The organism is Pseudomonas sp. NPDC090755, assembly GCF_044769005.1.
Taxonomy (GTDB): domain Bacteria; phylum Pseudomonadota; class Gammaproteobacteria; order Pseudomonadales; family Pseudomonadaceae; genus Aquipseudomonas.
Genome location: NZ_JBIVXC010000002.1, coordinates 567,806 through 624,267, shown reverse-complemented (window position 1 = coordinate 624,267; position 56,462 = coordinate 567,806). Strand labels below are relative to the sequence as shown.

The following is a 56,462-nucleotide window of genomic DNA, read 5'->3' as shown; positions in this document are numbered from 1 at the left end:
CCCTACCTGCAGAGCCTGGGCCTGGGCCGTGAGCAACTGGTCCAGGCCCTGGGCCTGTCGTTCACCGTCTCGACCCTGGCACTGGCCCTGGGGTTGGCCGGGCAGGATGCACTGGGCGGCGAGGCACTGGGTGCCTCATTGCTGGTGCTGGTGCCGGCCCTGCTGGGCATGTTCATGGGCCAGTGGTTGCGTCAGCGCATCAGCGCCGTGCTGTTCAAGCGCTGTTTTTTCATCGGCCTGGGCCTGCTCGGCACACACCTGTTGTTCAACGGCTAGCCGAGGACGGGCTGAGCATCTCGATCAACTGGATATCGAAGTCGCGCTCCAGGTAGTCCATGCGCCGCTCGAAGAACTGCTGCATGTGCGGCAGGGCCGAATGCGTGTCCAGCGCCGCCTTGCTCGCCCAGATCTCGTAGAACACGAACAGGCTCGGGTCTTCCTTGTCGCGCAGCATGTGGTACTCGATGCAGCCGGGTTCGGCGCGGCTCGGTTCGACGTAGGCGCGAAACAGCGCCTCGAAGGCCTCGGCTTGTTCAGGGCGTGTCTTGGCTTTGAGGATGAAGCCGTAGGGTTCGCTCATGAGGTCGACCTCTGGTGGGGATGGCGGTGATTTTATTTCAATAATGTCTGTGTGATTCGTGCTTATTGGTCAAAAGCCTTTTGCCCGGGCGCTGGTTTTTCCAGTGCCTGGCACCCCGTAACCTTGCCGCCATTCCCCTTCACCCGGTCCCCGGCGCCAGGCGCTACACAGGATCGAACGACAGCTGAGGCACGTGATGAAAAAGATTCTGTTGCTCAATGGTGGCAAAAAATTCGCCCACTCCGACGGCCGCTTGAACGAGACCCTGCACGAGGCCGCCCTGGCGTTCCTCGACCGCGCCGGTTTCGACCTCAAGACCACCTACATCGATGGCGGCTACGACAACGCCGAAGAAGTGGAGAAATTCCTCTGGGCCGACGTGATCATCTACCAGATGCCCGGCTGGTGGATGGGCGCGCCCTGGACGGTCAAGCAGTACCTGGACGAAGTCTTCACCGCCGGCCACGGCAGCCTCTACGCCAACGACGGCCGGACCCGCTCCGACGCCTCGCAGAAGTACGGCAGCGGTGGCCTGATCCAGGGCAAGCAGTACATGCTCTCGCTGACCTGGAACGCGCCGCAGCAGGCCTTTGACGACCCCAGCGACTTCTTCGAAGGCAAGGGCGTGGATGCGGTCTACTTCCCGTTCCACAAGGCCAACCAGTTCCTCGGCATGAGCGGTTTGCCGACCTACCTCGCGGTGGACGTGATGAAGCGCCCGAACGTCGAGGCCGCGGTTGCCGCCTATGAGCAGCACCTGGCCCGGGTTTTCCAGATCCAGGTCTGATGAAACCTTGCGCTGGCCGCGCCAAGCGGCTATCTATCTCGGCTGTCGCTCACCCCGGGGTACAGCCGTGAAAGCCAGGTCCGATGAATTGCAGGTGTTCGTCTCGGTGATCGAGTGCGGCTCGATTTCCGCCGCCGCCGAGCAGGGCGGGCAGACGCCTTCGGCGATCAGCCGCACGTTGTCGCGCCTGGAAGCCAAGCTGGGCACCACCTTGCTCAACCGTACCACCCGGCGCATGGACCTGACCGAAGAAGGGCGGTTCTTCTTCGAACGGGCCAAGTCGATCCTGCAGCAGATGGATGACCTGGAAGAGCATCTGTCGCTGCATCACCAGACGCCTTCCGGGCGCTTGCGTATCAACGCCGCCTCACCCTTCATGCTGCACGCCATCGTGCCCTGGGTGGGTGAGTTTCGCGCGCTGTATCCGCAGATCCAGCTTGAGCTCAACACCAACGACCTGATCATCGACCTGATCGAGCAGAGCACCGATGTCGCCATCCGCATCGGCGAGCTGGCCGACTCCAGCCTGCACGCCCGTTCGCTGGGCTGCAGCCCGTTGAATATCCTGGCCAGCCCCGCGTACCTGGCGCGTCACGGTACGCCAGAGCGGGTCGAGGACCTGCAAGGGCATTCGCTGCTCGGTTTCACCCAGACCGAAACCCTCAACCACTGGCCGTTGCGCCATGCCGAGGGCGACCGCCTGCTGATCCGCCCGAGCCTGGCGGCGTCCAGCGGCGATACCCTGCGCGAGCTGGCCCTGGCCGGCGAGGGCATCGTATGCCTGTCGCATTTCATGACCCATGACGATATCCGCGCCGGGCGCCTGCAGGTGGTGCTGCCCGAACACAACAGTGGCTATCGCCAACCGATCAATGCGGTGTACTACCGCAACTCGCAACTGGCCTTGCGCATCCAGTGCTTTCTCGACTTCATCCAGCACAAGCTGGCGGTCTACGCCTGCTGAGCGCTCCGGCTGCGACAGGACCTGCCTGTCAGCGGCGAATTTTCCTGTGGTGTTTGATAACTCGTCTGACTTCAGCCTTAATGGCTGTTCAACGAAAACAACACCAAGGAAGTTCTCATGCGCGTTGTGATGTTCCGAACCTTGAGCCTGAGCGCCGCGATAATCGCCAGTTCATCGGCCTACGCCGTGACCCTGGACGGTGGCGCGGTCGCCGCCCCCGATCAATATGGTGCACAGGTAGCCGCCGAAATCCTCAAGAAGGGCGGTAATGCGGTAGATGCTGCCGTCGCCACGGCCTTCACCCTGGCGGTGACCTACCCCGAAGCCGGCAACATCGGCGGGGGCGGCTTCATGACCCTGTACATGGACGGCAAACCCTACTTTCTCGACTACCGCGAAGTCGCGCCCAAGGCTGCCAGTCGCAACATGTACCTGGACGAGAAAGGCGAGATCATCGAGAACCTGAGCCTGGTCGGCGCCCGTGCCGCCGGTGTGCCAGGAACGGTGATGGGCTTGTGGGAGGCGCATCAGAAATTCGGCAAGCTGCCCTGGTCGGAACTGATCACCCCGGCGGTAGGCTATGCGAAGAACGGCTTCAAGATCGCCGCCAAGCAGTACCAGTACCGCGAGGACGCCCTGGGACTGTTCAAGGACAGCACCAACTTCAATGACTACTTCGGCACCATGAAAGTCGGCGAGACCTTCAAGCAGCCGGAGCTGGCGCAGACCCTGGAGCGCATCGCCGACAAGGGCGTGAGCGAGTTCTACCAGGGCAAGACCGCCGACCTGCTGGTGGCCCAGATGCAGGCCGACAAGGGCCTGATCAGCAAGGACGACCTCAAGGACTACAAGGCGGTGTGGCGCGAGCCGATGGGCATCGAATGGCGCGGCAATGTGGTCTACACCGCACCGCTGCCAAGCTCCGGCGGCGTGGCCCTGGCCCAGCTGCTGGGTATCAAGGAAAACCGCGCGGCCGACTTCAAGGGCGTCGAGCTGAACTCGGCCCGCTACATCCACCTGCTGGCGGAAATCGAGAAGCGGGTGTTCGCCGACCGTGCCGACTACCTGGGTGACCCGGCGTTCTCCAAGGTGCCGGTGGACAAGCTGATCGCCAAGGACTACATCGCCAAGCGCGCCCAGGAGGTCAACCCGAACGCCATCTCCGAAACCGAGAAAGTGCGCCCGGGCCTGGAACCGCACCAGACCACCCACTTCTCTATCGTCGACAAGCAGGGTAACGCGGTCAGCAATACCTACACCCTGAACTGGGACTACGGCAGCGGCGTGGTGGTCAAGGGCGCGGGCTTCCTGCTCAACGACGAGATGGACGACTTCAGTTCCAAACCGGGCGTGGCCAACGCCTTCGGCGTGGTCGGTGGCGATGCCAACGCCATCGAGCCGGGCAAGCGCATGCTGTCTTCGATGGCCCCGACCCTGGTCACCCGTGACGGCAAGGTCACCCTGGTGCTCGGTACGCCAGGTGGTTCGCGGATCTTCACCTCGATCTTCCAGGTGCTGAACAACCTGTACGACTACAATCTGCCGCTGGAAAAAGCCGTGGCGGCGCAGCGGGTGCATCACCAGTTGCTGCCCAAGGACACCATCTACTTCGACGCTTATGCACCGCTGACCGGCAAGGTCGCCGACGAGCTGAAGAAGATGGGCTACATCCTTGAGGACCAGGGCTGGGAGATGGGGGACATCCAGGCGATCCGGGTCAATGGCGCGGCGCTGGAGACAGCTTCCGATCCGCGTGGGCGCGGGGTGGGGCAGGTCGTCAAGTAAGGGGTGAAGTCATCGCCGGCTTCGCCAGCTCCCACAGGTCCGGGGTGAAATCCGGACCTGTGGGAGCCGGCATAGCCGGCGATGGCTGCCAAGCAACCCCTTCGCCAGGGAGGGTCAGACGCGGAAGTGGCTGACCATGGTCTGCAACTGATTACCCAGGCGCGCCAGTTCAACACTGGACGCCGCGGTTTCATCGCTGGCCGCGGCCGTCTGTTCCGATACATCGCGCACATTGATGATGCTGCGGCTGATCTGCTCGGCCACCGCGCTTTGCTGTTCGGCGGCCGCGGCGATCTGCTGGTTCATCGACTGGATGTTCGACACTGTGCGGGTGATGCTCTCCAGTGAGGCACCGGCCTTGCGGGTCAGCTCGACGCTGCTGTCGGTCAGGTTGCGACTGCCAAGCATCACATTGGCCACTTGCTGGGTACCGCTCTGCAGGCCGGCCACCAGCTCTTCGATCTCTTCGGTGGACTTCTGGGTGCGCTGGGCCAAGCCGCGTACCTCGTCGGCGACCACGGCGAAACCACGTCCGGCTTCGCCGGCACGCGCCGCTTCGATAGCCGCGTTCAGCGCCAGCAGGTTGGTCTGCTCGGCGACCGACTTGATGACGTCCATGACACTGCCGATCTTCTGGCTTTCCTGCTGCAGCAGGCCCATGGCCTCGGTGGAGCGGTGCACTTCTTCCGCCAGGCGTTCAATCTGGCTGATCGCCTCGGCAACTACCTGGTCACCGGCACGGGCCTGCGTGTCGGCATCGGTGGCGGCAGCGGAGGCATGCTCGGCGTTGCGCGCGACTTCCTGCACGGTGGCGGCCATTTCGTGCATGGCGGTGGCAACCTGATCGGTCTCGACTTTCTGGCTGTTGACCCCGGCGCTGGTTTCCTCGGTCACCGCCGACAGCTCTTCGGCGGCGCTGGCGATCTGGGTGACGCCATCGCGGATACCGCTGATCAGGTCGCGCAGGGTAGAGCCCATGCGCTGGATGCCCTGCTGCAGCACGCCCAGTTCGTCACGGCGGGTGACGCGCAGGTCGTGGGTCAGGTCGCCCGAGGCGATCTTCTCAACCACAGCCAGGGTGTCGCGCAACGGACGGGTGATCTGGCGAGTGATGATCACCGCGGCCAGCACGCCGACCAGCAGCGCCAGCAGGGTGGCGGTCAGTTGCAGGGTACGGGCCTGGGCACTTTCGCTGTCGCGGCGTTCAAGCTGGATCTTGTACAGCGTGTCACTGATCTTGACGATGCTGGCGCCCTGTACGGTCATTTCCTGGCGCGCGACGGCGATGTCGGCAGTGGAGTCGCGGAACTGGCGCACGGCATCGCGGTAGGCCAGCACGGCGCTTTCGAACTGCTTGATGCGTGCTGCTTCGCCCGGCATCTGGCGATTCAGGTTGGCGATTTCGGCCAGGACGGCATCGAGCTGGCGCAGCGCCAGTTGTTCGGACTCGCTGCTGGTGTCGGCGATGTAGCTGCGCACCGCCAGGCGCACCAGGAACAGTTGTTCCTTGGCCTGGGTGACGGTGCGGAACTGCTCCAGGCGGCTGGCGCTACCTTCAGGCAGGGCGAGGATGTCGCGGTTGATCGCCTCGATCAGTTCGATGGCGCGCGAGGCGGCCAGGTTCATCCCGTCGCGAGCGGCGAGGCTTGCCTTGTAGCCGCTGCGCATCTTGTTGATCGACACCTGGTAGGCGTCGATGACCTGGCCCAGCTCCTGGAGCAACTTGACGTTTTCCGGGCTCTTGAAGGTCTTGAGCAGCTTCTGCTGCTGTTCACTGAAGGCGTTGAGCTTGACCTGCACGGTGCCGGCGGCGGCATCGTCGCCGTTGGTCAGCATGTACTGCAGGCGGGTGATGCGCAGGTTGGTCAGGTCGCTGTTGAGCTGGGTGATGTCGCTCATCCAGTTACTGCGATCGATCAGCCCGCCCATGCTGTTCCAGCCGGTGAGGGCCAGCAGGCTGGTGAGCAGTAGCACCAGGCCGAAGCCCAGGCCGAGTTTCAGGTTGACGCTGATGTTGGCAAACCAGCTGTTCATGCAATCCTCCAGGAACGTAGTGCGTCGTTATCCATATCGCTGGAAGATTGTTGTTCTTGATGGCCAGCTGATGTACGTGAGCACGGGTTATCGGCGGCCCGGCCCGTAGCTGAAACGCTTTTTCAGCAAAAAATGATCAGCGGTCGTAACCGGGCTTTTCCACGGCAGGCCACGAAGGCTGCCGTGGGCTGGCAGGAGGGATTACAAGGCGCGGGCGGTGAAGGTGTCGCACTGGTTGATGTCGCCCTTGGCAAAGCCGGTCTTGAACCAGCGCACACGCTGCTGCGAGGTGCCGTGGGTGAAGGAGTCGGGCACCACCCGGCCCTGGCCCTTCTGTTGCAGGCGGTCATCGCCGATGGCGTTGGCGGCGTTCAGGGCTTCTTCGATATCGCCCGGTTCCAGCCAGTTCAGGCGTTGTTGCGCCTGGTAGGCCCAGACCCCGGCCAGACAGTCGGCCTGCAATTCCTGGCGCACCAACAGGCCGTTGTCGCCCTCCATGCGCTCGCCACGCTGGCGTGCGGCCTGGACCTTGGCCGAGACACCGAGCAGCGTCTGCACGTGGTGGCCGACTTCGTGGGCGATGACGTAGGCCTGGGCGAAGTCGCCGGCAGCGGCGAAGCGTTGCTCCATTTCGCGGAAGAACGTCATGTCCAGGTAGACCTTCTGGTCGGCCGGGCAATAGAAGGGGCCCACCGCCGAGGAGGCGAAGCCGCAAGCCGAATTGATCTGGCCGCTGAACAGGGTCAGGGTCGGGTCTTTGTACTGACGCCCGCCCTGGGCGAAGATCGCCCGCCAGGTGTCTTCGGTGTCGCCCAGGATCGACGCGACGAATTCGGCCTGTTCGTCGTTGACTGGCGGCGCCTTGCCTGTACCGGTGCTGACCGGCGCGCTTTGCTGGCCCATCTGCCCGGTCAGTTGGCCAAGGATCTGCAACGGGTCTTGGCCGGTGATCCAGCCGATACCGACGATCAACAGGATCGCACCGATGCTCAGGCCCTTGCCACCGCCGAAGCGCATGCCGCCACCGCCCTCGCCACGGGCATCGACCACATTGTCGCTACGCCTGCCTTTTCGCCATTGCATGAGTGCTCTCCCGAGCCTGGAAACATGAGCTAAAAGATTAGTTCACCCACGGTCGCTCCGTCAGATTACTGAAGATTGGATAACCATTTGGTTATGTATCGGTGGTTTCTTTTCAATATTCACCCGGCCCTGCATACCCGAAACTGCAACCTCGCCTGCCACGCCCAGGCCCCACCATAATTCCAAGACAGGAGAACGGCATGTCTGCACAAGACACCAGTCGCTTCGCTATCCGTGATCGCAACTGGCACCCCAAGGCCTTTACCCCGGATTACAAAACCTCCATCGCCCGTTCCCCGCGCCAAGCACTGGTGAGCATTCCCCAGTCGATCAGCGAAAGCACCGGCCCGGACTTCTCCCACTTGAAGTTCGGCCCCAACGACCATGACCTGTTGCTCAATTTCAACAACGGCGGGCTGCCGATCGGTGAGCGGATCATCGTTGCCGGCCGTGTCTGCGACCAGTATGGCAAGCCGATCCCGCACACCCTGGTGGAAATCTGGCAAGCCAACGCCGGTGGCCGTTACCGGCACAAGAACGACCGCTATCTGGCACCGCTGGACCCCAACTTCGGCGGCGTGGGCAGGGCCCTGACCGACAGCGAGGGCTACTACAGCTTCCGCACCATCAAGCCGGGCCCGTACCCATGGCGCAATGGTCCGAACGACTGGCGTCCGGCGCATATCCACGTGTCGATCAGCGGCCCGTCGATTGCCACGCGCTTGATCACCCAGCTGTATTTCGAAGGCGATCCGTTGATCCCGATGTGCCCGATCGTCAAGTCGATTGCCAACCCCGAGGCGATCCAGAGCCTGATCGCCCGCCTGGACATGAGCAATGCCAACCCCATGGATTGCCTGGCCTATCGCTTCGACATCGTGTTGCGCGGCCAGCGCAAGACCCACTTCGAAAACCGCTGAGGAGGTGACCATGCCTATTCAATTGCTGCCGGAAACCCCTTCGCAGACCGCCGGCCCTTACGTGCACATCGGCCTGGCCCTGGAGGCCGCCGGCAACCCGACCCGTGACCAGGAAATCTGGAACCGCCTGGCCCGCCAGGATGCGCCGGGCGAGCACATCCTGGTGTTCGGTAATGTCTATGACGGCAACGGCCACCTGGTGCGCGATTCGTTCCTGGAGTTCTGGCAGGCCGACCACGCAGGTCAGTACCAGAGTGATTTCGACCTGGAGCGGCCGTTCAACAGCTTCGGTCGCACGGCCACCACCTTCGACAGCGGTGAGTGGACCCTGCACACGGTCAAGCCGGGTGTGGTGCGCAATGCGGCGGGCGTGCCGATGGCGCCGCATATCAACGTCAGCTTGTTTGCCCGTGGCATTAACATCCACCTGCAGACCCGCCTGTATTTCGATGACGAGGCCCAGGCCAATGCCCAGTGCCCGGTACTCAACCTGATCGAGCAGCCGCAACGGCGCGAGACGCTGGTGGCGACCCGCTGCGAGGTGGATGGCAAGCTGGCCTATCGCTTCGACATCCGTATCCAGGGTGAGGGCGAGACGGTGTTCTTCGACTTCTGATTGCAGTGTGGCGATCGCGGGGCAAGTCGGGTCGCGATCATTCGTAGTCCGTCACCCCGGCGATATGCCGCCCGGCGATGTAGCCAAAGGTTGCCGCCGGTCCCAGGTTGATCCCGCCCGCCGGGTAATGCCCGCCCATGATGCTGGCCATGTCGGTACCCGCTGCATATAGCCCGGCAATGGGCTGGCGCTGGCTGTCGAGCACCTGTGCATGTTCGTTGGTCCTGAGTCCGGCGAAGGTGCCAAAGCAGCCAGGCTCGACTTTCACGGCATAGAAGGGTCCTTGCTCGATCGGTGCCACACAGGGGTTGGGTCCGTGCAAGGCGTCGCCCTGTTTGCGGTTGTAGGGCGTTGAGCCCCGACCGAACAGCGGGTCTTCGCCGTGACGGGCGTGCCGGTTGTATTCGCTGACCGTCGCACTCAAACCTTGCGGGTCGATGCCGCAGGCCCGGGCCAGGGCTTCGAGTGTGGCGCCGGTCTTCAGGTAGCCGGAATTGATGAACGGCTGCAGCGGTAGCGGAAACGGACGGGACATGCCCAGGCCGTAACGGCGCTGGAAGGCATGGCTGCAGATCAACCAGGATTCGACGGTATCCCCCGGCGCATGGGCAACCATGGCGCTGACATAGTCGTAGTAACCGTTGGCTTCATTGACGAAGCGCTTGCCGTTGGCGAGCACGCCGATGATGCCGGGCTTGCCACGCTCGATGATGTGTGGGAAATGGCCCACCGTGCCGTCACTGTGCGGCACCCGCGAGACCGGCGCCCAGGCCACCGGGCTGTGCAGGTCGTCGGCCACCTGGCCACCAACGCTCTCGCCCAGGCGCAGGCCGTCGCCGTTGACGCCCAGCGGCGGCAGGGCCAGGTGTTCACGGCCGGTGGGCGTACGCGGGAACAGTGCCTTGCGCCGCTCGATGTCATTGGCAAAGCCACCTGCCGCCAGGACGACGGCCTTGCGTGCATGGATGGCGATGGGGCCGCGGGCGGTGTCGATGATGGCGCCGCATACCCGGCCTTGCTCCTCGATCAGCGACCGGGCCGGTGCCGACTCCCACAACAGCACGCCCAGGTCTTCTGCCGATTTGGCCAGGCGCGCCACCAGTGCCACGCCGTTGACCAGTTGCATGGCCCGGCCATGAATGGCCAGGTCCAGCAAGTGGCGGCTGAAACGCTTGGTCACGTGCAACAATGAACGCCAGGAGCGGGTCAGGGTGAGGAAGGCGGTGAGGTCGTTGCCGGCCATGATCGGCATGCCCATGAATGAGGTTTCACGCAGGGTCTTGCGCAGGCGCTTGAGCAGCTTGCCGGCTTCCCGACCGTTGTAGGGTGCGGCGATCACCGAGCGTCCACCCGTGCCGGCGCCCGGGGTGTCGCCGTGAATATCGGCAATGCCGTTACCATCGGCGAACTGCAGCGTGGTGTGCCGTTCGAAGAACGACACCATGCGCGGCGCCGCTTCCAGAAAGGCATCGATCAGCGGCCCGTCGAAGCGTTCACCCAGTTCATGCTCCAGATAGGTGCGCGGCACCGAGCGCTCTTCGATGATCCCGGCCCGTTGTGCCAGCGGATTGCAGGGCACCCACATCCAGCCCCCGGACCAGGCGGTGGCGCCGCCGAACACCGCGTCTTTCTCCACGACGATGACCTTCTGCCCGTGCCAGGCGGCGGTTACGGCGGCGGACAGGCCGGCAGCGCCGGAACCGATGACCAGCACATCACAATCCAGGGGGGAGGGCGTAGGGGTATCGGCAACCATGGGCGGAGTCTCCTCGAACAATGGGTTTTGTTATATTCTGGAACTTGATTCCATATTCTATGTTTCGAGTGACGCCTCGGCCAAGCGCCCAGGTGACAAAGTGGGCGAAGATCGGACAGTGATTTGCGCTTTGCCCGTGGCTCTTTAGAATCGGCAAAATTTTCAGGGACCGTGACCATGGCCGGCAGTCAGATAGAACGTGCGTTCAGCCTCGTTGAACGCCTCACCAGCGAGCCCCGGGGCGTTGCCCTGCAAACCCTGGCCGAAGAGCTCCAGATCCCCAAGAGCGCGACCCATCGCATGCTCGCCGAGCTGATGCGCCTGGGGTATGTGCGGCAGAACCCGGAAAGCAGCCGCTATCACTTGAGCACCCGTCTGGTGGCCATGGGCTTTCGCTACCTGGCCAGCAGTGGCGCCGACATCGTCCAGCCGATCCTTGATCAACTGGCTCGGCAAACCGGCGAACTGGTGCGCCTGGGGGTGATCGAGGGTGACCGCCAGACCTGGATCGCCAAGGCTCAGGGCGCCCGTTCGGGGCTGCGCTACGACCCGGACATGGGCCGCGATGCACCGCTGTTCTATACCGCTTCCGGGCATGCCTGGCTGTCGAGCCTGAGCGATGCCCAGGCCCTGGTGCTGGTGGAACGCCAGGGCATCGCCCGGCGGGAAGACTTCGGGCCCAACGCCCCGGCCTCCAATGCCGAATTGCTCGAACGCCTGCGCCTGGCCCGGGAACATGGTTACGCCTGGGTGGTGGAAAGCTCGGCGGTGGGCACCTCGGCACTGGCGGCGGTGGTCCGTCATCCGCTGGACGGGCATGCGGTCGCGGTACTCAGCGTGGCCGGACCCAGCGCGCGGATGAGCGAAGCGCGCATGCACGAGTTGGCGCCGGTGCTGCTGGCGGCCGCGGCGGAGTTGTCGGCGGCGAGCCCGGCCTCTGAACTGTTTGCCTGAACCCATCGCCGGCTCTGCCGGCTCCCACACAGACAGTTGCTCCCGCTGTGGGAGCTGGCGTAGCCGGCGATGGGTACAACACCGTCGCCTGTTCAGGGCTTTTTTTTAGCTTGCATTGAAATTGGAACTAAGTTCTAAATATTACAAAACAAGCTGAGATCGTCCCCATGAGTCAACCTGTCTTGTCCCTGGCCGCCTTGACCGTCCTCGAGCTCTCCCCCGAAGACATGGTCGAAGTCGCCGCTCGCGCCGGCTACAGCCATGTCGGCCTGCGCCTGGAACCGGCCACGCCCGAGGAGCATCACTTTCCCCTGGTGACCGATGCCGACCTGCGCCGTCGTACCGCCGCCCGCCTGCGCGACACCGGGATCCGGGTGCTGGATGTGGAAATCCTGCGGCTGAAGGCCGAAACCCGCGTCGCCGACTTCGAGGCGCTGCTGGCCGTGGGCGCCGGGTTCGGCGCAAGTGAACTGCTGGTGGCCGGCAACGACCACGACGAGCAACGCCTGACGGAAAACTTCGCCGCCCTGTGCGATCTGGCCGGGCAATACGGCCTGCATCCGCACCTGGAGTTCATGCCCTGGACCGACGCCAGGAACCTTGACCAGGCCCTGCGTATCGTCGAGGCGGCCGGGCGTGACAACGGGTGCGTTCTGGTCGATGCCTTCCATTTCGACCGATCGGCGTCGTCACTGGAGCAACTGCGCCGGGTCGCCCCTTCACGCCTGCGATATGCTCAGCTGTGCGATGTGGCAGGACCACGGCCCGACGACATGGCCGAGATCTTGCGTCAGGCACGTAACGAGCGGCGTTTTCCCGGTGACGGCGATTGCGACCTGGCGGGGCTGCTGGGCAGCCTGCCGGCGTCGATCCCCCTGAGCCTGGAAATCCCCACGCGACACTTGTATGAACAGGGTGTCAGCGCCCTGCAGCGGGCCCGGATGGCCCTTGAAAAGACCCGTCAGCTGCTGATGCAGCACTAACTCGCGAGCCGATTGCATGCCCCGTCCCACAGCGCTTACCCAGTCCAGCCAGCCACTGCGGGGCATTCTGCTGGTGGTGCTGGCGACTTTCCTGTTCGCCAGCCACGATGCCCTGTCCAAGTACCTGGCCGGTTTCTATCCGATTCTCTGGGTGGTCTGGGCCCGCTACCTGGTGCATACCCTGCTGATGATGGCGATCTTCCTGCCGCAATCGGGCCTGCGCGTGTTGCGTACCCGTCGGCCCGGCCTGCAGGCATTGCGCGCGCTGTGCCTGCTGGGTACCAGCCTGCTGTTCACCACGGCCTTGCAGTACATTCCGCTCGCCGAAGCGACGGCGGTCAACTTCCTCGCACCTTTGCTGGTGACGGCGCTGTCGCTGCCGCTGCTGGGCGAGAAGGTGACCCGTGGCCAGTGGGTGGCGGTGTTGGTGAGTTTCGTCGGGGTGACGGTGATCATCCATCCCGGGGGCGCGCTGTTCAAACCGGCGGTGTTGTTGCCCTTCGGCTCGGCGCTGTGTTTCTGCTTCTACCAGTTGCTCACCCGCAAGCTCAGCGGCACCGACAGCCCGACCACCAGTAACTTCTTCACCGGTCTGCTCAATACGCTGGTGATGAGCGCCATCGTGCCGATGTTCTGGCAGACCCCGAGCCTGGTGCACGGCCTGATGGCAGTGGCGCTGGGCACCTGCGGGATGACTGCGCACCTGTTCCTGACCCAGGCGTTCCGCCATGCCCCGCCGGCCATGCTGGCGCCGTTCAGTTATTGTCAGATCGTGTTTGCCGGGATACTCGGGCTGGTGCTGTTCGGACACAGCCCGGACATGGCCGGGCTGGTCGGTATTGCGCTGATCTGCCTCAGCGGGCTGGGCGCTGCCTGGTTGCAGCGCAAGCCCTAGGCTTTGACTTCAGGCACCTTGCGCGGGGCCATCAGGTACATCCACACCAGGGCGATGAAGTACATGGCCGGGATCATGGTGAACAGCAGGGTGTAGTTGTTGTGGGTGGTGGTCAGGATGTAGCCCACCAACTGGGTCATGAACATCCCGCCGATGGCTGCGCACATGCCGCCGAAACCGAACACCGTGCTCATCATGTGCTTGGGCGTGTAGTCCATCACCAGGCTCCAGATGTTGGCGGTCCAGGCCTGGTGCGCGGCGATCGCCAGGGAGATGGCCAGTACCGCGACCCACAGGCTGCTGGCGCCGGCGGCGAAGATCACGCTGATGATGGTCGAGGCGAACAGCAGCATTGACAGCAGGCGCGCCTTGACCGGGGCCATGCCGCGGCCGATCAGGAACGACGAGAGAATCCCGCCCCCGACGCTGCCGAAGTCGGCACAGACGTAGATGACGATCAGCGGAATGCCCATCTGGGTCACGCTGATGCCCAGGCTGTATTGCTGGTTGAGGAACGGTGGCAACCAGTACAGGTAGAACCAGAACACCGGCGCGGTGATCGAGTAGGCCAGGGCGAAGGCCCAGGTGCCGCGCATGCGCAGGATCCGCGAGAACGGCACGCGGGTCTGTTCCGGTTCCACTTCGCTCTGCACGTAGGCCAGTTCTTCCTTGCTGACGGTCGGATGGTTCTCCGGGTTGAAATACTTCAAGCCCCAGAACACCACCCACACCAGGCCCAGCGCGGCCATGCCCAGGAACGCGGCCTGCCAGCCCCAGATGGTGAGCACCAGTGGCAGCAACATGGGCGTGAACATGGCACCGACGTTGGTCCCGGCATTGAAGATGCCAGTGGCCACCGCCCGCTCGCCGGCCGGGAACCACAGGCGGGTGGTCTTGACGCAGGCCGGGTAGTTGGCCGCTTCGGTCAGGCCAAGAATGAAGCGACAGACCATGAAGCCCACCGCCGAGGTGGCCAGGCCATGGGCGCCGGTGGCCAGGCTCCAGAGCAGCACGGCGCAGAAGAACACGCGCTTGACGCCGATCCGGTCGATCAACCGGCCCTGCAGGACGAAGCCGATGGCATAGCCGACCTGGAACCAGAAGTTGATGTTGGCGTAATCCATCGCCGTCCAGCTCATTTCCTTGGCCAGGATCGGCTGCATGACGCCCAGGGCGGCGCGGTCGATGTAGTTGAGGGTGGTGGCGAAGAACACCAGGGCCAGCATGACCCAACGGGTCTTGCCGACAGCCATGGCGCCACGGATTTTGTCGCCTATGCCGGCGTGCGGGGTGTTGGCCAGCGGCTGGGCCATGCGGGTGCTGTGCGAATGGATCATGGGAGGGGTACCCGTTTTTATGTTTATGGGTCGAGCCTTGGGTCACGCAACGCTCAGGACGCCGGGGTGGTCGGCTGTCGTGTCAATGGCAGGGGTCGATGGGCTTTTGGCCGTTCGAGCAACACTGCCCGGTGTCGAAATGGTGCGCCTGTGGTCAAAAAAGGGTCAATTCGTTAAGCGCTATTATGGGCGATAATCGAACACAAAACTAACCAGTTAGTACCTTTTCAATTGAGCAAATTTTGTTCGCCGCCAATAATCACAGCATCCGGGTTTTGCCTGCCCATCGGAGCCAGAAAAATGCAGCGTTCGATTGCCACCGTGTCCTTGAGCGGTACCTTGCCTGAAAAACTCGAAGCCATTGCCGCGGCCGGCTTCGAGGGTGTCGAGATCTTCGAGAATGACTTGCTCTATTACGCCGGCAGCCCGCGGGAAATCCGCCAGCGCTGCGCCGACCTGGGCCTGGCAATTACCCTGTTCCAGCCGTTTCGCGACTTCGAGGGCTGCCGCCGGGATCGCCTGGCGCGCAACCTCGACCGCGCCGAGCGCAAGTTCGACCTGATGCAGGAGCTGGGCACCGATCTGGTGCTGGTGTGCAGCAACGTCGCCGCCGATGCCATTGGCGAGCGCCAGGTGCTGGTCGACGACCTGCGCCTGCTGGCCGAGCGCGCCGGCGCCCGCGACCTGCGCATCGGTTACGAGGCCCTGGCCTGGGGCCGGCATGTGAACACCTGGGAGCAGGTCTGGGACATCGTCCAGGCCGCCGACCACCGCAGCCTCGGGATGATCCTCGACAGCTTCCACACCTTGTCGCTCAAGGGCGACCCACGGGGCATCGCCCAGGTCCCTGGCGACAAGATCTTCTTCGTGCAGATGGCCGACGCGCCGCTGCTGGCCATGGATGTACTGGAGTGGAGCCGACATTTTCGCTGCTTCCCGGGGCAGGGCGAATTCGACCTGGCGGGCTTCCTTGCGCCGATCCTGGCCAGCGGCTATGACGGGCCCTTGTCGCTGGAGATCTTCAACGACGGTTTCCGCGCTGCACCGCCCCGGGCCAATGCCGCCGACGGCCTGCGTTCGCTGCTGTACCTGGAGGAGAAGACCCGCCAGCGACTCGAACAGCAGCATGTGTCGCTGGCGCAGGACGAACTGCTGTTCGCGCCACCGGCGGCCAGTGCCTATGACGGCATCGAGTTTCTCGAATTCGCCGTAGACGACGCCCTGGGGGCCAAGCTGGGCAACTGGCTGGAGCGCCTGGGCTTCACCCGTGCCGGCACACACCGGTCGAAGAACGTCAGCTTGCTGCGCCAGGGCGACATCAACCTGATCCTCAATGCCGAACCTTATTCCTTTGCCCACAACTTCTTCGAGAGTCATGGCCCTTCGCTGTGCGCCACGGCTATCCGGGTCAAGGACAGCGCCCAGGCCCTGGCCCGTGCGGTGGCCTACCAGGGGCAACCCTATCGCGGCCTGGTCGGGCCCAACGAACGTGAACTGGCGGCGGTGCGCGCACCGGACGGCAGCCTGATCTACCTGGTCGACCAGGACGCCGAAGGCCGGACCATCTACGACACCGATTTCAGCCTGCAGCAGGCGCCAGGCAACAGCCTGGGGCTCACGCGCATCGATCACATGGCCCTGGCCTTGCCGGCCGACGGCCTGGACAGCTGGGCGCTGTTCTACAAGAGCGTGCTGGATTTCACCGCCGACGACGAAGTGGTGCTGCCCGACCCCTATGGCCTGGTCAAGAGCCGGGCGCTGCGCAGCCGTTGCAGCTCGATCCGCCTGCCGCTGAACATCTCGGAAAACCGCAACACCGCCATTGCCCATGCGCTGTCGCATTACCGTGGCTCGGGTGTGCACCACATCGCCTTCGATTGCGCCGACATCTTCGCCGCCGTCAAGCAGGCCAAGGAGTCCGGCGTGGCCTTGCTGGACATTCCGCTGAACTACTACGACGACCTGGCGGCACGCTTCGATTTCAACGACGAGTTCCTGAGCGAACTGGCCTACTACAACGTGCTCTACGACCGCGACGCCCAGGGCGGCGAGCTGTTCCACGTGTACACCGAGCCGTTCGAGGAGCGCTTCTTCTTCGAGATCATCCAGCGGCGCAATGGCTACAGCGGTTATGGCGCGGCCAACGTGGCCGTGCGCCTGGCCGCCATGGCCAAGGCGCGGGGCGGGGCGCCGGCGCAGGCGCGTTTGTAGGCAGGCTTTCTTCCTCATGTCCCGGGGCTCATAATCACCGGGTTAACCGTTGGCCAAGAGTCCCGTATGACGACTACCCCAGCACTTGGCGCAGTGCCCGAACCGGCAGTGCGCAAGGGCCGCAAGAACAACCCGGAAAAGACCCGCGAGAACATCCTCCAGGCGGCGATCAGCGAGTTCGTCCAGCAGGGCCTGGCCGGTGCCCGGGTCGATGCCATCGCCGAGCGCACCCATACCTCCAAGCGCATGATCTACTACTACTTCAACAGCAAGGAGCAGTTGTATGTAGAGGTGCTGGAGAAGCTCTACGGTGATATCCGCAGCACCGAAAGCAGCCTGCACCTGGCCGAGCTCGAACCACGCCAGGGCATACGCCGGCTGGTGGAGTTCACCTTCGACCACCATGACCGCAATGTCGATTTCGTGCGCATCGTCTGCAACGAGAACATGCACCATGGCGAGTATGTGAAGCGCTCCTCGGCCATCCGCTCGATGAACAAGACCGTGTTGATGGCGCTGGATGAATTGCTCAAGCGCGGGGCCGACGAGGGTGTGTTCCGCCAGGGGCTGGAGGCGCTGGATGTGCACCTGTTGATCAGTTCGTTCTGTTTCTACCGGGTCTCGAACCGGCACACCTTTGGCGAGATCTTCCAGGTGGAGTTCGAGGACAAGGCGATCAAGGCGCGTCATCGCGAGATGATCTGCGAGTCGGTGTTGCGTTACCTGCAGGCCTGATTGATTGCCATCGCGGGGCAAGCCCGCTCCTACGTGTTTGTAGGAGCGGGCTTGCCCCGCGATGCTTTTCAGGCCCCCATACGGCCGAAATGCGCCAGCATCCGCGCAGCATCCGCTTCGTGCCCGCTGAACAGTTCAAACGCCTTCACCGCCTGGAACACCGCCATGTTCGACCCGTCCAGGGTACGACAGCCCAGTGCCCGCGCCTCACGCAACAGCTCGGTTTCCAGCGGAAAATAGACGATCTCCGCTACCCACATCTGTGCCCGCAGCAAGCCCTTGGGCACCGGCATTCCCGGCAGTTTGGCCATGCCCATGGGCGTGGTGTTCACCAGCCCGTCGGCGCTCGCCAGGGCGCTTTCCAGCGCATGCCCGACGCGGGCACGGGTGCCGTCGAAGTGTGCGTTGAGGTTATCCACCAACGCCTGGGCACGGGCCGGCTCGACATCGAATACCGTCAGTTGCCCGACCCCTTCGGCCAGCAGCGCGTGGGCCACCGCCGCTCCGGCACCGCCTGCGCCCATTTGCACCACCTGGTTGCGCGGCGCGTCGGCCAGGCCCCGGCGAAAACCTTCGGCAAAGCCCAGGCAGTCGGTGTTGTGGCCGATGCGCTTGCCGTCCTTGAGCACCACGGTATTGACCGCACCAATGCCCCGGGCTTCGTCCGAGAGCTCGTCGAGCAGCGGCAGGATCGCCTGTTTGCACGGGAAGGTGATGTTCAGGCCGGTGTAGCCCATGGTCTCGGCGGCGGTCAGCAATTGCTCCAAGGCACTGCTGTCGAGCTTGAGCTGGTCCAGGTCGATCAGCCGGTACAGGTAGGTCAGGCCCTGGGCACGACCTTCATGTTCGTGCAGCGCCGGGGTGCGCGAGGCCTGGATGCCTGCGCCGATCAGGCCGGCGAGGATGCCGGGGGAGGGGGCCGGATTCATCGGATAACTCCAGTGTTGTTCTTGAAAGGAAGCATCCGTTGAAAATGTACCGTTTGGTTAATTTGGTCAATCGGTGGGGACCGCCCCGGGTGCTTTTCTGTGCGCTGATCGCACACCCTGTGCTACACCTGTTGATCGGCACCTGATCACGGAGCAAGACATGGCATTGCCGTTCAACGATTCGCAGCTGATGGGGGAAACCTGGCCTGGCCTGGCCAACCTCACCCAGTCGATCCTCGCCGCCCTGGGGGGCCAGGGTTTTCGCAACAGTTTCCGGCTCGACCGCTCGCAGGCCACCTGCCTGCTGTTGATCGATGGGCTGGGCTGGAACCTGTTGCAGGAGCATGCCCGGCACGCGCCGTTCCTGGCTTCGTTGGTGCAGCCGGACTCCCACTTTCGCGTGGGCTTCCCGGCGACCACCGCCACCAGCCTGGCGTCCGTGGCCTCCGGCCTGGGCAGTGGCGCCCATGGCATCGTCGGTTGCAGCTTTGCCCTGGATGCGCACAGTGAGCTGTCGCCGCTGTCCTGGACCACCGCCGCACTGCAGGCCGATGTAGAACCCGTCGCCGCACCGACGCCCGGGTCGTTCATCGTGCCCCCCGATGCCTGGAGCCAGGCCTGCGAACAGGGGATTGCCATCAGCACGGTAATGCTCGGTCGCTACGCCGGTTCCGCGTTCAGCCAGGCGATCTACAAGGCCGGGCGGATACTCCCGGCACCGGCCTATGACGCCTACCCCGAATTGATCAACGCAGCGCTTGCCACCTCGGCGCCAGCGTTGTGTTTTGCCTATTTCGGCGACCTGGATTTTGCCGGGCACCTGTTCGGGCCAGGCTCGGAAGGTTGGCTCAAGCAACTGGAAATCGCCGACCAACTGGCGTTGAGCATTGCCCGCCAGCTACCGGAGCAGGTGCAACTGATGGTGATTGCCGACCACGGCATGCTGGCGCTGGACAGCTCCCGGGTGCGTGATTTCGATCTTGATCCGGTCTTGCAGGAGGGAGTGCGCGCCATCGCTGGCGATATCCGTGCGCGCTACCTGTATGTGCCGACACAACAGGACCGGGTGCATGAGCGTTGGCAGAACCGGCTGGGTGATGATTACCGGGTGCTGTCCAAGGCCCAGGCCATAGCTGCCGGGTTGTTTGGTGATGTGTTGTTGAGCCAGGCCGAGGCGCGGATCGGTGACCTGATCGTGGTGCCGACCGGTGCCGGCGGGATCATTCGCAGCGAGGTGGAGAAGCACGCCAGCCAGTGGCGTGGGCACCACGGAGCGTTGACCGATGAGGATCAGTTGGTGCCGTTGTTGATGATCGCGGGGCAAGCCCGCTCCTACGGGGTGTAGGAGCGGGCTTGCCCCGCGATGCGATTACCGCCGAACCAGCAACACCCCACTCTCCATGTGGTGCGTATACGGGAACTGGTCGAACAACGCACAGCGCTCGATACGGTGCGTGTCGTGCAACTGGCCGATGTTCGCCGCCAGGGTTTCCGGATTGCAGGAGATGTACAGGATGTTGTCGAATCGCCGGGTCAGCTCGCAGGTGTCCGGGTCCATGCCGGCACGTGGCGGGTCGACGAAGACGCTGCCGAACTGGTAGCTCTTGAGGTCGATGCCTTCCAGGCGGCGGAACGGCCGCACCTCATTGAGCGCCTCGGTCAGCTCTTCGGCCGACAGGCGCACCAGGCGCACGTTGTCCACGCCGTTGTCGGCCAGGTTGTGCAGCGCGGCATTGACCGAGGTCTTGCTGATCTCGGTGGCCAGCACCTGGCGCACCCGGGTGGCCAACGGCAGGGTGAAGTTGCCGTTGCCACAGTACAGCTCCAGCAGGTCGTCCTGACGTTCGCCCAGCGCCTCATAGGCCCAGTTGAGCATCTTCTGGTTCACCGTACCGTTGGGCTGGGTGAAGGCCCCTTCGGGTTGGCGATAGCGGAAGGTGCGGCCGGCCACTTGCAGTTCTTCGACGGCATAATCGCGGCCGATCACCACGCGCTTGCCCTTGGAGCGACCAATGACGCTCACCCCCAGGTCGCTGGCCAGTTGCTGTGCGGCCGCTTCCCAGTGCTCGTCCAGCGGACGGTGATAGCACAGGGTGATCATCGCATCGCCCGCCAGGGTGGTCAGGAACTCCACCTGGAACAGTTTGAAGCTCAGCGCCGAACTGGCCTGCCAGGCGGCCTTGAGGCGCGGCATCAGTTCGTTGATGCGCAGGCTGGCGATGGGGAAGTCTTCGATCAGGATCGGCGTGTACTTCTCGCCGGGGGCGAACATCGCATAGAAGCGCTGCTCGTTCTCGCGCCACAGGCGGAACTCGGCGCGCAGGCGATAGTGCTCGCGCGGCGAGTCGAACAGCGCCGGCTCAGGCGCATCGAAAGGCGCCAGCAGCTCGCGCAGGCGCGCGGCCTTGGCGTCGAGCTGCTGGGTGTAGGACGAAGGATCGAAGACAGCACTCATGCGTTGAACCAGCCCAGCTTGATGACGAACAGGATCGAGAGGATCACCAGGGCCGAGTTGAGGTCACGGCCACGGCCGGAGATCAGTTTGATCGCGGTCCAGGAAATGAAGCCGAAGGCGATGCCGTTGGCAATCGAGTAAGTCAGTGGCATGGCCAGGGCAGTGATCACCACGGGGGCGGCTTCGGTGACGTCGTCCCAGTTTATTTCCGCCAGGCCCGAGGCCATCAGCACGGCGACGAACAGCAGTGCAGGCGCCGTGGCGAATGCCGGTACGCTACCGGCCAAGGGTGCGAAGAACAGCGCCAGCAGGAACAGGATGGCGACCACGATGGCGGTCAAGCCGGTGCGGCCACCGGCACTGACGCCGGCGGCGGATTCGATGTAGCTGGTCGTGGTCGATGTGCCCAGCAGGGAACCGGCCATGGCTGCGGTACTGTCGGCGATCAGGGCCCGGCCCATCTTCGGCATGTGGCCATCCTTGCGCATCAGGCCGGCGCGCTTGGCTACGCCGATCAGGGTGCCGGAGTTGTCGAACAGGTCGACGAACAGGAAGGCGAAGATCACGCTGACCAGGCCGATATCCAGGGCGCCCTTGATGTCCAGCTGCAGGAAGGTCGGGGCCAGGGACGGTGGCATCGACACCACGCCGCCGAACGGCGTGACGCCCAGGGCGATCGAGGCGATGGTGACGGTCAGGATGCCGATCAGCACGGCGCCACGGACCTTCAGGGCCTCCAAGGCGACGATCAGGAAGAAGCCCAGGGTGGCGAGGATCGGTGCCGGTTGCTTGAGGTCGCCCAGACCCACCAGGGTTGCCTTGTTATCGACGACGATGCCGGCATTGTGCAGGGCGATCAGCGCCAGGAACAGGCCGATACCGGCGGCAATCGCCGAGCGCAGCGGCAGCGGGATGCTGTTGACGATCCATTCCCGGATGCGAAAGATCGACAGCAGGAAGAAGCACACCGCCGAGATGAACACCGCGCCCAGGGCCACCTGCCAGGTGTGGCCCATGTGCAGGACCACGGTATAGGTGAAGAAGGCGTTCAGGCCCATGCCCGGTGCCAGGGCGATCGGGTAGTTGGCGATCAGGCCCATGGTGGTCGAACCGATGGCCGCTGCCAGGCAGGTGGCGACGAACAGCGCACCTTTGTCCATGCCGGTCTCGCCGAGGATGCTCGGGTTGACGAACAGAATGTAGGCCATGGCCAGGAAGGTGGTGACGCCCGCAAGAATCTCGGTGCGCACATTGGTGTCGTGTGCTTTTAGTTGAAACAGCCTTTCCAGCATGCCTGCTCCCCGTGGCGCGCCCCGGCGCCGTGAATGTATCGACCCCCCTCAGCAAAGCACAGACCGTACCGGCGGGCGTGTGCAAGTTGAATTGGGTCGGAAAAAAGCCGCGCATCATACCAGCATGCTCGCCAAGGGGTAATCAATGTCTCTAAACACTGGAGATGTGTGCAGTTTCAGGGCGTTTTTCCCGATCAACTACGCTTGAAAGACAGACACAGGAGAACGCCCATGAGTCATAGAGCCCTGATCGTAGTTGCCGAAGGCGTTGACGACCTGCAATGCGTGACCCTGATCGACGTGTTGCGCCGCGCCAAGGTAGAGGTGGTGGTGGGCAGCATCGAAGGGCGACGGATGCTCACCTGCGCCCGGGGCACGCGCTTGACCGCCGATGGCATGCTGGTGGATATCCTGGCCCAGCCGTTCGACCTGATTGTGTTGCCTGGCGGTGAAATAGGCGCCAAGCACATGGCCGCGCACCAGCCCTTGCAGCAGCGGGTGGTCGAGCAGGCCAAGGCCGGGAAACTGTTTGCGGGAATTGCCGAGGCGCCGGCATTGGCCTTGCAGGCCTTTGGCGTATTGCGCCAGCGGCGCATGACCTGTCATCCGGATGTCAGCCAGCAATTGTCCGGGTGCAATTTTGTCGACCAGCCGGTGGTGGTGGATGGTAATTGCATCACGGCCCAAGGCTCGGGGGCGGCACTGGCGTTCGCCCTGACACTGGTGGAGCACCTGGCCGGCAAGACGGTCAGGGCGCAGGTGGCGGGGCCGTTGCGGGTTTGACCGGGCTGGCCTCATCGCCGGCTACGCCGGCTCCCACACCCTACATGCCATATGAAAACTGTGGGAGCTGGCATCGCCAGCGATGAGGTCCTGAAGGTCAGTCCCGGGGCTTGCTGTGCATATGATCCCGCGCCGCCAGGGTCGGGAACAGCTTGATCCACACCCCGGTCACCACCAACGTACCCACCCCGCCCAGCACCACCGCCGGCACTGTGCCGAACCAGTGCGCGGTCAGTCCCGACTCGAATTCGCCGAGCTGGTTGGAGGCACCGATGAACAGCCCGTTCACCGCGCTGACCCGACCGCGCATTTCATCCGGTGTTTCCAGCTGCACGAAGGCGCCGCGTATCACCATGCTGATCATGTCGGCCGCCCCGAGCACCGCCAGCACCGCCAGGGAGAACCAGAACGAGGTCGACAGGCCAAAGGCGATGGTCGCCACGCCGAAGATGCCCACGGCGGTGAACATCACTCGGCCCACCTTGCGTTCCACCGGGAAGCGCGCCAACCACACCGACATCAGCAAGGCGCCCACCGCCGGTGCCGAGCGCAGCAGGCCCAGGCCCCAGGGCCCGGTGAGCAGGATGTCCTTGGCGAACACCGGCAGCAGCGCCGTGGCACCCCCCAACAGCACCGCGAACAGGTCCAGGGAAATCGCGCCGAGGATGTCCGGACGGCTGCGGATGAAGCGGATCCCGGCCAGCAGCGACTCCAGGCTGGCGCGGCCCTGCTGTGGCTGCTGCGCGCGGACGCTGAGGCTGAGGGTCAGCAGGCAGGCGCAGACGTACAGCAGCACGGTCGGGCCGTACACCCAGACACTGCCAAAGGCATAGAGAAAGCCGCCCACGGCCGGGGCGACGATGGTCGCCGCCTGCATCGCCGAGGCCGAAGCGGCCACGGCGCGGGGAAACAGGCCCGAAGGCACCACGTTGGGCAACAGCGCCTGGGTGGCGGGCATCTCGAAGGAGCGGGCGCTGCCGAGCAGGAAGGCCAGGACGAAGATCAGCTCGCGAGAGACGTTGTCGGTGCTGCTGCCGACCACCAGGGCCACGGCGATCAGGGCCTGGGCGCTCTGGCACAGGGCGGCGACACGGCGCCGGTCGAAGCGATCGGCGACGTGACCTGTGTGCAGCATGAACAGCACCCGCGGGGCGAACTCCACCAGGCCGACCAGGCCAAGGTCAAGGACGTTGCCGGTTAGCTGATACAGGTGCCAGCCGATGGCCACGGTGAGCATCTGGAAGCCGCTGGCGGTACACACCCGCGCCAGCCAGAAGGCGAGGAAAGGACGGTGGTGACGCAACAACAGCAGATGGTCTGGCATCGGCGAAACAGAGCCTCGGCGGGGTGAACGGCGGTGCAGATTACCATCAGTTTGTAACAACAGGTTGCGGAGTGTTCGGGCACTGCTGGCTTTATGCACTGTTTTGGGGCACACAAAACCAACGACAACTGATCTGCGGCAATCAACCACACAACTGCGCGGGCCTTTCAGGACTATCCTTTCAGGCAACCGTTGATCTGGATCAATAGTTTCATTTGCAACGGTAGGGCCATACGGCCGAATTCCCTGCGTTGTGACGTTTTTAGAACAATTCCAACCAGCCACACTCGCCTACCGTGGGGGCAGTTGGCGCCAAGGCTCACCGCCTGACGCCGGATTACCTGACAGAGGAAGCACTATGTTCGGATTAGAGGCACTTGATCTCGCCCGAATTCAGTTCGCATTTACCGTGTCCTTTCACATCCTGTTCCCGGCCATCACCATTGGCCTCGCGAGTTACCTGGCGGTGCTCGAAGGGCTGTGGCTCAAGACCAACAACAGTGTCTACCGTGACCTTTACCATTTCTGGTCGAAAATCTTTGCCGTCAACTTCGGCATGGGCGTGGTTTCCGGCCTGGTCATGGCCTATCAGTTCGGCACCAACTGGAGTCGGTTCTCCGACTTCGCAGGCTCCATCACCGGGCCGTTGCTGACCTATGAAGTACTCACTGCCTTCTTCCTGGAGGCCGGTTTCCTGGGTGTCATGCTCTTTGGCTGGAACCGTGTCGGCCGCGGCCTGCACTTCTTCGCCACGGTCATGGTGGCCATCGGCACGATCATTTCGACCTTCTGGATCCTGGCCTCGAACAGCTGGATGCAGACCCCGCAGGGCTACGAAATCGTCAATGGCGTCGTGGTTCCGGTGGACTGGTTCGCCGTGATCTTCAACCCGTCCTTCCCTTACCGCCTGGCGCACATGGCCACGGCCGCATTCGTCGCCACGGCGTTCTTCGTTGGTGCCTCGGCGGCCTGGCACCTGCTGCGCGGGCGTGACAACCCGGCGATCCGCAAGATGCTCTCGATGGCCATGTGGATGGCCCTGATCGTCGCCCCGATCCAGGCCGTGATCGGCGACTTCCATGGCCTGAACACCCTCAAGCATCAGCCGGTCAAAATCGCTGCGATCGAAGGCCACTGGGAAAACGTCGGGGACGAGCCGACGCCGCTGATCCTCTTCGGTATCCCCGACATGAAGGCCGAGACCACCCACTTCAAAGTGGAGATTCCGGCCCTGGGCAGCATCATCCTGACCCACAGCCTGGACAAGCAAGTCCCGGCGATGAAGGAGTTCCCGAAAGAAGACCGGCCCAACTCCACCGTGGTGTTCTGGTCGTTCCGCATCATGGTTGGCCTGGGCATGCTGATGATCCTGGTCGGCCTCTGGAGCCTGTGGCTGCGCAAGCGCGACAAACTCTACAGCTCGCGTCCGTTCCTGTACCTGACCCTGTGGATGGGGCCCTCCGGCTTGATCGCGATCCTGGCCGGCTGGTTCACCACGGAAGTCGGCCGTCAGCCTTGGGTGGTCTATGGCCTGATGCGCACCGCCGACGGTGTCTCCAACCATAGCTATACCCAGCTGGGGGTGACCCTGGTGATGTTCGTGGTGGTCTATTTCGCCCTGTTCGGTGCGGGTATCGGCTACATGATGCGCCTGGTGCGCAAAGGGCCGAAGACCGGCGAAGGTGAGGAAACCAACCCCGGTGGCCCTGGGCAGAAACGCACCCCGGCACGGCCGCTGTCCGCTGCCGACGACCATCCTGAAGACGGCGAGCACGCCAGCCTGAGCAAGGGGAACTGAGTCATGGGTATTGATCTTCCGCTGATCTGGGCCGTGATCATTATCTTCGGCATCATGATGTATGTGGTCATGGACGGTTTCGACCTGGGGATCGGCATTCTCTTTCCCTTCGTCAAAGGCGAACAGGACCGTGATGTCATGATGAACACCGTCGCACCGGTCTGGGACGGTAACGAAACCTGGCTGGTGCTGGGAGGTGCCGCCTTGTTCGGTGCCTTCCCGATGGCCTATGCGGTGGTGCTCTCGGCGCTGTACCTGCCATTGATGCTGATGCTGATCGGCCTGATCTTCCGCGGCGTGGCCTTCGAGTTTCGCTTCAAGGCCAAGGCTGACAAGCGCCACCTCTGGGACAAGGCATTCATCGGCGGTTCGCTGGCGGCCACCTTCTTCCAGGGCGTGGCCCTGGGCGCCTTCATCGAAGGCTTCAAGGTGGTCGACCGCAACTTTGTCGGTGGCACCCTGGACTGGCTGACGCCGTTCAGCCTGTTCTGTGGCCTGGGCCTGATCGTCGCGTACGCCTTGCTCGGTTGCACCTGGCTGATCATGAAGACCGAAGGCAAGCTGCAATTGCAGATGCATGACCTGGCCCGTCCACTGGCGCTGGTACTGCTGGCGGTGACCGGTATTGTCAGTATCTGGACGCCGCTGGCCCATCCGGATATCGCCGAGCGCTGGTTCAGCCTGCCCAACCTGTTCTGGTTCCTGCCGGTGCCGATCCTGGTGCTGGTGACCTTGTACGGCTTGCTCCGGGCGGTGGCGCGTAACGCCCACTACACCCCGTTCCTGCTGACCCTGGTGTTGATCTTCCTGGGCTATAGCGGTCTGGGCATCAGCCTGTGGCCGAACATCATCCCGCCCTCGGTGTCGATCTGGGATGCTGCCGCGCCGCCGCAGAGCCAGGGCTTCATGCTGGTCGGGACGCTGTTCATCATTCCGTTCATCCTCGGTTACACCTTCTGGAGCTACTACGTGTTCCGCGGCAAGGTGACCCATGAAGATGGCTACCACTAGGAGGGCCGGTCATGACAGGCAAACACACCGTCGATGAAGAGAAAAAACCGCTCTGGCAACGGCTGGGCTGGTTGGTCCTGATCTGGGGCGGCAGCGTGGTGGCCCTGGGGGTAGTGGCCTGGTTGATGCGCCTGTTCATGAGCGCTGCCGGCCTGAGCACCCACTGACACAACTTCCCATCCCGCCTTGCGGCGGATCTTCAACCCTTCGCAGCCCCAGCTGCGAAGGGTTTTTTTTGTGCGGGTGGATGGGCACTGTAGCCGCAGCCTGCCGGCAGCGGCTACGGTCCCGTGCAGAGCATTGCGTTATTTACGCGCCTTGAGCACCACGAACTTGGGCGTAGCCGCCACTTGCTCGACACCTCGGAACAGGCGCGCCAGTTTGCTGTGATAACCCAGGTGACGATTGCCCACGATGTACAGTGCACCACCGACCACCAGGGCTTCGCGTGCCTGCTGGAACATGCGCCAGGCCAGGAAGTCACCCACCACCTGTTGCTGGTGGAAGGGCGGGTTGCACAGCACCACATCCAGCGACTGTGCAGGCTGGCCGGCCAGGCCGTCACCGGCCCTTACATCGACTTCACGCTCACCCAGCGCCGCTTGCCAGTTTTCCAGCGCCGACCGGGTCGCCATATAGGACTCGTCGACCAGGGTGTAGTGGGCCTGCGGGTTGGCCAGGGCGCTGGCGATGGCCAGCACGCCATTGCCGCACCCCAGGTCGGCGACCCGGGCCGAGCCCAGGCTGGTGGGCAGGTGGGGGAGGAATGCGCGGGTGCCGATGTCCAGGCCTTCGCGGCAGAACACATTGGCATGGTTGAGCAGTTCCAGGCGCGGCGCATCCAGTTGGTAGCGGGTCGGGTACGGCGAGGTGAAAGGGCCTTTGCTTTCGGCCGTGGCGATCAGCAGGCGGGCTTTCTTGCGGGCCAGCGAAGCCTGCACCGGGCCGATGTATTTTTCCAGCAGGTCACCCGCCGCGCGCGGCAGGTGTTTGATCATCGCCCCGGCGATCACCTGGGCACCCGGTGCCAGATGCCCCTGAAGACGGATCAGCTGTTCCTCGAGCAGGGCCAGGGTCTTGGGTACGCGCACCAGCACCCGTTCGAAGGTGCCTTGCCAGTCGAGGCTGGCCGGTGTGAACGGCACGGCGTCGAACGCCCGGCCGTTGCGCACCAGGTTTTTCTCCAGGCCCAGGCGGGACAGGTGCGAGTCGCCACTGCTGCATACCGCCAGTTTTCCACTCAGGCTGATCGCCAGGGCGCCAAAGCTATCGTTGAGCACCAGCACGCGGGTAGCAGGCGCCGGGGCCTGTTCGGCCAGGTGCTCCAGCAGGTATTCGTCGGCAGCATCGAAGGCTTGCAAGGGATCGTTGGCTTGCTCGGGCTGGCGGAGCAGGTCGAGTTCGGCGAAGGGGCTGGTCAGCAAGGGCATGGCGTAAGGCTCTGGGGCAAGGACACGCCGCGCATCCGGCGGCGTTCTACAGGGCCGTGATTCTACAGGGCTTTGCCTTGCAGGGGTTATTCCAGCAGTCCGTTCATGGCGGCAATGGCAATGGCGCCGGCCTTGTTGCTGGTGTTCAGTTTGGTGATGACGCTGCGGATATGGAAATTCACCGTGCTCTGCGACAGGCTGAGAATACAGGCGATGTCGGCGGCGGTCTTGCCGGCGGCGGACCACTTCAGCACTTCGGTTTCGCGCTCGGACAGGTGGTAGGAGGGAGTGGCGCTGGCAAACTGTCGATCGAGCATCACGGTGTGCATCAGGTTGCACAACCAGATGGTCTGGCCTGCCTTGTCATAGAATTCATTGAGTTCAACGGGTGTGTGGCTGCGAACCACGCTGACCATGCTCTGGTTGTGGCGCGCGTCGTGGGCTGCCTGGCTCCAGCCGTGTCGAAGTCCATGGGAGCGCGCCTCCTCCCAGAACTGCGGTGTCTCTCGGAAGACCTCATCGTGCCAGAGAATGGGTAGCAGGGAGCGATGGCAATGGGCTACTATTGGGTCGAACTTCACATAGTCGCCGCTCTGGTAACTCGCGTTCCAGGCTTCGGGGTAGTTGTTGTAGATCCTGACCTGCGGGTGCTGGGTGGCAATCTGCACCCGCATGCTGAATGACAGGTACTCCATACCCAGTTGTTGTACAAGGGAAACGGCTACGTCGAATAAACGGTGCTCGCAGGTTTCACTCAGCAACTGTTGTAGTTGTTCCTCTTTCCAATGAGGCATGGCGAAAATCTCGCGCTGAAGTGGATCCGTACTCCGATTAGGTGAAAAGCATTGTAGGAAATGTCCGACGGATTTGTTGGGTTTTTTTGCTATAGATTTGTGAGACTTTCTGTCAGACCAGTTCTTGATGTTGACGATGGGCATCACTGCCGGGCGATGCCATTACAATCCGGCGGTGTTTATCCCGGCCTGTTTGCGCGACACTGTGCGCATCTGATTCTTGGAGCCCGTCATGACTGCCAGCGCTGAAAAGTTCACCCGCCAGACGTTGCTCGACGTCCAGCCGCTGACCCCCAGCCTGTTCAGCCTGCGCACCACCCGTGATCCGGGTTTCCGCTTTCGCTCCGGCCAGTTCGCCCGCCTGGGCGTGACCAAGGCCGATGGCAGTGTGGTCTGGCGCGCCTATTCGATGGTCTCGGCGCCCCATGACGAACACCTGGATTTCTTTTCCATCGTCGTGCCGGGGGGCGAGTTCACCAGTGAACTGAGCCGTCTGAGGGAGGACGACAGCTTGTTGATCGACCGTCAGGCCTTCGGTTTTCTGACCCTCGATCGCTTCGTCGATGGGCGTGACCTGTGGTTGCTGGCCACCGGTACCGGTATCGCACCGTTCGTGTCGATCCTGCAGGACTTCGAGGCCTGGGAACGTTTCGACTCGATCAAGCTGGTGTACTCGGTGCGCGAGGCGAAGGAGCTGGCCTACCTGGACCTGATCGCTGGCCTCGAACAACGCGACTACCTGGCCGAGTACGCGGGCAAGCTGCAGTTCATTCCGGTGGTTACCCGTGAACAACACCCGGGCGCCCTCACTGAGCGCATCACCACCCTGATCGAGAACGGCGAACTGGAGCGCGCCGCGGGCCTGGCACTGACGCCGGAGCATTCGCGGGTGATGCTCTGCGGCAACCCGCAGATGATCGATGACACCCGCCAGGTGCTCAAGGCGCGCGGCTTGAACCTGAGCCTGAGCCGTCGTCCGGGGCAGGTGGCGGTGGAAAACTACTGGTAAGCCGGCAGACAAAAAAAACGGCGCCCTCGGGCGCCGTTTTTTGTGGGTGATTTCAGGGTTGCCGGTTCTGCGACTTGAGCAGGTCGCGGATCTCGGTCAGCAACACTTCTTCCTTGGTGGGGGCCGGTGGTTCGGCCGGGGCAGCTGCTTCTTCGCGCTTGAGGCGGTTGATCGCTTTCACGCCCATGAAGATTGCGAAGGCGACGATCACGAAGTCCAGCACGGTCTGGATGAATTTGCCGTAGGCCAGCATCACGGCGGGTGCTTCGCCTTCGGCCTCCTTGAGGGTGATCGCCAGGTCACTGAAGTCGACGCCGCCGATCAGCAGACCGATAGGGGGCATCACCACATCGCCTACAAAGGATGAAACGATTTTGCCGAAGGCCGCGCCGATGATGATACCGACGGCCATGTCGACCACATTCCCTTTGACCGCAAAGGCCTTGAATTCACTGAGCACGCCCATGGTTTATTCCTTGTAACAGATGAGGTTGGTAACCGCAGTTTAAATCAGCTATGCGCATCATGCGCCGCGCAGCGGCTACAGACCGCAGTTATATCGAATAGTTTTGTCGATTTCCGGGGCCGTGGAGGTTACCGAGGTCAGTTATGATGGTGCCTTTTTGCAGAGGACCGTCCCCATGGCCAAGGCCAAGCGCATGTACGGCTGCACCGAGTGCGGCGCGACCTTCCCCAAGTGGGCCGGGCAGTGCGGTGAATGCGGCGCCTGGAACACCCTGGTCGAGACCGTGGTGGAAAGCGGTGGCGCCGCGGCGCCCAGCGGTCGCACCGGCTGGGCCGGGCAACAGGCCCAGATCAAGACCCTGGCTGAAGTCAGTGTCGAGGAAATTCCCCGCTTCACCACCGCCAGCGCCGAACTGGACCGGGTGCTGGGCGGCGGCCTGGTCGATGGCTCGGTAGTGCTGATCGGCGGCGACCCGGGCATCGGCAAGTCGACCATCCTGTTGCAGACCCTGTGCGCCATCGCCTCGCGCATGCCGGCGCTGTACGTCACTGGCGAGGAGTCCCAGCAGCAGGTGGCGATGCGTGCACGGCGCCTGGGCCTGCCCCAGGACCAGCTACGGGTGATGACCGAAACCTGCATCGAAGCGATCATCGCCACCGCCCGGGTGGAAAAGCCCAAGGTCATGGTCATCGACTCGATCCAGACCATCTTCACCGAGCAGTTGCAGTCGGCCCCGGGCGGCGTGTCCCAGGTGCGCGAAAGCGCGGCCTTGCTGGTGCGGTACGCCAAGCAGAGCGGTACGGCGATCTTCCTGGTCGGCCATGTCACCAAGGAAGGCGCGCTGGCCGGCCCGCGGGTGCTGGAGCACATGGTCGATACCGTACTGTATTTCGAGGGCGAGTCCGATGGCCGCCTGCGCCTGTTGCGGGCAGTGAAGAACCGTTTTGGTGCGGTCAACGAACTGGGCGTATTCGGCATGACCGATCGTGGCCTGAAGGAAGTCTCCAACCCCTCGGCGATCTTCCTCACCCGCGCCCAGGAAGAGGTTCCCGGCAGCGTCGTCATGGCCACCTGGGAAGGCACCCGGCCGATGCTGGTGGAAGTCCAGGCGCTGGTCGACGACAGCCACCTGTCCAACCCGCGGCGGGTGACCCTGGGCCTGGACCAGAACCGCCTGGCCATGCTCCTGGCGGTGCTGCATCGTCATGGCGGCATTCCGACCCACGACCAGGACGTGTTCCTCAACGTGGTGGGTGGGGTCAAGGTGCTGGAAACAGCCTCCGACCTGGCATTGATGGCGGCGATCATGTCCAGCCTGCGCAACCGTCCGCTGGACAACAGTCTGCTGGTGTTCGGTGAGGTCGGCCTGTCGGGCGAGGTGCGCCCGGTGCCCAGTGGCCAGGAGCGCTTGAAGGAGGCGGCCAAGCACGGTTTCAAACGCGCCATCGTGCCCAAGGGCAACGCACCCAAGGAAGCACCGGCCGGCCTTCAGGTGATCGCCGTGACACGGCTGGAGCAGGCCCTGGACGCCTTGTTCGAGTAACCGGCAAATAAAAAGGGCCGATGCATGTGCATCGGCCCTTTTCATTTGCGGTGGATACGTCAGTGTTCGGCAGCGGCCGTCTGGCGCTTGGCCGGCGGGCTGTCCTCACTCTCGTCGAGCAGCGGTACCTCCTTGCCCTCGGCGTCGAACAGCTTGCCATCCTTGAAGTAGTCGCCATCACGCAGTGCCGAGATATCGGAGTACTGGATGGTACGTTCGTAGGCGGCGGCGAACACCGACTGCTGGTCGGAGTTACCGGCGGTGAAGTGGTTGAAGATCAGGTTGAGCAGAATGGCCATGATCGCTGCCGAGCTGATGCCGGAGTGGAAGATGGTCTCGAACCAGTTCGGGAAGTGGTGGTAGAAGTTAGGCGCGGCGATCGGGATCATGCCAAAACCCAGCGAGGCGGCGACGATGATCAGGTTGACGTTGTTCTTGTAGCTGACCTTGGACAGGGTGCGGATACCGCTGGCGGCTACGGTGCCGAACAGCACGATGCCTGCGCCACCCAATACCGGGGTCGGTACCGCGGCGATGACCCGGCCCATGACCGGCAGCAGGCCGAGTACCACCAGGATGACCCCGCCAGTGGCTACCACGTAGCGGCTCTTGACCCCGGTCACGGCCACCAGGCCGACGTTCTGGGCGAAGGCGCTCTGGGTGAAGGAGCCGAAGATCGGCGCCAGGATGCTCGATGCCATGTCGGCGCGCAGGCCGTTGCCCAGGCGCTTGGAGTCGACCTTGGTGTCGATGATCTCACCCACCGCGAGGATGTCCGCCGAGGTTTCCACCAGGGTCACCATGATCACGATGCACATCGACAGGATCGCGGCGATGTGGAAGGTCGGCATGCCGAAGTGGAAGGGCGTCGGGAAGGCCACCAGCGGGCCTTCGGCGACCTTGCTGAAGTCGGTCATGCCCAGGGCCCAGGCGATCAGGGTACCGACCACCATGGCCAGGAGGATCGACAGGCGCGAGATGCTGGCGCTGCCCAGCTTGCTCAGCAGCAGGACGATACCGAAGGTCATGGCGGCCAGGCCGATATTGGCCATGCTGCCGAAGTCCGGTGCCTGGCTGTTGCCGCCCATCACCCAGCGCGCGGCGACCGGCATCAGGGTCAGGCCGATGGTGGTGATGACGATACCGGTCACCAGCGGCGGAAAGAATTTGGTGATGCGTGAGAACACCGGGGTGATCAGCAGGCCGATCAGCGAGGCCGCCATGACCGCGCCCAGTACGCCGGGCATGCCGCCGCCACTTTCGTTACTGAGGATCGCGCCCATGGTCGCCACCCCGGCAAACGAGACCCCTTGCACCAGCGGCAGTTGGCAGCCGAAGAACGGCAGGCCGAGGGTTTGCAACAGGGTGGCCAGGCCACCGGCAAACAGCGACGCGGCAATCAACAGGCCGATGTCCGCAGGCGTCAGACCCGCTGCCTGCCCGAGAATCAGGGGTACGGCAACGATGCCGCCATACATGGTCAGAACGTGTTGCAGGCCATACGCCAGGTTGGCACCTAGGCCCAGGTTCTCGTCTTCGGGACGTGCTGCTGAAGACGTGCTAGAGGAGGACGTATTCATGAGGCGGGGTCTCAGTTTTATTGTTGTGGCGCTACTGTAGACAAGTCCTACATCCCTGCGCCAGAACAATTGTATACAATTTTTAGATCGGCGTAGGAACAGTCTGAGCGCCAGTTTGGGTGCCTGGGTGGATGCAGTTATCGTTCCAACGCGTGCACGCAGGCCTCGCAAGGCTGCGTGAAAACTGACGAGAGGGGTAAGAAAGCTGTCCAAATGGACAGAAACGCAGGAGAGAGGAAAACAGGTAGCAGGCTAAGCTATTTTATTATTCGATCAATTCACGCAGTTCGCGCATCATTTTGGGGTTGTCGGCCAGGTTGAGCTCCATCAGACGGCGCAAATGGCACGATGAGTCGATATCGGTACGCAGGCAGACGAAACCCAGCCGATTGCCTTCCTCATGGCGCAGTTCCACCTGCATCCATAGCGTTACCTCTTCCCCCAGGTGGACAAGGGCCTCGAAATCCTGGGTCAGGTCGGGTTCCCAAGGCTCCGGGCACTTGATCAGCAAACCCTTGAGGGACAGGTCAATCAGCTCGACCGGCCAGCGCCGATCGCCCTGGCGCAATTCGGTGGGGCCATCGAAGGCAACACGATGGAAACGTCGACGTTCTTGGTGGTCGCTCATGATCAGGCACTCCGGGGTCTTTCCTGACTATAGCTCAGGCCTTGCCAAGGCTCGCGCAAGGGCGCATAACGACTGCTGTGCGTACCGCGTTGGAGGCTCTAGACCAACGTGGGGGCTGGTCTTTCCTGCCAGTATCGCTAGACTCCAAGGGCTGTCTTTCATCCATTAGTGGAAGCAAACCATGAACAACAATAATAGCCTGCTACGCCACATTCCGTGGCTGGCGCTGGCAGTCATCGGAGCCTGCGCGCTGGGTGTGGTCGCCCTGCGTCGTGGCGAGGCCATCAACGCCTTGTGGATCGTGGTCGCCGCAGTGGCCATCTACCTGGTCGCCTATCGCTACTACAGCCTGTTCATCGCCACCAAGGTGATGCAGCTGGACCCACGTCGGGCCACCCCGGCGGTGCTCAACAACGACGGTCTGGACTACGTGCCGACCAACAAACACATTCTCTTCGGTCACCACTTTGCCGCCATCGCGGGCGCCGGCCCCCTGGTCGGTCCGGTCCTGGCCGCACAGATGGGCTACCTGCCCGGCACGCTCTGGCTGATTGCCGGCGTGGTCCTGGCCGGTGCGGTGCAGGACTTCATGATCTTGTTCCTGTCCACCCGTCGCAACGGTCGCTCCTTGGGCGACATGGTGCGCGAGGAAATGGGCAGGATTCCGGGAACCATCGCCCTGTTCGGGTGCTTCCTGATCATGATCATCATCCTCGCGGTGCTGGCGCTGATCGTGGTCAAGGCCCTGGCCGAGAGCCCGTGGGGCATGTTCACGGTCATGGCGACCATTCCGATCGCGATGTTCATGGGCATCTACATGCGCTACATCCGCCCGGGCCGCATCGGCGAGATCTCGGTGATCGGCGTGGTGCTGTTGCTGCTGTCGATCTGGCTGGGGGGCCAGGTTGCCGCAGATCCGGTCTGGGGCCCGGCGTTCACCTTCACCGGCGTGCAAATCACCTGGATGCTGGTGGGCTATGGCTTTGTCGCTGCCGTACTGCCGGTGTGGCTGGTGCTGGCGCCACGTGACTACCTGTCGACCTTCCTCAAGATCGGCACCATCGTCGGCCTGGCCATCGGTATTCTGATCATCGCGCCAGAGCTGAAAATGCCAGCGCTTACGCAGTTCACCGACGGTACCGGTCCCGTCTGGAAGGGCACCCTGTTCCCGTTCCTGTTCATCACCATCGCCTGTGGCGCGGTGTCGGGCTTCCACGCCCTGATCTCCTCGGGCACCACGCCCAAGCTGCTGGACAACGAAACCAACGCCCGTTACATCGGTTACGGCGGCATGCTGATGGAGTCCTTCGTGGCGATCATGGCCATGGTTGCCGCCTCGGTGATCGAGCCGGGCGTGTACTTCGCCATGAACAGCCCGGCCGCGGTGGTCGGCGCCGACGTCGTGTCGGTGGCCCAGACCGTCAGCAACTGGGGCTTCACCATCACCCCGGACGCCCTGGAAGCGGTAGCCAAGGACATCGGCGAGCACACCATCCTGGCCCGTGCCGGCGGTGCGCCGACTTTGGCGGTAGGTATCGCGCAGATCCTGCACCAGGTGCTGCCGGGTGAGAACACCATGGCCTTCTGGTACCACTTCGCGATCCTGTTCGAGGCGCTGTTCATCCTCACCGCAGTGGACGCCGGTACCCGTGCCGGTCGCTTCATGCTCCAGGACCTGCTGGGCAGCTTCATCCCGGCCCTCAAGCGTACCGAGTCGTGGGGCGCCAACCTGCTCGCTACCGGTGGCTGCGTGGCCCTCTGGGGCTACCTGCTGTACCAGGGCGTGATCGACCCGCTGGGTGGCATCAACACCCTGTGGCCGCTGTTCGGTATCTCCAACCAGATGCTGGCCGGTATCGCCCTGATGCTCGGCACCGTGGTCCTGATCAAGATGAAGCGCCAGCAGTACATCTGGGTCACCCTGCTGCCTGCGGTCTGGCTGCTGATCTGCACCACCACGGCCGGTTTCATCAAGCTGTTCGATCCGAACCCGGCCGTCGGCTTCCTGGCCCTGGCCAACAAGTACAGCGTGGCGCTCGACGCCGGGCAGGTACTGGCACCGGCCAAGGACATGGGGCAGATGCAGCACGTGATCTTCAACGCCTATACCAACGCGGGCCTGACCGTTCTGTTCCTGTTCGTGGTGTTCAGCATTCTGTTCTTCGCCCTCAAGGTCGGCATCGCCGCCCTGGGCAAGAAAGAGCGCACCGACAAGGAAACCCCGTTCCAGGCCCTGCCGGACGCATAAACCAGGAGTACAGCCGTCATGTTCAACGACCTCGGTCGACTGGGTAAGTACCTGGGACAGGCAGCCCGCCTGATGGTCGGCATGCCCGACTACGACACCTATGTCGAGCACATGCAGACCAAGCACCCGGACAAGCCGGTGATGAGCTACGAAGCGTTCTTCCGCGAGCGCCAGGAAGCCCGTTACGGTGGCAAGGGTGGGCCCAAGTGTTGTTGATCCACAGTCACTGACGGCGCTTTAACCTGTGGGAGCCCGGCTAGCCGTGCTCCCACAGTCATTTTCAGTTGAGGAGATTTTCGTTTGCACGCGCCCATTCCCGTTACAGTGCTCAGCGGTTTCCTGGGTGCCGGCAAGACCACCTTGCTGCGCCATATACTCAAGGCCGAGCATGGCCTGAAGATCGCCGTGATCGAAAACGAATTCAGCGATGCCGGCATCGACAGCCAGTTGCTCGGCGATGAACCGGTGCAGGTCATGACCCTGGCCAACGGTTGCGTCTGCTGCAGCATCCACACCGACCTGACCAAGGCGTTGTTCCTGTTGCTCGAACGCCTGGACAGCGGCGAGATCGCCTTCGACCGCCTGGTGATCGAATGCACCGGCCTTGCCGACCCTGCGCCGGTGGCGCAGACCTTTTTCATCGACGAGGAATTGCGTGAGCGCTACCTCCTCGACGGCATCATCACCCTGGTCGATGCCGCGCATGCCGACCAGCACCTGACCCAGGCCATCGCCCAGGCCCAGGTGGGCTTTGCCGACCGCCTGCTGGTGAGCAAGACCGACCTGGTCGATAACGCCACCTTCCAGGCCCTGAGCGAGCGCCTGGGACGGATCAATCGCCGCGCGCCGATCCGGGTGGTCGAGCACGGTCGCATCGACCTTGCCGAATTGCTCGACGTGCGTGGCTTCAACCTCAATGCCGACCTGGGCGGCGGGCTGAGCCTGCGCCCGGTCAGCCAGCCGACCACGCCCGACCGGATCTCCAGCCTGGTGCTGCGCACCGATGTGCCGCTGGATATCGACCGCCTCAGCGACTTCATGAACCAGTTGCTGGAAGACCATGGCAAGCAGCTGCTGCGTTACAAGGGGGTGTTGAGCATCGCCGGTGAGGATCGGCGCCTGGTATTCCAGGGTGTGCTGAAGCTGTATGGCTTTGACTGGGATACCGAATGGGCTGAGGGGGAGGTGCGCGAGAGTGTGATGGTGTTTATTGCCGATGACTTGCCGGAGGCGAAGATCCGGGCAGGGTTCGACGGGTTAAGCTGAACTGTATGCCCACGCGGTCCCGGTGTGGTGGCCGAGACCGTGATTGTGGGTCAAGCTTCAGACCAGTCGACCCCGCGTTCCAGAATATTCAATCGAAAGCTGGTCGCAGGCGCGGACTTGCGAGCAATGAAGTAGCCGCCTTCATCAGTGCCGATGAAGTTTGTCGTCAGCCCGGCGCCAGTCGACGAACATTCGAGGTTGATGATGGCGAAATCAGTGATCAGGTCCGAAAGCACCATGTACTGGCGCGTGAGGCCAAAGCGAATGCGCCAGGGCGTTGGGTCGTTGCTTTCGATGGGGTGAGCCATGGCGACCCCATATTTGCTCTTGAAAACCCCTTGGCCCGCATAGTCGCCACTGCGGATGTAGAGATGATAGCCCTCTTCGCTGTGGCGAAAGTAAAGCACTGTGGCTGCAACATCTGCGGTAAGGTGAAAGTCCACCTGTCCGGCAGCGCGAGCTTGGTCCCAGGCTGCATCTGGTGTACTGAGGGCACCCAGGGCGCTGGATACATCCATTGAGCCCAGGTTGGGGTCGGGATGGGCCACCATCACATTTCGATCAGTGACCTCATTCAGGACGAAGACTGAATGACCATTGACCAGGAGAGTGGCGGTGAAGGAGAGTGCAATGTTATCGGTCATTGAATGCCTCCATGCGGCAGTTCGTGAGGCAACAGAGTAGAAATCCTCGCAGGTCTCTCACAGCCGGAACGCTTTCCGACACTCCCTCTTGAGCATCGCAGGAAACAATTACCGTACACCGTACGTTTGGCGTGTTCAGCCAGACCGGGGATTGAGCGTGCAATCACAGGGTGGAAAGCCCTGAGATTGCCGATCACTACACTTCGTCAGGGTTGCTCAGGTAAGCGGCATTGCGTTCCGTGATACGCAAGCGTAGCGGCAGTGCTTCGCCACCTTTGGCACCGATGTAGAGGTGGGGTGCGTCATGGCGTCGATAGCGGTGCCAGGGGTTCCCGGAGCGACGGTCCTGCACGTGGATGATCAGGCTGTCGCCCTTGAAATCGAGCAACTGCATCGGGCCTTTGGCGCCTATGAGGTTGACCTTCAAGGGGGAATGACTGTCGGGCGCAAAGGCGCCTATGGCACCACCGGCATAGCGCTCCAGGTCCTCATGGGTGTCCATGCTGAGGCATTTGCCAAAGTGTGCGCCAGGCGAGCGGACATACAGGGCATAGCCGTCATCCGTGCTGCGAAAGTAGAGCAGCAAGGGCTCGGCGGCCGTATCGCTGGGTTGGTGGCCCAGGAGGTGGGAGTCGTCGCGTTGCTGTGGGCGGCCGCTGAAAATTCCGCCGCCGGTTTGAGCCTGGGTGACCCGCACCGGACCACCTGTCAATGTCTCCAGAAAGTGCAGGGGCAAGCGCGGGGTATCGACTTGAGCGATGAACGACTGCTGTCGGTGTGTAGCCATCGGGGTTCTCCATGAGTACCTGAGGTGGATTCCTCCCGCACAACCCTGACGCTGTACCGTGGCAACTCACAGACGGAAAAAAACCCGGCGCAAGGCCGGGTTTTTTTAACGCAGCTGAGCTTACTTGCCGTATACCGGCAGTTTTGCGCAGATGGCCTTGACCTTCTCGCGAACGGCGTCGATCACCGCTTCGTTGTTCAGGTCGGCCAGGATGTCGCAGATCCAGCCCGCCAGTTCTTTACACTCGGCCTCTTTGAAGCCGCGAGTGGTCACAGCCGGGGTGCCGAAGCGCAGGCCGGAGGTGACGAACGGGGAGCGTGGGTCGTTCGGTACCGAGTTCTTGTTGACGGTGATGAAAGCCTTGCCCAGGGCGGCGTCGGCGTCCTTACCGGAGATTTCCTGCTTGATCAGCGACAGCAGGAACAGGTGGTTCTGGGTACCACCGGAAACCACGTCGAAACCGCGCTCGATGAACACGCCGGCCATGGCCTGGGCGTTCTTCACCACTTGCTGCTGGTAGGCCTTGAACTCAGGCTGCAGTGCTTCCTTGAAGCAGATGGCCTTGGCGGCGATCACGTGCTCCAGTGGGCCGCCCTGGGCGCCCGGGAATACGGCGGAGTTCAGCTTCTTCTCGATGTCGGCGTTGGCACGGGCCAGGATCAGGCCGCCACGTGGACCGCGCAGGGTCTTGTGGGTGGTGGTGGTGACCACGTCGGCGAACGGCACCGGGTTCGGGTACACGCCAGCGGCAACCAGGCCGGCAACGTGGGCCATGTCGACGAACAGGTAGGCACCGACCTTGTCGGCGATGGCGCGGAAGCGGGCGAAGTCCAGGACTTGCGAGTAGGCCGAGAAACCGGCAACGATCATCTTCGGCTTGTGCTCGACGGCCAGGCGCTCGACTTCGTCGTAGTCGATCAGGCCGTTGGCGTCGATGCCGTACTGGATGGCGTTGTACAGCTTGCCCGACGAGCTCACGGAAGCACCGTGGGTCAGGTGACCACCGTGGGCCAGGCTCATGCCCAGGATGGTGTCACCAGCCGACAGCAGGGCCAGGTAGACGGCGGCGTTGGCCTGGGAACCGGCGTGCGGCTGGACGTTGGCGTAGTCGGCGCCGAACAGTTCCTTGGCGCGGTCGATGGCCAGTTGCTCAACGACGTCGACGTACTCGCAACCACCGTAGTAGCGCTTGCCCGGGTAGCCTTCGGCGTATTTGTTGGTCAGAACCGAACCCTGGGCTTCCATGACAGCCGGGCTGGTGTAGTTTTCCGAAGCAATCAGCTCGATGTGCTCTTCCTGGCGCTGGGCTTCTTGCTCCATGGCGGCAAAGAGATCGGCGTCGTACTTGGCAATGGTCAAATCACGGCTGAACATGGCGGTCCTCAAGGATCGTGCTGAAATAGGCCGGCATTCTACCTCATCAGCTTTTGTCTGGCATATGAAAGGGCATCATGTCGCAGACAAGTGGGCTTCATTCAGGGGTAGGTGGTGGATTCATCGCGGGGCAAGCCCGCTCCCACAAGGCAATCGGGCACCTGTGGGAGCGGGTGTCGGCGGCCGACTTGCCCCGCGATGTGGGCTACTCGAACATGAACAGCGTTTCGTTGCTGAACTGCGCTTCGAACTGGGTCGCCGGCATCGGCCGGCCGAACAGGTAGCCCTGCACCTCGTCGCAGCCGTGCTCCCGGAGGAACTCCAGCTGCTCGTGGGTTTCCACACCTTCGGCGATCACCGCCAGGTTCAGGCTGTGGGCCATGGCAATGATCGCCCGGGCGATCTGGGCATCCTGCTCGCCTTCGGGCAGGCCATCGACGAAGGTGCGGTCGATCTTCAGCACATCGATAGGGAACTGCTTGAGGTAGTTGAGCGACGAATAGCCGGTGCCGAAGTCGTCCACCGCAATGCTCAGGCCGAGGTTCTTCAGGCTGTCGAGGATCACCATGGCTTCGTTGACCTCGCGCATCAGGATACTTTCGGTCAGTTCCAGCTCAAGGCACGCCGGCGGCAGGCCGGTGTCCTTGAGGATGGTGGCGATGCGTTCGCCCAGCTGGCCGTCGGAGAACTGCCGGGCCGAGATGTTCACCGACACCTTGGGCACCCGTACCTTGTCCTGGTGCCAGGCCTTGAGCTGGCGGCAGGCTTCCTTGAGCACCCAGTCGCCGACATCCACCACCAGGCCCAGCTCTTCGATCACCGGAATGAAGTCACCCGGCGGCACCAGCCCGCGCCGCGGATGGCGCCAGCGCAGCAGGGCCTCGGCACCGGTCAGGCGCTTGCCGTCGCCGCTGAACTGCGGCTGGTAATAAAGAATGAACTCGTTCTGTTCCAGGGCATGGCGCAGGTCGCTTTCCAGCTCCAGGCGTTCCAGCGCACTGGCGTTCATGTCGGCCTGGTAGAACTGGAAGTTGTTCTTGCCGCGCTCCTTGGCGTGGTACATGGCGGTGTCGGCGTTCTTCATCAGCTGGCTGAGTTCGCTGCCGTCCTGCGGGCTCAGGGCGATACCGATACTGGCGGTGACGAAGAACTCGCGGTTTTCCAGGACGAAGGGGCGTACCAGGCTGGCAAGGATCTGCTCGGCGACATGGATGGCGCGGTTCAGGGCCATCTCGCGGCTGGCCCGGGGTTGCAGCAACAGGGTGAACTCGTCGCCCCCCATGCGCGCCACGGTGTCGTCGTTGTCGACGCAATCGAGCAGGCGTTCGGCCATGTCCTTGAGCATGCGGTCGCCCGCGGCATGACCCAGGGAGTCGTTGATCGGCTTGAAGCGGTCCAGGTCGAGGAACATCAGCACGACCCAGGCCTTCTGCCGTTCGGCCTGTTGCAGGGCAGTGTGCAGGCGATCCTGGAACAGGCTGCGATTGGGCAGGTGGGTCAGGGCGTCGTAATAGGCCAGGCGATGAATGCGCTGCTCGCTGGCCTTGCGTTCGCTGATGTCGGTGAAGAAGCACACGTAACTGGCCAGGTCGCCCTCATCATCGAGCACGGCGGTGATGCCGACCCAGGCCGGGTAGTGTTCGCCGTTACGCCGCTTGAGCCAGACTTCGCCTTCCCAGGTACCGCGGTGGTTGAGTTGCTTGAGCACGTAGCGCAGGTGGGCTTCCTGGTGCTCGTCCACCGTCAGCATACCGGGCAGTTGATCGAGGACGTCGGCCACGGCGTGGCCACTGACGCGGCTGAAAGCCTCGTTGGCCTGGACGATATAGCCGGCCGGGTCGGTGATCAGGATCGCCGACGTCGAGTGCTCGAATACCGTGGCGGCCATGCGCAGGTCTTTCTCGGCGCGGCGCTGCTGGCTGATGTCGCGACCGACCCCGAGGATGCCCTGGAAGCGTTCCTGCTCGTCCCACACCAGCACCAGGCGCAGCTCGATCGGGATCTTGCGGCCATCGGCGCGCAGGCAGTCGAAGAGGAACAGCTGGCTCGGCAGTTGCGCACGCAGTTGCGCCAGTTGCTCGGGGTCGCTCATGGCGCGGTTGACCCGCTCGATCAGGGCGTAGATACCGGTCAACTGCGCCGGGTTGGCGATGGTCGAATTCCAGCCGTTGTCGAAGATCCACTGCACTTGATAGCCCAGCACCGACTGCACCGAGGGGCTGACATAGTCGAGTTGCAGCTGGCTGTCGGTGGAGAAGATCACGTCGCTGATGCTTTCGGCGAGCATGCGGTAGCGCTGTTCGCTGTCGCGCAGGGACTCGCTGGCCTCGATCTGGTCGGTGACGTCCTTGCCGACGCCGATGATGCGCGTCACCAGGCCATTGGCATCGCGGGCCAGGGCCTGCTCGCGAATGTCGAAACGCCGCCAGCTCAGGTCCTGGTGGCGGAAACGCAACTGGCAATGCAGTTGATCGGCATAGCCGCAATCGCGTTGCTGCCGGCGCATCTGGCGATACAGTTCGGCGTCCTCCGGGTGCAGGAGGATCTCCCAGAAGCGTTCGCCCATCTGCGCCAGGCGTGCACGGTCGTACCCCAGGGTCTGGCCCAGGTTGCGGTTGCTGAAGATCATCCGCTGGCTTTGCACGTCCTGGACATACAACTGGTCGGGGACCGTACGCACCACGTCTGACCAGAAGCTCTCGCGTTCGAGCAGCGACAGCTCGACCTGCTTGCGGCTGGTGATGTCACTGATGCTCAGGATCACCGCCTGGTAGTCGCGGCGCTGCTCGGGGAACTTCACCATCAGCCACAAGTGCAGGTGCTGGCCGTCGGCGACCGGCAGGCGGACCTCCAGCTCAAGCTGGGGCTGGTGGTCCAGCACCGCTTCGAGCAGTTGCACACCGATGCCTTCGATGGCGTTGTCGGCGCCCTCGATCAGGCGTTGCCAGGCGCTGTTGCAGCAGTTCACCCCCAGCAGTTCGAGGGCCACCTGGTTGACCTCGGTGATCTTGAGCTCCTGAAGCAAGGTGCGGCGCAGCGGCAGGTCGTAGGCCAGGCGCTGCTGCAGGGCCGGACGGCTGCGCAGGCGATGGCGCTCCAGTTGCCCTGGCAGGCCGGACAAGTCGAGCACGCACAGGGCCACCCCGGTGCCTTCGAAAATGTCGTGATAGCGCCGGCGGCTTTCGTGCAGCATGCGGTGGCGCCGGCGCATGTTGATCAGCGCCAGCAGCGGCAGCAGGGCGCAGACAAGGCCCAGCAGGCATTTGCCGATCAGCGCCGGCAATAGCCGCTCACGGGCCAGCCCGGCATCGAACAGGCCGCGCAGTTGCCAGGTGCTGTTGTCGAGGAAGGCCAGCATGACGCTTTGCAGCGGCTCGTCACTGCCCGGAGTGGGCTGGTGGCGATTGATGATCTCGCCGGTGCGGCTGTTTTCCAGCAACCACAGCGGATGGTTGGGGCGGTCCAGGTGCGAGGTCAGTTCGGTGTAGTAGCCAGGCCCCAGGCGCAGTAGCCAATAGCCGGGTTTGTCGCCGTTCTGGCGCAGCAGCAGGTAGATGTGCCGGTTATCTGCGGAATTGCTGAAGTAGTGTGTGCGGCCCTGATTGAGTCGCAGCAACTCGTCCAGGGTGTGGCGATCCGGTGTTTTACCCAGGCTGTCGACAAGGATGGCACCGTCTGCGTCGATCCAGGCCAGGCTTTGCAGGGCCGGCAACTGCGCCTGCAGGCGGGCCAGAATCTGGGGCACCTGCGCCGACGCGGGCGGCGAGCGATAGGGCTGCACCAGGTTCTGCGCTACCTGTGCCTTGAGCGCCATGTTCAGGGTCATGTGGTCGGCCAGTTCGGCGCTGGCATTGAGGCTGTGCTGATGCTGATCGGCCTGGGTATGACGATACTGGTCGACCAGTTGCCAGAGCAGCAGGCCGAGCAACAGCAGGACCAGCAGGGCCAGGGCGCTTTTCAGGGAGCCGCGCAAGAGTGAGCCGGACGCGCTGGACGGTTTGCGCAATGGAGTCGGCTGATTGAGATTGGTCAAACGGTGGTCCTGCGGTATGACGGGATGGCAGGTTTAGAGCTGCTGGCTGGCAAATGCCGCGGTCCTGGCGGCGACTCCGGTGACGCATCATAAGGCCGACGCCCGAAGGGCGGCTAGCATGCCCGCAAACGTGGCAAAGTGCCAGCCCTGTTCGTCGGCGGTTTGCCCAACAAGGCGCATTACGGTAGCTTTGGCCCTTTCCTGGAAGCTGCGGCTTCCTTCATCTGCATCACTCTCATTATTTCGTCTCTGACGCTAGGTTTTTCCATGGCTCAATACGTCTATACCATGCATCGGCTGGGCAAGGTTGTCCCGCCGAAGCGGGAAATCTTGAAGAACATCTCCCTGTCGTTTTTCCCAGGCGCCAAGATCGGCGTGCTGGGCCTGAACGGCTCGGGTAAATCCACCCTGCTCAAGATCATGGCTGGCGTCGACACCGAGTTCGACGGTGAAGCCCGCCCGATGCCGGAGCTGAACATCGGTTACCTGCCGCAGGAACCGCAACTGGATCCGGCCAAGACCGTGCGTGAAGTGGTCGAGGAAGCGGTCAGCGTGATCAAGGACGCCCAGGCGCGCCTGGACGAGGTCTATGCCGCCTATGCCGAACCGGATGCCGACTTCGACAAGCTGGCCGCCGAGCAGGCCAAGCTGGAAGCCATCCTGCAGGCCGCCGACGGTCACAACCTGGAACGCCAGCTGGAAGTCGCCGCCGATGCGCTGCGCCTGCCGGCCTGGGACGCCAGGGTCGAACACCTGTCTGGTGGCGAGAAGCGCCGCGTAGCCCTGTGCCGCCTGCTGCTGTCGGCCCCCGACATGCTCCTGCTGGACGAGCCGACCAACCACCTGGACGCCGATTCCGTCGCCTGGCTGGAGCACTTCCTGCACGACTTCCCGGGCACCGTTGTGGCCATTACCCACGACCGTTACTTCCTCGACAACGTCGCTGGCTGGATCCTCGAACTCGACCGTGGCGCCGGTATCCCGTACGAAGGCAACTACTCCGGCTGGCTGGAAGCCAAGTCCGATCGTCTGGCCCAGGAGTCCAAGCAGCAGTCGGCCCATGAAAAGGCCATGAAGGAAGAGCTGGAGTGGGTGCGCAAAGGCGCCAAGGCCCGCCAGTCCAAGTCCAAGGCCCGTCTGCAACGCTTCGAGGAAATGCAGTCGCAGGAATTCCAGAAGCGCAGCGAAACCAACGAGATCTACATCCCGGCCGGTCCTCGCCTGGGCGACAAGGTCATCGAGTTCAAGAACGTCACCAAGGGCTACGGCGACCGCGTACTGATCGACAACCTGTCGTTCAGCATGCCAAAAGGCGCCATCGTCGGCGTGATCGGTGGTAACGGTGCCGGTAAATCGACCCTGTTCCGCATGCTGATGGGCAAGGAACAGCCGGACTCGGGCAGCATCGAGATCGGCGAAACCGTACAACTGGCCTGCGTCGACCAGAGCCGCGAGGACCTGGACGGCAACAAGACCGTGTTCCAGCAGATCTCCGACGGTTCCGACCAGCTGCGGATCGGCACCTACGAGATTCCGTCGCGTACCTACGTCGGCCGTTTCAACTTCAAGGGTGGCGACCAGCAGAAGTTCGTCAAGGACCTCTCCGGTGGTGAGCGTGGCCGCCTGCACCTGGCCCTGACCCTCAAGGAGGGCGCCAACGTCCTGCTGCTCGACGAACCGTCCAACGACCTGGACGTGGAAACCCTGCGTTCGCTGGAGGAAGCCCTGCTGGACTTCCCGGGCGCCGCCATCGTGATCTCTCACGATCGCTGGTTCCTGGACCGCGTGGCCACCCACATCCTGGCGTACGAAGACGACTCGCAAGCGGTCTTCTTCGAGGGCAACTACACCGAGTACGAAGCCGATCGCAAGAAGCGCCTGGGCGAAGCTGCTGCCCAACCGCACCGGGTACGGCACAAAAAACTGGCATGACCTGCCGGGTTTTGCACTAAAACGGGGCCTTCGGGCCCCGTTTTTTTTGCCTGGATTTGCGTTGGCCTTATCGCTGGCTACGCCAGCTCCCACGGGGTTTTCTGTGGGAGCTGGCGTAGCCAGCGATGCTTTTCAGTTTGTATACACTTATACAAATGCACCGTTTAATTTCATAAAAACGACATATTGCCCTGTCGCGGTGCGATGAGTTCTTGGTAAAGTCGGGAAAAAAACACAAGTCCAACTCTATCTGGTGAATGTCTAAATGTTCGAATCCGTCGAAGACTTCCTCGCGCGCCTCAAACAACGCGACCCTGCCCAGCCTGAATTCCACCAGGCCGTCGAAGAGGTGCTACGCAGCCTCTGGCCGTTCCTCGAAGCCAATCCTCATTACCTCAAGGCCGGCATCCTCGAACGCATGGTCGAGCCTGAGCGGGCGATCCTGTTCCGCGTGTCGTGGACGGACGATGCCGGCAAGGTCCAGGTCAACCGCGGCTACCGCATCCAGATGAGCAGCGCCATCGGCCCGTACAAGGGCGGCCTGCGTTTCCACCCGTCGGTGAACCTGGGCGTGCTCAAGTTCCTGGCCTTCGAGCAGGTGTTCAAGAACTCCCTGACCTCGCTGCCCATGGGCGGTGGCAAGGGTGGTTCGGACTTCGATCCCAAGGGCAAGAGCGATGCCGAAGTCATGCGCTTCTGCCAGGCCTTCATGAGCGAGCTGTATCGCCACATTGGCGCCGACCTCGACGTACCGGCCGGTGATATCGGTGTGGGTGCGCGTGAAATCGGCTACATGTTCGGCCAGTACAAGCGCCTGGCCAACGAGTTCACCTCGGTGCTGACCGGCAAGGGCATGACCTACGGCGGCAGCCTGATCCGTCCGGAAGCTACCGGCTACGGCTGCGTCTACTTTGCCGAAGAAATGCTCAAGCGCCAGGACCAGCGTATCGACGGTAGCCGCGTGGCCATCTCCGGCTCCGGCAACGTGGCCCAGTACGCCGCGCGCAAGGTCATGGACCTGGGCGGCAAGGTGATCTCGCTGTCCGACTCCGAAGGCACCCTGTTCTGCGAAGCGGGCCTGACCGACGAGCAATGGGATGCACTGATGGAGCTCAAGAACGTCAAGCGCGGCCGCATCAGCGAGCTGGCCGAGCGTTTCGGCCTGGAGTTCCGCAAGGGCGAGCGCCCATGGAACCTGCCGTGCGACATCGCCCTGCCATGCGCGACCCAGAACGAGCTGGACCCCGAAGACGCCCGCACCTTGTTGCGCAACGGCTGCATCTGCGTGGCCGAAGGGGCGAACATGCCGACCACGCTGGAAGCTGTGGATATCTTCATCGAAGCGGGCATCCTGTTCGCTCCGGGCAAGGCTTCCAACGCCGGCGGTGTTGCGGTGAGTGGCCTGGAGATGTCGCAGAACGCCATGCGACTGCTGTGGACCGCGGGTGAAGTGGACAGCAAGCTGCACAACATCATGCAGTCGATCCACCATGCCTGCGTGCACTACGGCGAGGAAAACGGCCGCATCAACTACGTCAAGGGCGCCAACATCGCGGGCTTCGTGAAGGTCGCCGACGCCATGTTGGCCCAGGGCGTGGTCTAATCCTGGGGTGTGATGGCGACGATCTCGATCGACTGATCCCCAGCCGGTCGTCGCCACAGCACTACATCCCCGGGCGCGGCACCCAGCAGCGCCCGACCCAGGGGTGAGCCCCAGTTGATCAGGCCATGGGCGGCATCGGCCTGGTCTTCACCGACCAGTTGCACCTCATGCTGCTGGTTCTGTTCATCGAGATAGGTCACCCGGCTGCCGATCTGCACCTTGTCCGTGGCGCTCGCCCTGGGCACCACCTGGGCGCTTTGCAGGCGCGCGGTGAAGTAGCGCAGGTCGCGTTCGCTGTCGGCCAGGCGCTGCTTGTCGGCCTGCTCGCCTTGTGCCTGCAGTGCGGTGCGCAGGGCATTGAGTTCACTGACCCGCTGTTGCAGCTGGACCAGGCCCTGGGCGGTGACGTAGTTGGGCTGCTCGCTGACCCTGCGCTCCACCGGCGTGTCGGCCTGCTCGGCGGCCAGCTCTTCGTTGACGAATGCTCGGCTCATGAAGGTCTCCTTTCTCTGAAGACCATACTGACATGCCGGTCGTTTCTTTGGTTGCCCGTTTGCGACTTACTTGCGTCGATAGGCGCGGGCGGCGTCACGGTCCTTTTCCTCTTGCCACTGCTCGTCGCGCTCATCCCAATGGCGTGCGCGGTAGTCCTGCAGGTCCTGGTTCTCCTGCATGGCGTGGCACTGGCGAAAACCGTCGTCCCAGCCGGTCTCGTACTGGCGGTTGTGCAGGTAGCGCGGTACGTCCTTGCGAAAGTCGCCTTCCATCACGCCGGCGGCCTGGCGACCGCTGCTGCAGCCGTCCTGGAAGCCGTCGGCATAGGCCGGCGGATAGCCTTGATTGATCAATTGTTCATGGGTCGATTCGCAACCCGTGAATGCAGCCATTATCACCAACAGCAACCCAAACCACCGCATGTCCAGACTCTCCGCTTGCCAGGGAAAGTCTAGGGGGTGGTTTGTCGATGCCTTGTCAAAAGGATGTGATCAGCACCTTGCTTCACTGTCGGAAATACCGCCTTGGCCCTGTAGCCGCTGCCGCCAGGCTGCGATCGACTGCGCAGCAGTCGCAACCCAGGCACCGCGGTAAGCCAGACCTACCGGGTTGTCAGGTTTTGCGGCCGCTACGCGGCCGATCGCAGCCTGGCGGCAGCGGCTACAGTCGGGGCCGGCGAAGGCTTCCTAGTAGTGATACCACTTGAGCTCCAGCATCACCTCGTTCTGCGCTGACGCCAATTGACTGAACTCGCGCTTCGCACTCAGGCGCACCCCCAGGTCCTGCGACAGCTCCCATTGCTGATTGAGGCTCAGGCTGCGACGCACTTCGCCATTGGTGAAATAGTCGCCCTTGGCTTCCAGGCTCAGGTTGCCCAGCGGGTTGCGCCACAACAGGCCGGTATTGAAGCCGGCAGCCGGGGCGATGAATTCGGCGAAGTCATTGTTGTGCTCGACCCGCACGGTACCCAGGGCGAAGCCGAGCATTGCGTCGGCCAGTTGCCAGGTACCACCGGCACCGCCATTGACGTGGCTGACCAGCACATCGTCCTCGTGCTTGCCCAGTACCCGTTCAAGACCACCGGTCACCTGCCACGACCAGGGTTTCAGCAGGTCGTTGCGCGGGGTCAGCGAGCGGATGGTGGCCAGGTCAAGGCGCTGCACCTGCCAGTCGTTGTTCTCGTACTGACGCAGCTTGAGCTGGAGGATCTCGATCTGCGCGCCCAGCGGGAAACCGTAGGCGTTGTCGTTGAGGTCGTGGTAGGCCATGCGCAGGCCGTACTCGGCAAAGGCGCGGTCTTCGCGGGTGCCCACGCCCAGTTGCCAGGTGCGCGACTGATGGCCGTCCTCGGGCAGGCCGGGGCGTTCGATGTCTAGCGCCGGTGGCGGATTGCGGTTGATTGCCCGCAGCAGTTCGAAGCTGCGTTTGCTGCGCGCCGGGTCACGCTCCTGGCCATTGGCGCGGTAGCGCTCCAGACGGTAGGCGGCGTCCTGGATCAAGGCCTGGCGCTCGCGTGGCCGGGCGATGAATCCGGGGCTCTGCAACTGCGTGGTATCGGCGCTGAGCGCCAGCACCTGCTGTTGTTCCTCACCACTCAGGGGCTTGGCGCGTTCAAGCAGCTCGCGTTCACGTGAGGGACGGTAGTCGATGCGTTCGACCAGCCCCGCCTGCTTGACCGCCTTGACCGTGTCGGTAGGGATCGCCGTCAACGGGAACTGCGAGGTCAGGTCCAGGCTCGGGCGGGCCACCTGCAGCAGTTCCAGCAGGCGATAGGAGCAGTTTTCATCGAAGAAGAAATAGTCGAACTGGATCTGCTTGAGCTCCCAGACGTGTTCGACCATGCGCCCGGTTTCTTCCGGGGTCAGGTTCAACTGGTATTCCCACAGGTCGCGGTTTTCCAGGCTGCGGTACTCGGAGAGTTTTTCCTGGTAGGGCACCAGGGCGAACAGGCCCGGATAGCCGCCCATCAGGCCTTTCCAGGCGTAGAGAATGCTGTTGTCGCTGCCTTCGATATAGGCGCCGAAGTTGATCGCGTAACTGAGCAGTGCAGTCTCGTTGCTTTGCACGTCGGCCTGGTCGATGCGCAGCAGGGTATGGCCGAACATCGACGAGGGACTGTTGAGGTAGGCGGCCGGGAAGATCATCACCGCGCTGTGCGGCGCGACATCCTTGAACCACTGGGTGTATTGCGTGCAGTCAGGGGCGGGCAGGTCATCGAGCTGCAGTTGCTCGCGCAGCCAGCGGGTGCGCGCCGGGAACACGCATTGGGCATGCTGGTCGCCCAGGCTGGCCGGTGCATACAGGGCCTGGACGGTGGCGCGCAGTTCCTGGTCGGGGTGGTGAGCGCCGTCTTCGGCGAGGAAGAAGCGCCGGTCATCCACATAGCTGCGCCAGCCGCCGAGCTTGGCGGTTTCGTAGTGTCCCAGGGCGATCCAGTAGCGGTCGGCGGCCAGTTGCGCGAGGCGCGCATCATCGAACGAGGGAGCAGCGTGCAGCGGGGCGCAGGCACAGAGCGCCAGGTAGGCAAGGCGTTTGAGCATGTCGGGCAACTACGTCTGAATGATGCCGATAGAGGCAGGAAGCAACCCGCCCCCGCAGGGGGCGGGTGGACCGAATCAAGCCTCGGTCGCGTATTTGGCCAGGCGTGGATCGCCTTTCAGTACGGCCAGGGTGTTGCTGTGGACATCTTCTGCGGTGACGTCGGCTGTCTTGAAGATTTCCTGGAAGTGCTGGTGTGTGACGGCGGCGAAGTGGGCACGGTCTTGCGGTGCGACACCAAGCACCACGGCATAGGTGGTCAAGGCTTCGCCCTGGCCTTTGGCCATGTCTTCGGAGAGCTCGTTCATCATGCCGTTCATGGCGAACCAGGATTTACCGCCATAGGTCAGCGCCGCGTTGGTCGAGCAGCCGTTGGTGCCCGAGGTCATGCCGAAGGTGGCGTTGCCGGAGGTGCCGTTGGTGGTGGATGCGAGGAAGTGGGCCGGCGTGCCGCGCTGGCCTTCGAACAGCATGTTGCCCCAACCGCAGTCCGGTCCGCCTGGCGCCTGGGCCATGGCATTGATGGAAACCGCGGTGAACAGAGTACCCAGAAGAATCCGTTTCATAGCAATGTTCTCGTTTAGTCGTGCAAACCAAAAGTCAGGGTTATCTGGCATAGCTGTAGAGCGGTTGCCAGGGGCGGGTCGGTTGTTTACCCAGCCGCGCAGCTTGGAGTTTAGGCACGATCTAAGTCTTCGGGAACTTATTGCGAAAAATTGCCTGGAAAAATTGACGTAGAGCGGGTTTTGGACACTGCGACATATTGTAGCGATGAGCCTTGCAAGGCGCGGTCGGGCGGCGCCAGAATGCTTTCATCTGCCCCGCCGAAGTAAGGAAGCCCGATGCCCGATCCTGTCGCTGCGAGCCTGCGTCTTGCGCCAGAAGCCTTGACCCGGCCGTTTTCCGCCGAACAGTTCGCTTTTTCCACCACCAATGATCTGGAGCCTTTTCGCGGTGTGCTTGGCCAGGAACGTGCTGTCGAAGCCTTGCAGTTTGGCGTCGCCATGCCACGTCCCGGTTACAACGTTTTTGTCATGGGCGAGCCCGGCACCGGGCGTTTTTCGTTCGTCAAACGCTACCTCAAGGCCGAAGGCAAGCGCCTGCACACGCCGTCGGACTGGGTCTATGTCAACAACTTCGAAGAGCCCCGGGAGCCGCGGGCCCTGGAATTGCCGCCCGGCAGCGCGGGTGTGTTCGCCAGCGACATCGGTCACCTGATCGACAACCTGGTCGCGACCTTCCCCGCGGTGTTCGAGCACCCGTCCTACCAGCAGAAGAAAAGCGCCATCGACCGCGCCTTCAACCAGCGCTACGACCGGGCCCTGGATGTGATCGAGCGGGCCTCGCTGGAAAAGGACGTGGCCCTGTACCGTGACAGCAGCAATGTGGCGTTCACCCCGATGCTCGACGGCAAGGCCCTGGACGAAGCCGAGTTCGGCCAGTTGCCGGAGTCCGAGCGCGAACGCTTCCATGAAGACATCGCCGCCCTGGAGGAGCGCCTCAACGAGGAGCTGGCCAGCCTGCCGCAATGGAAGCGTGAGTCGAGCAACCAGCTGCGCCAACTGAACGAAGAAACCATCACCTTGGCGTTGCAACCGTTGCTGGCGCCCTTGTCGGAAAAATACGCGGAAAACGCCGAAGTCTGTGCCTACCTGCAGTCTATGCAGGTCAACCTGCTGCGTACCGTGGTCGAGCAACTGGTCGATGACAGCAAGGTCGATGCAGTGGCGCGCAAGATGCTCGAAGAGCAGTACGCGCCGAGCCTGGTGGTCGGCCATCACGCCAGTGGCGGTGCGCCGGTGGTGTTCGAGCCGCACCCTACCTACGACAATCTGTTCGGCCGGATCGAATACAGCACCGACCAGGGCGCGCTGTACACCTCCTACCGCCAGTTGCGTCCAGGTGCCTTGCATCGCGCCAATGGGGGCTTCCTGATCCTGGAAGCCGAGAAGATGCTCGGCGAGCCCTTTGTCTGGGATGCGCTCAAGCGTGCCCTGCAATCGCGCAAGCTGAAGATGGAGTCGCCGCTGGGCGAGCTCGGCCGGGTGGCGACCGTGTCGCTGACGCCACAGATGATCCCGCTGCAGATCAAGGTCATCATCATCGGCGCACGCCAGCTTTATTACGCGCTGCAGGACCACGATCCGGACTTCCAGGAGATGTTTCGGGTGCTGGTGGACTTCGATGAAGACATCCCCATGGTCGACGAGAGCCTGGAGCAGTTCGCCCAGTTGCTCAAGACCCGTACCAGCGAGGAGGGCATGGCGCCCCTGAGCGCCGATGCAGTGGCACGCCTGGCGACCTACAGTGCGCGCCTGGCCGAACACCAGGGCCGGCTGTCGGCGCGCATTGGCGACCTGTTCCAGCTGGTCAGCGAAGCGGATTTCATCCGTCACCTGGCCAACGATGAGATGACCGATGCCGGCCATATCGAACGGGCGCTCAAGGCCAAGGCCACCCGCACCGGACGGGTGTCGGCGCGGATCCTCGACGACATGCTGGCCGGGATCATCCTCATCGATACCGAAGGCGCGGCGGTGGGCAAGTGCAACGGCCTGACGGTGCTGGAGGTCGGCGACTCGGCCTTCGGCATACCGGCGCGGATTTCCGCCACGGTCTATCCCGGTGGCAGCGGCATCGTCGACATCGAGCGCGAGGTCAACCTCGGCCAGCCGATTCACTCCAAGGGGGTGATGATCCTCACCGGCTACCTGGGCAGTCGTTATGCCCAGGAGTTCCCGCTGGCGATCTCGGCGAGCATTGCCCTGGAGCAGTCCTACGGCTATGTGGATGGTGACAGTGCGTCGCTGGGCGAGGCCTGCACCTTGATCTCGGCGCTGTCGAAGACGCCGCTCAAGCAGTGCTTTGCCATTACCGGTTCCATCAACCAGTTCGGTGAGGTGCAGGCGGTCGGTGGGGTCAACGAGAAGATCGAAGGCTTCTTCCGTCTCTGCGAGGCCCGTGGCCTGACCGGTGAGCAGGGAGCAATCATCCCGCGGGCCAACGTCGCCACCCTGATGCTGGATGAGCGGGTGCTGCAGGCGGTACGTGCCGGCATGTTCCACGTCTATGCGGTCAGCCAGGCCGACGAGGCACTGAGCCTGCTGGTTGGCGAAGCGGCGGGCGAGCCGGATGCCGATGGGCAATTCCCCGAGGGCAGCGTCAACGCCCGGGTGGTGGAGCGCTTGCGGGTGATCGCCGAGATGATCGGCGAGGAAGAGCTCAAGGAGGCCGAGAAGGAGCACGCCGAGCAGCCGCTGGCCCAAGTCAAGCTGTCCTGAGTCAAATTATCGGCGCCCAGGCGGTCGTGACCGCCGGGCGCCGGTTTTTCTACACCCGGGTGGATTTCTTCTATGCTTCAAAGCAGGGAGCGCAATAACCACAGGATTGAAACAGCCTTGCCCGCAGGGCTGAACACAGGGTTTACCGAGGATCGCCGCCATGCCGCGCAGCCTCAGCCTCACCCGCCAATGCCTGGGCCTGGTGACCCGCATTGAATGCAGCATCCGCCCACTGGCCGGCGACAACGGCATGTGGACCCTGCTGTTCGCCGCCGGCATGGCTGGCGAACAACCTTCCGCCATCAAGGCCCAGGGGCCGTTCCATGGACCCTTTGTGGCCGAATCGGTCCTTAACGCCATAGTCGACAGCCTGACCCTGCACGGTTACCAGGTGGCCGACGACCCGCAGATCTGGTGCGTGCACCTACAGGCCCAGTTGCGTCGGGTCAATGGCGAGCGCGTCCATCACGTCGGCGACATTCAGTTCCACCCGGAAACCTGACGCGCCCGGGGTGGCTGATCATCGCGCCTGTGGCAGCGTGCCACGGGCTTTTCCTGTCATGACTGGCTGTTATACTCGCGCTCGCTTTTTTGCCATCTGACGGATTTTCAATGGAACGTATTATCGAAAATGCGATGTATGCCTCGCGCTGGCTGCTCGCGCCAATCTATTTTGGCCTGTCGTTGGGCCTACTGGCGCTGGCACTGAAGTTCTTCCAGGAGATCTTCCACGTCCTGCCTAACATCTTCTCGCTGGCCGAAGCCGACCTGATCCTGGTGATCCTGTCGCTGATCGACATGGCCCTGGTCGGTGGCCTGCTGGTGATGGTGATGATCTCCGGTTATGAGAACTTCGTTTCGCAGCTGGACATCGATGAAGACAAGGAAAAGCTCAACTGGCTGGGCAAGATGGACTCGTCTTCGTTGAAGATGAAAGTTGCCGCGTCCATCGTGGCGATCTCCTCGATCCACCTGCTGCGGGTGTTCATGGATGCGCGCAACATCGAGACCGAATACCTGATGTGGTACGTGATCATCCACATGACCTTCGTGGTATCGGCCTTCGCCATGGGTTACCTGGACAAGCTGACCAAGCACTGATCGTCCGATCGGCGTACTAAACGACCGCCCGTCCGTTGCAAAACGGACGGGCGGTTGCGTTTTTGCCTTGTGCTTTATCGCGTGCTGTACAAAAAATGAACCGTCACCCGAAGTGCCTGCTCAACGTTCCAGTCGCGAGGTATCCCCATGAACCTTCAACAACTGAGCACAGAGGCCAAGGCCGGTCATGTCGAAGAACTCAACCTGATTGCCCTCGAAGGCGGCGATTTCATTATCGAAGCCCGGGTCAAGGGCCACGCCCATCCATTGGATGACAAACATGGACAGCGGGTGAAAGTGCATTCAGTGGTCGATGCACAGCGTCTGCTCAACGGTTTGCCCTCCGTGCCGGTGCACATGGTGCATTGGTCGATGGATGATGAGATGTGCGGCGCTGGCAGCGCCGGCGACGGCGACCTGAAAATCCCGATGCCGCGCCGTTCTGCCTGGTAGCTGAACTGCTTTGCCGCAGTGTGCT

Annotated in this window: 49 protein-coding genes (1 of these 49 cut by a window edge); 27 read left to right on the top strand and 22 right to left on the bottom strand. The window is 63.0% G+C overall.

Features of this window, described 5'->3' with window-relative positions; translation table 11 throughout:
* Positions 1-276, top strand: partial view of a sulfite exporter TauE/SafE family protein gene (locus ACIQUS_RS06815; protein ID WP_403044547.1) — the end only. The gene continues 489 nt to the left of window position 1, outside the view; only the last 276 of its 765 coding nucleotides appear in the window; its start codon lies off the left edge, out of view; the stop codon is at positions 274-276.
* On the opposite strand, the gene ACIQUS_RS06810 is transcribed toward ACIQUS_RS06815, so the two are convergent.
* The gene (locus tag ACIQUS_RS06810; protein ID WP_403044544.1) at positions 266-580 is read right to left on the bottom strand and encodes a putative quinol monooxygenase; all 315 of its coding nucleotides are present in this window, start codon (positions 578-580) and stop codon (positions 266-268) included. The genes ACIQUS_RS06815 and ACIQUS_RS06810 overlap by 11 nt on opposite strands.
* Before the next feature lie 196 nt (positions 581-776).
* Here ACIQUS_RS06810 and ACIQUS_RS06805 point away from each other — a divergent pair, with 196 nt between their 5' ends.
* The 3 genes from ACIQUS_RS06805 (at position 777) to ggt (ending at position 4,116) form a co-directional block, all read left to right on the top strand.
* Positions 777-1,367 carry an NAD(P)H-dependent oxidoreductase gene (locus ACIQUS_RS06805; protein WP_403044541.1) on the top strand — a complete coding sequence of 197 codons (591 nt, stop codon included), beginning with the start codon at positions 777-779 and terminating at the stop codon, positions 1,365-1,367.
* A 67-nt stretch (positions 1,368-1,434) separates the two neighbouring features.
* Entirely contained in the window at positions 1,435-2,331 is an 897-nt protein-coding gene (locus ACIQUS_RS06800; protein ID WP_403044539.1) for a LysR substrate-binding domain-containing protein, read from the top strand.
* 117 nt (positions 2,332-2,448) lie between these two features.
* Complete coding sequence (gene ggt, locus ACIQUS_RS06795) at positions 2,449-4,116, top strand: gamma-glutamyltransferase (protein WP_403044536.1); 1,668 nt, start codon at positions 2,449-2,451, stop codon at positions 4,114-4,116.
* Between the two features lie 114 nt (positions 4,117-4,230).
* Here the strand turns inward: ggt and ACIQUS_RS06790 are convergent, their stop codons facing one another.
* Together ACIQUS_RS06790 and ACIQUS_RS06785 are read right to left on the bottom strand one after the other, a co-directional pair.
* A complete protein-coding gene (locus ACIQUS_RS06790) occupies positions 4,231-6,150 on the bottom strand; it encodes a methyl-accepting chemotaxis protein (protein ID WP_403044534.1) in 1,920 nt (639 codons plus the stop codon).
* 201 nt (positions 6,151-6,351) lie between these two features.
* Positions 6,352-7,233 (bottom strand): neutral zinc metallopeptidase, encoded by an 882-nt coding sequence (locus tag ACIQUS_RS06785; protein ID WP_403044532.1) that lies wholly within the window; start codon positions 7,231-7,233, stop codon positions 6,352-6,354.
* A 200-nt stretch (positions 7,234-7,433) separates the two neighbouring features.
* Between ACIQUS_RS06785 and pcaH the strand changes: the two genes are divergently transcribed.
* Together pcaH and pcaG are read left to right on the top strand one after the other, a co-directional pair.
* Positions 7,434-8,153, top strand: a complete 720-nt coding sequence (gene pcaH, locus ACIQUS_RS06780; protein ID WP_403044529.1) for a protocatechuate 3,4-dioxygenase subunit beta — start codon at positions 7,434-7,436, stop codon at positions 8,151-8,153.
* Positions 8,154-8,163: 10 nt separating this feature from the next.
* The gene (gene pcaG / locus ACIQUS_RS06775; protein WP_403044527.1) at positions 8,164-8,769 is read left to right on the top strand and encodes a protocatechuate 3,4-dioxygenase subunit alpha; all 606 of its coding nucleotides are present in this window, start codon (positions 8,164-8,166) and stop codon (positions 8,767-8,769) included.
* Positions 8,770-8,806: 37 nt separating this feature from the next.
* On the opposite strand, the gene ACIQUS_RS06770 is transcribed toward pcaG, so the two are convergent.
* A complete protein-coding gene (locus tag ACIQUS_RS06770) occupies positions 8,807-10,525 on the bottom strand; it encodes an FAD-dependent oxidoreductase (RefSeq protein WP_403044524.1) in 1,719 nt (572 codons plus the stop codon).
* 177 nt (positions 10,526-10,702) lie between these two features.
* Here ACIQUS_RS06770 and ACIQUS_RS06765 point away from each other — a divergent pair, with 177 nt between their 5' ends.
* The 3 genes from ACIQUS_RS06765 (at position 10,703) to ACIQUS_RS06755 (ending at position 13,357) form a co-directional block, all read left to right on the top strand.
* On the top strand, positions 10,703-11,479 hold the full coding sequence (locus ACIQUS_RS06765; protein WP_403044521.1) for an IclR family transcriptional regulator: 777 nt from the start codon (positions 10,703-10,705) through the stop codon (positions 11,477-11,479).
* Positions 11,480-11,646: 167 nt separating this feature from the next.
* Positions 11,647-12,462 (top strand): sugar phosphate isomerase/epimerase family protein, encoded by an 816-nt coding sequence (locus ACIQUS_RS06760; RefSeq protein WP_403044519.1) that lies wholly within the window; start codon positions 11,647-11,649, stop codon positions 12,460-12,462.
* A 16-nt stretch (positions 12,463-12,478) separates the two neighbouring features.
* On the top strand, positions 12,479-13,357 hold the full coding sequence (locus ACIQUS_RS06755; RefSeq protein WP_403044516.1) for a DMT family transporter: 879 nt from the start codon (positions 12,479-12,481) through the stop codon (positions 13,355-13,357).
* On the opposite strand, the gene ACIQUS_RS06750 is transcribed toward ACIQUS_RS06755, so the two are convergent.
* Positions 13,354-14,694: an MFS transporter gene (locus ACIQUS_RS06750; RefSeq protein WP_403044513.1), complete on the bottom strand. Its 1,341-nt coding sequence runs from the start codon at positions 14,692-14,694 to the stop codon at positions 13,354-13,356. The genes ACIQUS_RS06755 and ACIQUS_RS06750 overlap by 4 nt on opposite strands.
* 300 nt (positions 14,695-14,994) lie before the next feature.
* Here ACIQUS_RS06750 and quiC point away from each other — a divergent pair, with 300 nt between their 5' ends.
* Positions 14,995-16,905: a 3-dehydroshikimate dehydratase QuiC gene (quiC, locus tag ACIQUS_RS06745; protein ID WP_403044510.1), complete on the top strand. Its 1,911-nt coding sequence runs from the start codon at positions 14,995-14,997 to the stop codon at positions 16,903-16,905.
* Between the two features lie 66 nt (positions 16,906-16,971).
* Positions 16,972-17,640 (top strand): TetR/AcrR family transcriptional regulator, encoded by a 669-nt coding sequence (locus ACIQUS_RS06740; protein WP_403044508.1) that lies wholly within the window; start codon positions 16,972-16,974, stop codon positions 17,638-17,640.
* Positions 17,641-17,708: 68 nt separating this feature from the next.
* Here ACIQUS_RS06740 and ACIQUS_RS06735 read toward each other — a convergent pair whose 3' ends face one another.
* Entirely contained in the window at positions 17,709-18,569 is an 861-nt protein-coding gene (locus ACIQUS_RS06735; protein WP_403044505.1) for a shikimate dehydrogenase, read from the bottom strand.
* A 160-nt stretch (positions 18,570-18,729) separates the two neighbouring features.
* Between ACIQUS_RS06735 and ACIQUS_RS06730 the strand changes: the two genes are divergently transcribed.
* A complete protein-coding gene (locus ACIQUS_RS06730) occupies positions 18,730-19,914 on the top strand; it encodes an alkaline phosphatase family protein (protein ID WP_403044502.1) in 1,185 nt (394 codons plus the stop codon).
* A 24-nt stretch (positions 19,915-19,938) separates the two neighbouring features.
* Here ACIQUS_RS06730 and trmA read toward each other — a convergent pair whose 3' ends face one another.
* Both trmA and ACIQUS_RS06720 read right to left on the bottom strand, forming a co-directional pair.
* Complete coding sequence (trmA, locus tag ACIQUS_RS06725) at positions 19,939-21,024, bottom strand: tRNA (uridine(54)-C5)-methyltransferase TrmA (protein ID WP_403044500.1); 1,086 nt, start codon at positions 21,022-21,024, stop codon at positions 19,939-19,941.
* Entirely contained in the window at positions 21,021-22,316 is a 1,296-nt protein-coding gene (locus tag ACIQUS_RS06720; protein ID WP_403044497.1) for an NCS2 family permease, read from the bottom strand. Before ACIQUS_RS06720 ends, trmA begins: the two co-directional genes overlap by 4 nt.
* A gap of 231 nt (positions 22,317-22,547) precedes the next feature.
* On the opposite strand from ACIQUS_RS06720, the gene ACIQUS_RS06715 reads away from it, so the two are divergent.
* Positions 22,548-23,099, top strand: a complete 552-nt coding sequence (locus ACIQUS_RS06715; protein WP_403044494.1) for a DJ-1 family glyoxalase III — start codon at positions 22,548-22,550, stop codon at positions 23,097-23,099.
* 97 nt (positions 23,100-23,196) lie between these two features.
* Here ACIQUS_RS06715 and ACIQUS_RS06710 read toward each other — a convergent pair whose 3' ends face one another.
* On the bottom strand, positions 23,197-24,423 hold the full coding sequence (locus ACIQUS_RS06710; RefSeq protein ID WP_403044491.1) for an MFS transporter: 1,227 nt from the start codon (positions 24,421-24,423) through the stop codon (positions 23,197-23,199).
* A 358-nt stretch (positions 24,424-24,781) separates the two neighbouring features.
* On the opposite strand from ACIQUS_RS06710, the gene ACIQUS_RS06705 reads away from it, so the two are divergent.
* Genes ACIQUS_RS06705 through ACIQUS_RS06695 form a run of 3 tightly spaced genes read left to right on the top strand, consistent with a single transcriptional unit; the run spans position 24,782 to position 27,399 of the window.
* Positions 24,782-26,221: a cytochrome ubiquinol oxidase subunit I gene (locus ACIQUS_RS06705; protein ID WP_403044488.1), complete on the top strand. Its 1,440-nt coding sequence runs from the start codon at positions 24,782-24,784 to the stop codon at positions 26,219-26,221.
* Between the two features lie 3 nt (positions 26,222-26,224).
* Entirely contained in the window at positions 26,225-27,232 is a 1,008-nt protein-coding gene (cydB, locus tag ACIQUS_RS06700) for a cytochrome d ubiquinol oxidase subunit II (RefSeq protein ID WP_403044485.1), read from the top strand.
* Positions 27,233-27,243: 11 nt separating this feature from the next.
* Positions 27,244-27,399 carry a DUF2474 domain-containing protein gene (locus tag ACIQUS_RS06695; protein WP_403044482.1) on the top strand — a complete coding sequence of 52 codons (156 nt, stop codon included), beginning with the start codon at positions 27,244-27,246 and terminating at the stop codon, positions 27,397-27,399.
* Positions 27,400-27,537: 138 nt separating this feature from the next.
* Here ACIQUS_RS06695 and ACIQUS_RS06690 read toward each other — a convergent pair whose 3' ends face one another.
* Both ACIQUS_RS06690 and ACIQUS_RS06685 read right to left on the bottom strand, forming a co-directional pair.
* Positions 27,538-28,662, bottom strand: a complete 1,125-nt coding sequence (locus ACIQUS_RS06690; protein ID WP_403044479.1) for a methyltransferase — start codon at positions 28,660-28,662, stop codon at positions 27,538-27,540.
* Positions 28,663-28,748: 86 nt separating this feature from the next.
* Positions 28,749-29,456 (bottom strand): autoinducer binding domain-containing protein, encoded by a 708-nt coding sequence (locus ACIQUS_RS06685; RefSeq protein WP_403044476.1) that lies wholly within the window; start codon positions 29,454-29,456, stop codon positions 28,749-28,751.
* A 232-nt stretch (positions 29,457-29,688) separates the two neighbouring features.
* On the opposite strand from ACIQUS_RS06685, the gene ACIQUS_RS06680 reads away from it, so the two are divergent.
* On the top strand, positions 29,689-30,465 hold the full coding sequence (locus tag ACIQUS_RS06680) for a ferredoxin--NADP reductase (protein WP_403044473.1): 777 nt from the start codon (positions 29,689-29,691) through the stop codon (positions 30,463-30,465).
* A 52-nt stretch (positions 30,466-30,517) separates the two neighbouring features.
* Here ACIQUS_RS06680 and mscL read toward each other — a convergent pair whose 3' ends face one another.
* Entirely contained in the window at positions 30,518-30,931 is a 414-nt protein-coding gene (gene mscL, locus ACIQUS_RS06675; RefSeq protein ID WP_403044471.1) for a large-conductance mechanosensitive channel protein MscL, read from the bottom strand.
* A 175-nt stretch (positions 30,932-31,106) separates the two neighbouring features.
* Between mscL and radA the strand changes: the two genes are divergently transcribed.
* On the top strand, positions 31,107-32,474 hold the full coding sequence (gene radA / locus ACIQUS_RS06670) for a DNA repair protein RadA (RefSeq protein WP_285862151.1): 1,368 nt from the start codon (positions 31,107-31,109) through the stop codon (positions 32,472-32,474).
* 59 nt (positions 32,475-32,533) lie between these two features.
* On the opposite strand, the gene ACIQUS_RS06665 is transcribed toward radA, so the two are convergent.
* Together ACIQUS_RS06665 and ACIQUS_RS06660 are read right to left on the bottom strand one after the other, a co-directional pair.
* Entirely contained in the window at positions 32,534-34,054 is a 1,521-nt protein-coding gene (locus ACIQUS_RS06665; protein WP_403044469.1) for a nucleobase:cation symporter-2 family protein, read from the bottom strand.
* Positions 34,055-34,319: 265 nt separating this feature from the next.
* Positions 34,320-34,682, bottom strand: a complete 363-nt coding sequence (locus tag ACIQUS_RS06660; protein WP_403044466.1) for a PilZ domain-containing protein — start codon at positions 34,680-34,682, stop codon at positions 34,320-34,322.
* A 181-nt stretch (positions 34,683-34,863) separates the two neighbouring features.
* Between ACIQUS_RS06660 and ACIQUS_RS06655 the strand changes: the two genes are divergently transcribed.
* The 3 genes from ACIQUS_RS06655 to yjiA all read left to right on the top strand — a co-directional run bounded on the left by ACIQUS_RS06655 (position 34,864) and on the right by yjiA (position 38,196).
* Positions 34,864-36,930 (top strand): carbon starvation CstA family protein, encoded by a 2,067-nt coding sequence (locus ACIQUS_RS06655; RefSeq protein WP_403044463.1) that lies wholly within the window; start codon positions 34,864-34,866, stop codon positions 36,928-36,930.
* A gap of 18 nt (positions 36,931-36,948) precedes the next feature.
* Positions 36,949-37,146, top strand: coding sequence for a YbdD/YjiX family protein (locus ACIQUS_RS06650; RefSeq protein WP_065759275.1), 198 nt, complete (start codon positions 36,949-36,951; stop codon positions 37,144-37,146).
* Positions 37,147-37,230: 84 nt separating this feature from the next.
* Positions 37,231-38,196 (top strand): GTPase, encoded by a 966-nt coding sequence (gene yjiA / locus ACIQUS_RS06645; RefSeq protein WP_403044459.1) that lies wholly within the window; start codon positions 37,231-37,233, stop codon positions 38,194-38,196.
* 50 nt (positions 38,197-38,246) lie between these two features.
* Here yjiA and ACIQUS_RS06640 read toward each other — a convergent pair whose 3' ends face one another.
* The 4 genes from ACIQUS_RS06640 to ACIQUS_RS06625 all read right to left on the bottom strand — a co-directional run bounded on the left by ACIQUS_RS06640 (position 38,247) and on the right by ACIQUS_RS06625 (position 45,034).
* Positions 38,247-38,840 carry a hypothetical protein gene (locus ACIQUS_RS06640; RefSeq protein WP_403044456.1) on the bottom strand — a complete coding sequence of 198 codons (594 nt, stop codon included), beginning with the start codon at positions 38,838-38,840 and terminating at the stop codon, positions 38,247-38,249.
* 196 nt (positions 38,841-39,036) lie between these two features.
* Positions 39,037-39,627, bottom strand: coding sequence for a hypothetical protein (locus ACIQUS_RS06635; RefSeq protein WP_403044453.1), 591 nt, complete (start codon positions 39,625-39,627; stop codon positions 39,037-39,039).
* Positions 39,628-39,747: 120 nt separating this feature from the next.
* Complete coding sequence (glyA, locus tag ACIQUS_RS06630; RefSeq protein WP_403044450.1) at positions 39,748-41,001, bottom strand: serine hydroxymethyltransferase; 1,254 nt, start codon at positions 40,999-41,001, stop codon at positions 39,748-39,750.
* A 205-nt stretch (positions 41,002-41,206) separates the two neighbouring features.
* A complete protein-coding gene (locus tag ACIQUS_RS06625) occupies positions 41,207-45,034 on the bottom strand; it encodes an EAL domain-containing protein (protein ID WP_403044448.1) in 3,828 nt (1,275 codons plus the stop codon).
* Between the two features lie 267 nt (positions 45,035-45,301).
* On the opposite strand from ACIQUS_RS06625, the gene ettA reads away from it, so the two are divergent.
* The gene (ettA, locus tag ACIQUS_RS06620; RefSeq protein WP_403044445.1) at positions 45,302-46,966 is read left to right on the top strand and encodes an energy-dependent translational throttle protein EttA; all 1,665 of its coding nucleotides are present in this window, start codon (positions 45,302-45,304) and stop codon (positions 46,964-46,966) included.
* A 265-nt stretch (positions 46,967-47,231) separates the two neighbouring features.
* Positions 47,232-48,569, top strand: coding sequence for an NADP-specific glutamate dehydrogenase (gene gdhA, locus ACIQUS_RS06615; RefSeq protein ID WP_403044443.1), 1,338 nt, complete (start codon positions 47,232-47,234; stop codon positions 48,567-48,569).
* Here gdhA and ACIQUS_RS06610 read toward each other — a convergent pair.
* The 4 genes from ACIQUS_RS06610 to ACIQUS_RS06595 form a co-directional block, all read right to left on the bottom strand.
* Complete coding sequence (locus ACIQUS_RS06610) at positions 48,566-49,063, bottom strand: GreA/GreB family elongation factor (RefSeq protein ID WP_403044440.1); 498 nt, start codon at positions 49,061-49,063, stop codon at positions 48,566-48,568. The two genes, gdhA and ACIQUS_RS06610, sit on opposite strands and share 4 nt — an antisense overlap.
* A gap of 66 nt (positions 49,064-49,129) precedes the next feature.
* On the bottom strand, positions 49,130-49,492 hold the full coding sequence (locus tag ACIQUS_RS06605; protein ID WP_403044641.1) for a hypothetical protein: 363 nt from the start codon (positions 49,490-49,492) through the stop codon (positions 49,130-49,132).
* 258 nt (positions 49,493-49,750) lie between these two features.
* On the bottom strand, positions 49,751-51,604 hold the full coding sequence (locus ACIQUS_RS06600) for a DUF4105 domain-containing protein (protein ID WP_403044437.1): 1,854 nt from the start codon (positions 51,602-51,604) through the stop codon (positions 49,751-49,753).
* A gap of 75 nt (positions 51,605-51,679) precedes the next feature.
* A complete protein-coding gene (locus ACIQUS_RS06595) occupies positions 51,680-52,168 on the bottom strand; it encodes a DUF3015 domain-containing protein (protein ID WP_403044434.1) in 489 nt (162 codons plus the stop codon).
* 276 nt (positions 52,169-52,444) lie between these two features.
* Between ACIQUS_RS06595 and ACIQUS_RS06590 the strand changes: the two genes are divergently transcribed.
* The 4 genes from ACIQUS_RS06590 (at position 52,445) to ACIQUS_RS06575 (ending at position 56,437) form a co-directional block, all read left to right on the top strand.
* Positions 52,445-54,883, top strand: coding sequence for a Lon protease family protein (locus tag ACIQUS_RS06590; RefSeq protein WP_403044431.1), 2,439 nt, complete (start codon positions 52,445-52,447; stop codon positions 54,881-54,883).
* A gap of 160 nt (positions 54,884-55,043) precedes the next feature.
* Positions 55,044-55,385, top strand: a complete 342-nt coding sequence (locus ACIQUS_RS06585) for a hypothetical protein (protein ID WP_403044428.1) — start codon at positions 55,044-55,046, stop codon at positions 55,383-55,385.
* 110 nt (positions 55,386-55,495) lie between these two features.
* On the top strand, positions 55,496-55,984 hold the full coding sequence (locus ACIQUS_RS06580) for a TIGR00645 family protein (protein WP_038614811.1): 489 nt from the start codon (positions 55,496-55,498) through the stop codon (positions 55,982-55,984).
* Between the two features lie 147 nt (positions 55,985-56,131).
* A complete protein-coding gene (locus ACIQUS_RS06575; RefSeq protein ID WP_403044423.1) occupies positions 56,132-56,437 on the top strand; it encodes a DUF6482 family protein in 306 nt (101 codons plus the stop codon).
* Positions 56,438-56,462: the final 25 nt, after the last annotated feature.

Excerpts from the sequence above, each read along its gene's own strand:
- ggt (WP_403044536.1), top strand. The coding sequence starts at position 2,449 with ATGCGCGTTGTGATGTTCCGAACCTTGAGCCTGAGCGCCGCGATAATC.
- ACIQUS_RS06600 (WP_403044437.1), bottom strand. The coding sequence starts at position 51,604 with ATGCTCAAACGCCTTGCCTACCTGGCGCTCTGTGCCTGCGCCCCGCTG.
- ACIQUS_RS06765 (WP_403044521.1), top strand. The coding sequence starts at position 10,703 with ATGGCCGGCAGTCAGATAGAACGTGCGTTCAGCCTCGTTGAACGCCTC.
- ACIQUS_RS06715 (WP_403044494.1), top strand. The coding sequence starts at position 22,548 with ATGAGTCATAGAGCCCTGATCGTAGTTGCCGAAGGCGTTGACGACCTG.
- ettA (WP_403044445.1), top strand. The coding sequence starts at position 45,302 with ATGGCTCAATACGTCTATACCATGCATCGGCTGGGCAAGGTTGTCCCG.
- glyA (WP_403044450.1), bottom strand. The coding sequence starts at position 41,001 with ATGTTCAGCCGTGATTTGACCATTGCCAAGTACGACGCCGATCTCTTT.
- trmA (WP_403044500.1), bottom strand. The coding sequence starts at position 21,024 with ATGAGTGCTGTCTTCGATCCTTCGTCCTACACCCAGCAGCTCGACGCC.
- ACIQUS_RS06755 (WP_403044516.1), top strand. The coding sequence starts at position 12,479 with ATGCCCCGTCCCACAGCGCTTACCCAGTCCAGCCAGCCACTGCGGGGC.
- mscL (WP_403044471.1), bottom strand. The coding sequence starts at position 30,931 with ATGGGCGTGCTCAGTGAATTCAAGGCCTTTGCGGTCAAAGGGAATGTG.
- pcaH (WP_403044529.1), top strand. The coding sequence starts at position 7,434 with ATGTCTGCACAAGACACCAGTCGCTTCGCTATCCGTGATCGCAACTGG.
- ACIQUS_RS06785 (WP_403044532.1), bottom strand. The coding sequence starts at position 7,233 with ATGCAATGGCGAAAAGGCAGGCGTAGCGACAATGTGGTCGATGCCCGT.
- ACIQUS_RS06635 (WP_403044453.1), bottom strand. The coding sequence starts at position 39,627 with ATGGCTACACACCGACAGCAGTCGTTCATCGCTCAAGTCGATACCCCG.
- gdhA (WP_403044443.1), top strand. The coding sequence starts at position 47,232 with ATGTTCGAATCCGTCGAAGACTTCCTCGCGCGCCTCAAACAACGCGAC.
- ACIQUS_RS06580 (WP_038614811.1), top strand. The coding sequence starts at position 55,496 with ATGGAACGTATTATCGAAAATGCGATGTATGCCTCGCGCTGGCTGCTC.
- cydB (WP_403044485.1), top strand. The coding sequence starts at position 26,225 with ATGGGTATTGATCTTCCGCTGATCTGGGCCGTGATCATTATCTTCGGC.
- ACIQUS_RS06710 (WP_403044491.1), bottom strand. The coding sequence starts at position 24,423 with ATGCCAGACCATCTGCTGTTGTTGCGTCACCACCGTCCTTTCCTCGCC.
- radA (WP_285862151.1), top strand. The coding sequence starts at position 31,107 with ATGGCCAAGGCCAAGCGCATGTACGGCTGCACCGAGTGCGGCGCGACC.
- ACIQUS_RS06740 (WP_403044508.1), top strand. The coding sequence starts at position 16,972 with ATGACGACTACCCCAGCACTTGGCGCAGTGCCCGAACCGGCAGTGCGC.
- ACIQUS_RS06750 (WP_403044513.1), bottom strand. The coding sequence starts at position 14,694 with ATGATCCATTCGCACAGCACCCGCATGGCCCAGCCGCTGGCCAACACC.
- ACIQUS_RS06720 (WP_403044497.1), bottom strand. The coding sequence starts at position 22,316 with ATGCTGGAAAGGCTGTTTCAACTAAAAGCACACGACACCAATGTGCGC.
- ACIQUS_RS06760 (WP_403044519.1), top strand. The coding sequence starts at position 11,647 with ATGAGTCAACCTGTCTTGTCCCTGGCCGCCTTGACCGTCCTCGAGCTC.
- quiC (WP_403044510.1), top strand. The coding sequence starts at position 14,995 with ATGCAGCGTTCGATTGCCACCGTGTCCTTGAGCGGTACCTTGCCTGAA.
- ACIQUS_RS06665 (WP_403044469.1), bottom strand. The coding sequence starts at position 34,054 with ATGAATACGTCCTCCTCTAGCACGTCTTCAGCAGCACGTCCCGAAGAC.
- ACIQUS_RS06590 (WP_403044431.1), top strand. The coding sequence starts at position 52,445 with ATGCCCGATCCTGTCGCTGCGAGCCTGCGTCTTGCGCCAGAAGCCTTG.
- ACIQUS_RS06650 (WP_065759275.1), top strand. The coding sequence starts at position 36,949 with ATGTTCAACGACCTCGGTCGACTGGGTAAGTACCTGGGACAGGCAGCC.
- ACIQUS_RS06790 (WP_403044534.1), bottom strand. The coding sequence starts at position 6,150 with ATGAACAGCTGGTTTGCCAACATCAGCGTCAACCTGAAACTCGGCCTG.
- ACIQUS_RS06575 (WP_403044423.1), top strand. The coding sequence starts at position 56,132 with ATGAACCTTCAACAACTGAGCACAGAGGCCAAGGCCGGTCATGTCGAA.
- ACIQUS_RS06690 (WP_403044479.1), bottom strand. The coding sequence starts at position 28,662 with ATGCCCTTGCTGACCAGCCCCTTCGCCGAACTCGACCTGCTCCGCCAG.
- ACIQUS_RS06610 (WP_403044440.1), bottom strand. The coding sequence starts at position 49,063 with ATGAGCCGAGCATTCGTCAACGAAGAGCTGGCCGCCGAGCAGGCCGAC.
- ACIQUS_RS06770 (WP_403044524.1), bottom strand. The coding sequence starts at position 10,525 with ATGGTTGCCGATACCCCTACGCCCTCCCCCCTGGATTGTGATGTGCTG.
- ACIQUS_RS06660 (WP_403044466.1), bottom strand. The coding sequence starts at position 34,682 with ATGAGCGACCACCAAGAACGTCGACGTTTCCATCGTGTTGCCTTCGAT.
- ACIQUS_RS06810 (WP_403044544.1), bottom strand. The coding sequence starts at position 580 with ATGAGCGAACCCTACGGCTTCATCCTCAAAGCCAAGACACGCCCTGAA.
- ACIQUS_RS06595 (WP_403044434.1), bottom strand. The coding sequence starts at position 52,168 with ATGAAACGGATTCTTCTGGGTACTCTGTTCACCGCGGTTTCCATCAAT.
- ACIQUS_RS06680 (WP_403044473.1), top strand. The coding sequence starts at position 29,689 with ATGACTGCCAGCGCTGAAAAGTTCACCCGCCAGACGTTGCTCGACGTC.
- ACIQUS_RS06805 (WP_403044541.1), top strand. The coding sequence starts at position 777 with ATGAAAAAGATTCTGTTGCTCAATGGTGGCAAAAAATTCGCCCACTCC.
- ACIQUS_RS06695 (WP_403044482.1), top strand. The coding sequence starts at position 27,244 with ATGACAGGCAAACACACCGTCGATGAAGAGAAAAAACCGCTCTGGCAA.
- ACIQUS_RS06730 (WP_403044502.1), top strand. The coding sequence starts at position 18,730 with ATGGCATTGCCGTTCAACGATTCGCAGCTGATGGGGGAAACCTGGCCT.
- ACIQUS_RS06705 (WP_403044488.1), top strand. The coding sequence starts at position 24,782 with ATGTTCGGATTAGAGGCACTTGATCTCGCCCGAATTCAGTTCGCATTT.
- ACIQUS_RS06585 (WP_403044428.1), top strand. The coding sequence starts at position 55,044 with ATGCCGCGCAGCCTCAGCCTCACCCGCCAATGCCTGGGCCTGGTGACC.
- pcaG (WP_403044527.1), top strand. The coding sequence starts at position 8,164 with ATGCCTATTCAATTGCTGCCGGAAACCCCTTCGCAGACCGCCGGCCCT.
- ACIQUS_RS06685 (WP_403044476.1), bottom strand. The coding sequence starts at position 29,456 with ATGCCTCATTGGAAAGAGGAACAACTACAACAGTTGCTGAGTGAAACC.
- ACIQUS_RS06640 (WP_403044456.1), bottom strand. The coding sequence starts at position 38,840 with ATGACCGATAACATTGCACTCTCCTTCACCGCCACTCTCCTGGTCAAT.
- ACIQUS_RS06655 (WP_403044463.1), top strand. The coding sequence starts at position 34,864 with ATGAACAACAATAATAGCCTGCTACGCCACATTCCGTGGCTGGCGCTG.
- ACIQUS_RS06735 (WP_403044505.1), bottom strand. The coding sequence starts at position 18,569 with ATGAATCCGGCCCCCTCCCCCGGCATCCTCGCCGGCCTGATCGGCGCA.